Source organism: Lachnoanaerobaculum sanguinis (assembly GCF_033242365.1).
GTDB classification, from domain to species: Bacteria; Bacillota; Clostridia; order Lachnospirales; family Lachnospiraceae; genus Lachnoanaerobaculum; species Lachnoanaerobaculum sanguinis.
Genome location: NZ_BTHK01000012.1, coordinates 1 through 57671, shown reverse-complemented (window position 1 = coordinate 57671; position 57671 = coordinate 1). Strand labels below are relative to the sequence as shown.

Annotated in this window: 55 protein-coding genes and 2 pseudogenes (1 of these 57 running past the window's edge); 56 read left to right on the top strand and 1 reads right to left on the bottom strand. The window is 33.3% G+C overall.

The features are described 5' to 3' along the window. The 9 genes from SBH76_RS09205 to SBH76_RS09165 form a co-directional block, all read left to right on the top strand. Window positions 1–821: the 3' portion of a sensor histidine kinase gene (locus tag SBH76_RS09205; RefSeq protein ID WP_317977576.1), read on the top strand. Its footprint begins 511 nt before the window's first position; only the last 821 of its 1332 coding nucleotides appear in the window; the start codon falls outside the window, past its left edge; it ends in the stop codon at window positions 819–821. Continuing rightward, window positions 814–1467 carry a response regulator transcription factor gene (locus tag SBH76_RS09200; RefSeq protein ID WP_317977575.1) on the top strand — a complete coding sequence of 218 codons (654 nt, stop codon included), beginning with the start codon at window positions 814–816 and terminating at the stop codon, window positions 1465–1467. Before SBH76_RS09205 ends, SBH76_RS09200 begins: the two co-directional genes overlap by 8 nt. Beyond that, window positions 1464–2771, top strand: coding sequence for an ABC transporter substrate-binding protein (locus SBH76_RS09195; RefSeq protein ID WP_317977574.1), 1308 nt, complete (start codon window positions 1464–1466; stop codon window positions 2769–2771). The genes SBH76_RS09200 and SBH76_RS09195 overlap by 4 nt, the downstream gene beginning before the upstream one ends. After that, window positions 2768–3451 (top strand): D-lyxose/D-mannose family sugar isomerase, encoded by a 684-nt coding sequence (locus SBH76_RS09190; RefSeq protein ID WP_317977573.1) that lies wholly within the window; start codon window positions 2768–2770, stop codon window positions 3449–3451. The genes SBH76_RS09195 and SBH76_RS09190 overlap by 4 nt, the downstream gene beginning before the upstream one ends. A gap of 147 nt (window positions 3452–3598) precedes the next feature. Next, window positions 3599–4243 carry a beta-phosphoglucomutase gene (pgmB, locus tag SBH76_RS09185; RefSeq protein ID WP_317977572.1) on the top strand — a complete coding sequence of 215 codons (645 nt, stop codon included), beginning with the start codon at window positions 3599–3601 and terminating at the stop codon, window positions 4241–4243. 12 nt (window positions 4244–4255) lie between these two features. Further along, window positions 4256–6637: a glycoside hydrolase family 31 protein gene (locus SBH76_RS09180; protein ID WP_317977571.1), complete on the top strand. Its 2382-nt coding sequence runs from the start codon at window positions 4256–4258 to the stop codon at window positions 6635–6637. A 28-nt stretch (window positions 6638–6665) separates the two neighbouring features. Beyond that, a complete protein-coding gene (locus tag SBH76_RS09175; RefSeq protein WP_317977570.1) occupies window positions 6666–7016 on the top strand; it encodes an arsenate reductase family protein in 351 nt (116 codons plus the stop codon). 176 nt (window positions 7017–7192) lie between these two features. After that, window positions 7193–8107 carry a dihydrodipicolinate synthase family protein gene (locus SBH76_RS09170; protein ID WP_317977569.1) on the top strand — a complete coding sequence of 305 codons (915 nt, stop codon included), beginning with the start codon at window positions 7193–7195 and terminating at the stop codon, window positions 8105–8107. Continuing rightward, window positions 8104–9054, top strand: a complete 951-nt coding sequence (locus SBH76_RS09165; RefSeq protein ID WP_317977568.1) for an ROK family protein — start codon at window positions 8104–8106, stop codon at window positions 9052–9054. Before SBH76_RS09170 ends, SBH76_RS09165 begins: the two co-directional genes overlap by 4 nt. A gap of 75 nt (window positions 9055–9129) precedes the next feature. Here the strand turns inward: SBH76_RS09165 and SBH76_RS09160 are convergent, their stop codons facing one another. Beyond that, complete coding sequence (locus SBH76_RS09160; protein WP_317977567.1) at window positions 9130–10494, bottom strand: TrpB-like pyridoxal phosphate-dependent enzyme; 1365 nt, start codon at window positions 10492–10494, stop codon at window positions 9130–9132. Window positions 10495–10950: 456 nt separating this feature from the next. On the opposite strand from SBH76_RS09160, the gene SBH76_RS09155 reads away from it, so the two are divergent. The 47 genes and pseudogenes from SBH76_RS09155 to SBH76_RS08930 all read left to right on the top strand — a co-directional run bounded on the left by SBH76_RS09155 (window position 10951) and on the right by SBH76_RS08930 (window position 57472). Then, on the top strand, window positions 10951–11766 hold the full coding sequence (locus tag SBH76_RS09155) for a hypothetical protein (RefSeq protein ID WP_317977566.1): 816 nt from the start codon (window positions 10951–10953) through the stop codon (window positions 11764–11766). Window positions 11767–11979: 213 nt separating this feature from the next. Continuing rightward, window positions 11980–12699 (top strand): hypothetical protein, encoded by a 720-nt coding sequence (locus SBH76_RS09150; protein ID WP_317977565.1) that lies wholly within the window; start codon window positions 11980–11982, stop codon window positions 12697–12699. A 142-nt stretch (window positions 12700–12841) separates the two neighbouring features. Further along, entirely contained in the window at window positions 12842–13513 is a 672-nt protein-coding gene (locus SBH76_RS09145) for a hypothetical protein (protein ID WP_317977564.1), read from the top strand. 338 nt (window positions 13514–13851) lie between these two features. Next, window positions 13852–14508 (top strand): hypothetical protein, encoded by a 657-nt coding sequence (locus tag SBH76_RS09140; protein WP_317977563.1) that lies wholly within the window; start codon window positions 13852–13854, stop codon window positions 14506–14508. Window positions 14509–14815: 307 nt separating this feature from the next. After that, on the top strand, window positions 14816–15487 hold the full coding sequence (locus tag SBH76_RS09135) for a hypothetical protein (protein WP_317977562.1): 672 nt from the start codon (window positions 14816–14818) through the stop codon (window positions 15485–15487). Between the two features lie 408 nt (window positions 15488–15895). Continuing rightward, the gene (locus SBH76_RS09130; RefSeq protein WP_317977561.1) at window positions 15896–16036 is read left to right on the top strand and encodes a hypothetical protein; all 141 of its coding nucleotides are present in this window, start codon (window positions 15896–15898) and stop codon (window positions 16034–16036) included. Between the two features lie 18 nt (window positions 16037–16054). Next, window positions 16055–17452 carry a hypothetical protein gene (locus SBH76_RS09125; RefSeq protein ID WP_317977560.1) on the top strand — a complete coding sequence of 466 codons (1398 nt, stop codon included), beginning with the start codon at window positions 16055–16057 and terminating at the stop codon, window positions 17450–17452. An 89-nt stretch (window positions 17453–17541) separates the two neighbouring features. Further along, the gene (locus SBH76_RS09120; protein WP_317977559.1) at window positions 17542–18993 is read left to right on the top strand and encodes a hypothetical protein; all 1452 of its coding nucleotides are present in this window, start codon (window positions 17542–17544) and stop codon (window positions 18991–18993) included. 51 nt (window positions 18994–19044) lie between these two features. Continuing rightward, window positions 19045–19233, top strand: a pseudogene (locus tag SBH76_RS09115) (hypothetical protein); the annotation flags it as partial. Window positions 19234–19633: 400 nt separating this feature from the next. Further along, window positions 19634–19822, top strand: a complete 189-nt coding sequence (locus SBH76_RS09110; protein ID WP_317977557.1) for a hypothetical protein — start codon at window positions 19634–19636, stop codon at window positions 19820–19822. A 134-nt stretch (window positions 19823–19956) separates the two neighbouring features. After that, window positions 19957–21576: a leucine-rich repeat domain-containing protein gene (locus tag SBH76_RS09105; RefSeq protein ID WP_317977556.1), complete on the top strand. Its 1620-nt coding sequence runs from the start codon at window positions 19957–19959 to the stop codon at window positions 21574–21576. Window positions 21577–21658: 82 nt separating this feature from the next. Beyond that, a complete protein-coding gene (locus SBH76_RS09100) occupies window positions 21659–21850 on the top strand; it encodes a hypothetical protein (RefSeq protein ID WP_317977555.1) in 192 nt (63 codons plus the stop codon). A 204-nt stretch (window positions 21851–22054) separates the two neighbouring features. Then, window positions 22055–23416: a leucine-rich repeat domain-containing protein gene (locus tag SBH76_RS09095; protein WP_317977554.1), complete on the top strand. Its 1362-nt coding sequence runs from the start codon at window positions 22055–22057 to the stop codon at window positions 23414–23416. Then, the gene (locus SBH76_RS13940) at window positions 23386–23652 is read left to right on the top strand and encodes a leucine-rich repeat protein (RefSeq protein WP_432706866.1); all 267 of its coding nucleotides are present in this window, start codon (window positions 23386–23388) and stop codon (window positions 23650–23652) included. The genes SBH76_RS09095 and SBH76_RS13940 overlap by 31 nt, the downstream gene beginning before the upstream one ends. A gap of 15 nt (window positions 23653–23667) precedes the next feature. Next, window positions 23668–23862, top strand: coding sequence for a hypothetical protein (locus tag SBH76_RS09090; protein WP_317977553.1), 195 nt, complete (start codon window positions 23668–23670; stop codon window positions 23860–23862). Between the two features lie 400 nt (window positions 23863–24262). After that, a complete protein-coding gene (locus SBH76_RS09085; RefSeq protein WP_317977552.1) occupies window positions 24263–24400 on the top strand; it encodes a hypothetical protein in 138 nt (45 codons plus the stop codon). A 36-nt stretch (window positions 24401–24436) separates the two neighbouring features. Next, window positions 24437–25267: a YARHG domain-containing protein gene (locus tag SBH76_RS09080; protein WP_317977551.1), complete on the top strand. Its 831-nt coding sequence runs from the start codon at window positions 24437–24439 to the stop codon at window positions 25265–25267. 11 nt (window positions 25268–25278) lie between these two features. After that, window positions 25279–26268 (top strand): YARHG domain-containing protein, encoded by a 990-nt coding sequence (locus SBH76_RS09075; protein ID WP_317977550.1) that lies wholly within the window; start codon window positions 25279–25281, stop codon window positions 26266–26268. Between the two features lie 77 nt (window positions 26269–26345). Continuing rightward, window positions 26346–27434, top strand: coding sequence for a late control protein (locus tag SBH76_RS09070; protein ID WP_317977549.1), 1089 nt, complete (start codon window positions 26346–26348; stop codon window positions 27432–27434). A gap of 34 nt (window positions 27435–27468) precedes the next feature. Next, a complete protein-coding gene (locus tag SBH76_RS09065) occupies window positions 27469–29526 on the top strand; it encodes a DUF4280 domain-containing protein (RefSeq protein ID WP_317977548.1) in 2058 nt (685 codons plus the stop codon). A 10-nt stretch (window positions 29527–29536) separates the two neighbouring features. Continuing rightward, the gene (locus tag SBH76_RS09060; RefSeq protein ID WP_317977547.1) at window positions 29537–30208 is read left to right on the top strand and encodes a hypothetical protein; all 672 of its coding nucleotides are present in this window, start codon (window positions 29537–29539) and stop codon (window positions 30206–30208) included. Between the two features lie 10 nt (window positions 30209–30218). Beyond that, the gene (locus SBH76_RS09055; RefSeq protein WP_317977546.1) at window positions 30219–30890 is read left to right on the top strand and encodes a hypothetical protein; all 672 of its coding nucleotides are present in this window, start codon (window positions 30219–30221) and stop codon (window positions 30888–30890) included. 10 nt (window positions 30891–30900) lie between these two features. Then, entirely contained in the window at window positions 30901–31572 is a 672-nt protein-coding gene (locus SBH76_RS09050; RefSeq protein ID WP_317977545.1) for a hypothetical protein, read from the top strand. A 10-nt stretch (window positions 31573–31582) separates the two neighbouring features. Further along, window positions 31583–31909 (top strand): annotated as a pseudogene (locus tag SBH76_RS09045) (hypothetical protein); the annotation flags it as partial. Window positions 31910–32391: 482 nt separating this feature from the next. Then, on the top strand, window positions 32392–34563 hold the full coding sequence (locus SBH76_RS09040; RefSeq protein WP_317977544.1) for a transcriptional regulator: 2172 nt from the start codon (window positions 32392–32394) through the stop codon (window positions 34561–34563). Between the two features lie 101 nt (window positions 34564–34664). Then, the gene (locus SBH76_RS09035) at window positions 34665–35090 is read left to right on the top strand and encodes a hypothetical protein (RefSeq protein WP_007595584.1); all 426 of its coding nucleotides are present in this window, start codon (window positions 34665–34667) and stop codon (window positions 35088–35090) included. A 19-nt stretch (window positions 35091–35109) separates the two neighbouring features. Next, window positions 35110–35538 carry a hypothetical protein gene (locus SBH76_RS09030; protein WP_007595585.1) on the top strand — a complete coding sequence of 143 codons (429 nt, stop codon included), beginning with the start codon at window positions 35110–35112 and terminating at the stop codon, window positions 35536–35538. A 163-nt stretch (window positions 35539–35701) separates the two neighbouring features. Further along, window positions 35702–36229 (top strand): FHA domain-containing protein, encoded by a 528-nt coding sequence (locus tag SBH76_RS09025; protein WP_007595586.1) that lies wholly within the window; start codon window positions 35702–35704, stop codon window positions 36227–36229. Window positions 36230–36234: 5 nt separating this feature from the next. Beyond that, window positions 36235–36726 carry an FHA domain-containing protein gene (locus tag SBH76_RS09020; protein ID WP_007595587.1) on the top strand — a complete coding sequence of 164 codons (492 nt, stop codon included), beginning with the start codon at window positions 36235–36237 and terminating at the stop codon, window positions 36724–36726. A 22-nt stretch (window positions 36727–36748) separates the two neighbouring features. Then, window positions 36749–37564 carry a PP2C family protein-serine/threonine phosphatase gene (locus tag SBH76_RS09015; RefSeq protein ID WP_317977543.1) on the top strand — a complete coding sequence of 272 codons (816 nt, stop codon included), beginning with the start codon at window positions 36749–36751 and terminating at the stop codon, window positions 37562–37564. Between the two features lie 9 nt (window positions 37565–37573). After that, complete coding sequence (locus SBH76_RS09010) at window positions 37574–39412, top strand: serine/threonine protein phosphatase (RefSeq protein ID WP_317977542.1); 1839 nt, start codon at window positions 37574–37576, stop codon at window positions 39410–39412. Window positions 39413–39434: 22 nt separating this feature from the next. Then, window positions 39435–40718 carry a hypothetical protein gene (locus SBH76_RS09005; protein ID WP_317977541.1) on the top strand — a complete coding sequence of 428 codons (1284 nt, stop codon included), beginning with the start codon at window positions 39435–39437 and terminating at the stop codon, window positions 40716–40718. 71 nt (window positions 40719–40789) lie between these two features. Then, window positions 40790–41482 (top strand): hypothetical protein, encoded by a 693-nt coding sequence (locus SBH76_RS09000; protein WP_317977540.1) that lies wholly within the window; start codon window positions 40790–40792, stop codon window positions 41480–41482. Window positions 41483–41520: 38 nt separating this feature from the next. Further along, window positions 41521–44124 carry an acetate and sugar kinases/Hsc70/actin family protein gene (locus SBH76_RS08995; RefSeq protein ID WP_317977539.1) on the top strand — a complete coding sequence of 868 codons (2604 nt, stop codon included), beginning with the start codon at window positions 41521–41523 and terminating at the stop codon, window positions 44122–44124. A 19-nt stretch (window positions 44125–44143) separates the two neighbouring features. After that, window positions 44144–44920: a hypothetical protein gene (locus SBH76_RS08990; protein ID WP_317977538.1), complete on the top strand. Its 777-nt coding sequence runs from the start codon at window positions 44144–44146 to the stop codon at window positions 44918–44920. Between the two features lie 19 nt (window positions 44921–44939). Next, on the top strand, window positions 44940–45947 hold the full coding sequence (locus SBH76_RS08985) for an FHA domain-containing protein (RefSeq protein ID WP_317977537.1): 1008 nt from the start codon (window positions 44940–44942) through the stop codon (window positions 45945–45947). 83 nt (window positions 45948–46030) lie between these two features. After that, window positions 46031–47518: a CHAP domain-containing protein gene (locus SBH76_RS08980; RefSeq protein ID WP_317977536.1), complete on the top strand. Its 1488-nt coding sequence runs from the start codon at window positions 46031–46033 to the stop codon at window positions 47516–47518. Next, entirely contained in the window at window positions 47508–48512 is a 1005-nt protein-coding gene (locus SBH76_RS08975) for a YARHG domain-containing protein (RefSeq protein WP_009661950.1), read from the top strand. The genes SBH76_RS08980 and SBH76_RS08975 overlap by 11 nt, the downstream gene beginning before the upstream one ends. A gap of 11 nt (window positions 48513–48523) precedes the next feature. Beyond that, on the top strand, window positions 48524–49513 hold the full coding sequence (locus SBH76_RS08970) for a YARHG domain-containing protein (protein WP_315086890.1): 990 nt from the start codon (window positions 48524–48526) through the stop codon (window positions 49511–49513). A 61-nt stretch (window positions 49514–49574) separates the two neighbouring features. After that, window positions 49575–50933: a phage baseplate assembly protein V gene (locus SBH76_RS08965; protein WP_317977535.1), complete on the top strand. Its 1359-nt coding sequence runs from the start codon at window positions 49575–49577 to the stop codon at window positions 50931–50933. 34 nt (window positions 50934–50967) lie between these two features. Next, the gene (locus SBH76_RS08960) at window positions 50968–53007 is read left to right on the top strand and encodes a DUF4280 domain-containing protein (protein WP_009661945.1); all 2040 of its coding nucleotides are present in this window, start codon (window positions 50968–50970) and stop codon (window positions 53005–53007) included. A gap of 7 nt (window positions 53008–53014) precedes the next feature. Next, the gene (locus SBH76_RS08955) at window positions 53015–53683 is read left to right on the top strand and encodes a hypothetical protein (protein ID WP_317977534.1); all 669 of its coding nucleotides are present in this window, start codon (window positions 53015–53017) and stop codon (window positions 53681–53683) included. 7 nt (window positions 53684–53690) lie between these two features. After that, complete coding sequence (locus tag SBH76_RS08950) at window positions 53691–54362, top strand: hypothetical protein (protein WP_009661943.1); 672 nt, start codon at window positions 53691–53693, stop codon at window positions 54360–54362. Between the two features lie 128 nt (window positions 54363–54490). Beyond that, window positions 54491–55033 (top strand): hypothetical protein, encoded by a 543-nt coding sequence (locus SBH76_RS08945; RefSeq protein ID WP_009661948.1) that lies wholly within the window; start codon window positions 54491–54493, stop codon window positions 55031–55033. Then, the gene (locus SBH76_RS08940; RefSeq protein WP_317977533.1) at window positions 55030–55563 is read left to right on the top strand and encodes a hypothetical protein; all 534 of its coding nucleotides are present in this window, start codon (window positions 55030–55032) and stop codon (window positions 55561–55563) included. The genes SBH76_RS08945 and SBH76_RS08940 overlap by 4 nt, the downstream gene beginning before the upstream one ends. 29 nt (window positions 55564–55592) lie before the next feature. Continuing rightward, window positions 55593–56888: a hypothetical protein gene (locus SBH76_RS08935; RefSeq protein WP_317977532.1), complete on the top strand. Its 1296-nt coding sequence runs from the start codon at window positions 55593–55595 to the stop codon at window positions 56886–56888. Window positions 56889–56902: 14 nt separating this feature from the next. After that, the gene (locus tag SBH76_RS08930) at window positions 56903–57472 is read left to right on the top strand and encodes a hypothetical protein (protein ID WP_317977531.1); all 570 of its coding nucleotides are present in this window, start codon (window positions 56903–56905) and stop codon (window positions 57470–57472) included. Window positions 57473–57671 lie beyond the last annotated feature (199 nt).

Below are 57671 nucleotides of genomic sequence, written 5' to 3'. Positions count from 1 at the left end.
GTATACAGACATTAATATACTTTATCTATAATGCTCTAAATCTTATGACTGTGGTATGTTTTATATTATGCTGTATAATTATAATAGTAAGCAAGGAAGAGATAATAGAGAAAAATCTGGAGCTGAATAAAAGACTTGAGATAGCAAATACAGATTTGCAAAGGACAAATGAAGAACTTGAGAAGTCTTTGATGGATAATGCAAGGCTTGCAGAGATCAGAGAAAGAAACCGTATTGCCAGAGAAATTCACGATACTTTGGGGCATACTCTTACAGGGCTTGCGGCAGGTATAGATGCCTGTATAGCATTGGCAGGAGATGATAAACCGGCTCTGAGAAATCAGCTGAATCTGCTCTCAAAGGTAAGCAGAAACGGTATAAAAGATATCAGAATGAGTGTCAGCTCATTAAGACCGGATGCACCTGAAAGACTTAATCTTAAAAGTGCTATAGAAGAACTTGTAGAGAATACAAAAAGGGTTGCAGGTGTAAATATAAACCTTGATTGTGATATTATTAATCTGAAGTTTGATGAAGACGAAGAGATGGCCATATACAGGATAGTACAGGAAAGTCTTACAAATGCTATAAGGCATGGAAGGGCAAAAAATATAGATGTATCAATTAAGAAAAACTTTGGAAGCATCAATCTTTTGATATGTGATGACGGAATAGGTTGTGAAAAAATAGAGGCGGGATTTGGACTCAGGCATATCAGAGAAAGAGTAAATATGTTAAAAGGCCAGGTAAATTTCAGCAGTGAAGAGGGCTTTAAGGTGGAAGCTATGATACCGATAAGATGGGGAGAGGAATATGATTAAAGTTTTAATTGCAGATGATCAGGAGCTGATAAGAGAAAGCTTAAAGATAATCCTTGACAGTAAACCTGACATAGAGGTAACGGATGCCGTGTCTGACGGACTTGAGGTAATAAGGAGTGTCAGAGAAAATAAACCCGATATAATACTTCTGGATATAAGAATGCCGAGACTTGACGGAGTGTCATGTACAAAGATTATAAAAGAAGGTTATCCGGATATAAAGATTATTATACTCACCACATTTGATGATGATGAATATGTTTTTAATGCTTTAAAATACGGAGCCAGCGGTTATCTTTTAAAAGGTATAAGTATGGACAGCCTGGTAGAGGCGATAAATACGGTATATCAGGGACAGGCAATGATAAATCCTGATATTGCTTCAAAGGTTTTAAAGTTTTTCTCAAAGCTGGCTGTAAACAATGAAACCATACATGTAGATTCCGAGAATGTAAAAACTCTTACAAAGAATGAATGGACCATAATAGAAGAGGTGGCAAAGGGAAAGAGTAATAAAGAAATTGCAAAGGATTTGAGTTTTTCAGAAGGTACGGTAAGAAATTATTTATCAACTGTCCTTGATAAACTTGAACTTCGTGACAGAACACAGCTTGCCATATGGGCAATAGGCAGAGGTGAACTGTGAGAAAGAAAAGTAAACTTTTTGTGGGTACAATTCTTTTTGCGGCAATACTCGGCATATTTTTTTATATATGCAGACCTAAAGAAACAGTAATAGAATTTGCCATGTTTAACGGCAGTAATTGGGATGTTGCCGTACAGGAAAGCTATTCCGTTATTGACAAAGCGATAGAGAAGTTTGAGAATGAACATAAAGGTGTAAAGATAAAATATATCGGCGGAATACAAAAAGATGACTACAGCGAATGGATGTCTGAGAGAATATTGAAGGATAAAATGCCAGATATATTTATGGTACTGGACGAGGATTTTGAAAATTATATAAATCTCGGACTTATAGAAAATCTGGACAGATATGTGATGGAAGACAAAGACTTTGATATAGACAAATATTATACTGAAATTGCAAACTCGGGAGTTTTTTCGGGACATAGATATGCACTTCCGTATGAAGCCATGCCGACTCTTATGTTTGTAAATCGTACACTGCTTGAAAAATTGCATGTTGACATACCGGGCAATGACTACACATTTGATGATTTTTACAGAATGTGCAGAATGATAACTTTGGACAGGGACATTGACGGCAGTCCGGATTACTTTGGAATATACAAATATGACTGGATAAATGCGGCACTTTCAAATAATGTTGTACTTTTTTCAAAAGACGGAAAGAAGTCATATTTCAATCAGGAGAAGTTTGCAGAGTCAATAAGATTTGTAAAGAGCCTGGAATCATTAAACGGAAATAAGAATATAACCAAGGAGCAGTTTGACAGCGGAAAGGTAGCTTTCAGTCAGATGTCACTTGCCGAATACAGGACTTATAAGTCATATCCTTACAAGATAAAAAAATACACCGGCTTTGCATGGGATTGCATACCTATGCCGGCAGGTAATTCGGGTAATAATGTAAGTATGATAGACAGTCTTGATATTGCAATAAGTTCAAGGTCAAATAAGAAGAAACTGGCATGGGAATTCTTAAAAACACTCACCTATGATACTGAAATACAGCAGACATTGTATAATGAGATGCCCGTAGCATCGGTGCTTAAGGAAGTAATGGAAAGTAAGGAGTCGGAGAATATATTTAAAGAAGATGAAGATATCATAGATTCCAAACTGATATGCCATATACTTGAAAACGGTATTGCAAAACCGAAATTCAGCGGTTATGAAGGAGCGATATCTCTGGCGGATTCAAAAATTTCAAAGCTGAATCTGGGAGATGATATAGAAAATACACTTAGAATATTGCAAAGACAAATGAGCAAATATTTGTTACAAGAAAGGGGAAAGGAATGAAAAGATCACAAATTAACAGCATCATAAGAGAGATGGAGGAGCTTATAAGGGAGAACGGCTTTAATCTGCCGCCGTTTTGCAACTGGACTCCAAAGGATTGGGAAAACAAGGGGCATGAATATGATGAAATAAGAGATAATATGCTTGGATGGGATATCACAGACTTCGGACTCGGAGATTTTGATAAGGTAGGTTTCGGGCTTATTACACTCAGAAACGGGAACAGGAACAATGAGAAGTATAAAAAGGTATATGCGGAGAAGCTTTTATTCTTAAGAGACGATATGATGGCACCTATGCATTTCCATTGGTTTAAATCGGAGGATATTATAAACAGAGGTGGCGGTACACTTCTTATAAAAGTATATAATGATGACGGTAAGGGCGGACTTGCCGACTCCGATGTACTTATAAACTCAGACGGAAGATCATACTATGTAAAAGCGGGAAGCCTTGTAAAGCTTTTGCCGGGAGAGAGTATCACCATATGGCCGCATCAATACCATGAGTTCCATGTGGAGCCGGGAAGCGGAAGTGTGCTTATAGGTGAAGTTTCCCAATGTAATGATGACAATATAGATAACAGATTCTATGAAGATATAGGCAGATTCCCAAAGATAGAAGAGGATGAAGAGCCTTACAGATTGCTTTGTAATGAGTATCCGGTAGCAAAGGATTGAGGAAAATAAATAATAAAAGAGTAAGTTTAAGAAATTTACTCTTTTTATTTTTATAGATTATTCAGTATAATAACTTTAAATTAAACAGCATAGTGATTTATGTAAAAGGAGAGAAGCTCCTTATTAAGTAAAGGGGGGGTTACAGTAATGGATAGAAAATATAAAGGTATAATATTCGACCTTGACGGAGTAATATGCCATACAGACAGGTATCACTATATGGCTTGGAAAAACATGGCAGACGGTTTGGGTATATATTTTGATGAAGAAATAAATAACAGACTCAGGGGAGTAAGCCGTATGGAGAGTCTGGAAATAATACTTGAAAGGTCTGATAAAAAGTACAGCAACAAGGAAAAAGAAGAGTTTGCAAATAAAAAAAATGAGCTGTATAAAAAACTTTTAAATGAGATGAGTGAGAAAGACCTTGATAAAAAAGTTAAAGACACTTTAGATATTTTAAAACAAAGGGGATATAAGACGGCAATAGCTTCATCAAGTAAAAATGCAAAGCTTATACTTTCAAAGTTAAATCTTATTGATTTTTTTGATATTATAATAGACGGAAATGATATAAAATATTCAAAGCCAGATAAGGAAGTGTTTGAAAAAGCGGGGATCGGACTGAAACTTTTACCAAATGAATGTCTGGTTGTTGAAGATGCAGCTTCGGGAGTAGAGGGGGCAATAAGAGCAGGAATGCAGGTTGCAGGAATAGGGGATGCAAAAAAACTCGGTGATGTGAGTTACAGTTTGGAAAGCTTTGAAGATTTGCAAAAGTATTGTATATAGAAAGAGAGAAAAATGTTAAGTACAAAGGCGGCAGAGGCTTCAATAATTAAAGGAAATAATTATCGTATAAGTATTCTTACTGACAGACTTATAAGGCTTGAATACAGTAAAAAAAATATATTTGTTGATGAAGAGACGGCGGCTGTTACAAACAGAAAGTTCCCGAAAGTAAAGTTTGATGTTTTAGACAGTGAAGACAAACTGGTTATAGTTACAGATTATCTAAGAGTAATATATGATAAAAAAGAATTCTCAGGCGAAGGCCTAAGGATCAATGTGAGCGGTAACTACGGAACAACTTCAAGTGTATGGCATTATGGAGATAAGAATGAGAGTTTAAAAGGAACAACAAGAACACTTGATGCCATAGACGGAGAAACAGAACTTGGAGAGGGAATTATTTCAAGGCAGATGTGGTCTGTGGTGGATGACAGCAGTTCCATGCTTATAACGAAAGACGGATTTAAGCTGAGGGAGGATGAAGAAGCAACAGATCTGTATTTCTTTGGTTACGGCCTTGACTATTTGACAGCGCTTAAAGACTTTTACACTCTCAGCGGAGAACTTCCTCTGCTTCCAAGATTCACTCTTGGTAACTGGTGGAGCAGATATTATAAATACACTCAAAAGTCATATCTGGACTTGATGGACAGATTTGACAGTGAAGATATTCCGTTCAGTGTGGCGGTTATTGATATGGATTGGCATATTACGGATGTGGAGGGCAGATTCGGTACAGGATGGACAGGTTATACATGGAATAAGGAGCTTTTCCCAAGTCCAAAAGATTTTCTAAGTGAACTGCATACAAGAGGATATAAGGTCCTACTGAATGTACATCCGGCAGACGGTATAAGGGCATATGAAGATTGCTATAAGGATATGGGAGAATTTATGGGTGTAGATATTAAAAAGGAAGAACCTGTACTTTTTGATATTGCCGATGATAAATTCAGAGAAGGATACTTTAAACATGTTCATCATCCACTTGAAAAGCAGGGAGTCGATTACTGGTGGATAGACTGGCAACAGGGGGAAAATTCAGGACATAAGGGACTTGATCCTCTATGGCTTTTAAACTACTTTCACTATAAGGATTCAGAGAGAGAAGACCGTGGAAGAGGTCTTATACTTTCAAGATATGCAGGAGTGGGAAGCCATAAATATCCTATAGGTTTTTCGGGAGATACCATTATCACATGGGAAAGTCTTGATTTTCAGCCGTACTTTACAGCTACAGCATCAAACATCGGATATGCATGGTGGAGTCATGATATAGGCGGACATATGAACGGTATAAGAGATGATGAGATGTTTGTCAGATGGGTACAACTTGGAGTATTCTCACCGATAATGAGATTGCACAGTACCTGCAATGAATTTTCCGGAAAAGAGCCTTGGAAGTACAATCAGATTGCCGAAAGAATAGTTAAAAGATATTTGAGACTTCGTCACAGACTGATACCATATCTTTATACCATGAATAAAAGAGCAAATGTAAATAAACTGCCTTTGATACTGCCACTTTATTACTATGAGCCTGCAAATGATAAGGTTTATAATTATAAAAATGAGTATTATTTCGGAGAGGATCTGATAGTATGTCCTGTGACAAGAAAAATTGATGCAGAGAGCGGATTGGCAAAGACCAAGATATGGCTTCCGGAGGGTGAATGGTTTGATATCTTTACCGGAGTAAGGTATAGAGGAAATCGTGAACTTGAAATCTACAGAAATCTGGAAGATATCGCCGTATTTGCAAGAGAGGGAAGTATCTTGCCTCTTGATGCAAATGTAAGTACAAATGATATTAAAAATCCGACAGAGCTTGATTTGAATATTTTCATAGGTAAGTCGGGAGAGTTTATCCTTGCAGAGGACGAAAAGGAGTATAAGACTTATGTAGAGTCTGACTGGGCTTATACAAAGTATGAGCTGATTGACGAGGATGATAAGCATATATTTAAGATTCATCAGGTTTTAGGAAATAAAAATGCAACAAGAGAAAAAAGAAAATATAATTTACATTTCTACGGTATAGGAAATGAGAGCGAACTCAATATTTTATCAGATAAAGACTCTGTAACATCTTTATGTACGGAATATGATGAAAATAAAAATGCTTTGATTATAAGATTGCCTGAAATTTCCACAACATCCACACTGGAGATTGAAGTGAAGGACTTGGTCTACAGCTTGCATAAGAGCATACAAAACAAAGTGTTTGACATTCTAAATAAGGCACAGATAGAATATGATTTAAAGACAAAGGTAATGGAGGTAGTACGAAAGTATAATTCCCAAAATGCAGGTGAAGTAATGGGTGAAATTTACAGTGTCTGTGAAAATGAATTTGTGAGAGGAGCTATAATAGAGCTTTTGTCTGCAAAATAATAAAGTATTAAATGATAAAGGAGATTTTATGTTAGTATTTCATTATCCGAAATGTTCAACTTGTGTGAAGGCAAGAAAGTGGCTAAGAGATAAAAATGTGGAGTTTACGGAAAAGAATATTGTGGAGGAGACTCCAAGTGTGGAAGAGTTAAAGAAGGTTTTGGAGTATTCAGGCCTTCCTATAAAGAAGCTTTTTAATACAAGCGGTATGCTCTACAGAGAGCTGAATATCAAAGAAAAAATGGATACTATGAGTGATGAAGAAAAGCTTAAATTGCTTGCAGAAAACGGAATGCTCATAAAAAGACCTATAGTTTTGGGAGATGATTTTGCTTTGGTAGGTTTTAAGGAGAGTGAGTGGGGAAATAAATGGCAGTAAAGTCATAGGATTGAATTTATAAAAATAATAAAGCATAGAAAGATTAGAAAATAATTTCAAAATGATTATTTTTATTGAAAAACTATTCAATGAGTGATATTCTAAGCTTATAATTATATGATGAGGGTCAAAGATATTTGACCCTCTTGGTATTATCTCTACACTAAGGAGGCATTATGAGAAATTTAGATAAGTACAAGGGAGTCATTCCGGCATTTTATGCATGTTATGATGATAACGTGGAGATCAGTCCTGAGAGAGTAAGAGCTCTTACAGAGTACTTTGTGGATAAAAAGGTCAGAGGTGTATATGTAAACGGTTCTTCGGGTGAATGTATTTATCAGAGCGTTGAAGACAGAAAAGTTGTTCTTGAGAATGTAATGAAGGCTAAGGGTGATCTCACAATAATTAACCATATAGCATGTAATAATACCAAGGACGGTATGGAGCTTGCAGCTCATGCCAAGAGTCTTAAAGTAGATGCAATTGCTGCGATTCCGCCTATTTATTTTAAGCTTCCCGAGTATGCCATTGCACAGTATTGGAATGATTACAGCAGTGCCGCACCGAATACAGATTTTATTATATACAATATCCCACAGCTTGCAGGAGTGGCTTTAAGCAGAGGTCTCTATGCAAAGATGAGAGAGAATAAAAATGTTATAGGTGTAAAGAATTCTTCTATGCCTGTATTTGATATTCAAGGCTTTGTAAGAGACGGTGGTGATGATTATATCGTATTTAACGGTCCGGATGAGCAGTTTGTTTCAGGTAGAGTAATAGGCGCAAAAGCAGGTATCGGTGGAACATATGGAGCAATGCCTGAGCTTTTCCTTGCAATGGATGAGTGTATAGAGGCAGGCGATATGAAGAGAGCAAATGAGATTCAGTACTGCGTAAATGACATTATAGCGGCTCTTACTTCAGGATATGGAAATATGTATGCTATGATAAAGGAAGTTCTTAGAATTAATGAGGGACTTGATATCGGTAGCGTAAGAAAACCTTTGGTTGCATTGACAGATGCTGATAAAGAGATTGCAAAATCAGCGGCTAAGATGATAGCTGATGCTAAAAAGAAATTTTTATGATGAATAAAGTGTATTTGGGAATTGATATAGGTGGAACCGCAGCAAAGTTCGGCCTGGTTGATGAGAACGGCAACATACTTCACAAGGATGAGTTCTCGGTTTCATTTGACGGATATGAAACTCCGATACTTAAGACTGTTTTGGAAAAAACGGAGTATTTTGTGGCTTCAAGCGGACTTGCTTTCAGTGAAATATCGGGTATAGGTGTATCCGCTACAGGTCAGATAGATTCCGAAAAAGGTGAAGTTATCGGAAGTGCGGGACATATAAAGAACTGGGTAGGATCAAAGATAAAGGAAAGCTTTGAAAAGAGATATTCTGTCAAAACTATAGTTATAAATGATGCAAACAGTGCAGCCCTTGGTGAAAAATGGATAGGAGCAGGAAGAGGATATAAAAATATCGTTGCTATAACCATCGGCACCGGAGTCGGTGGAGGTATTATAGTTGATGATAAGATCCTGCTTGGAAAAAGAGGACTGGCAGGAGAGATAGGACATATAGTGATACATGGAAGCGGTGAGAGCTGTTCATGCGGAAATGTAGGTTGTCTTGAAAGATATGCATCCACAACAGCGCTTGTAAGGAGTGTCTCAAAACTGCAAAAGGAAAATCCGACAGCTTTTCCGAAAGACTTTGAAGAAAATATCAACGGTAGAAAGATATTTGATGCCTTACATGAAAACAGTCTGTTAAAGCAGGCGGTTGATAATTGGGTGGATGATATTTCACTTGGAATCATTTCGCTTGTTCATATCTTTAATCCTGAACGGGTTATTATAGGCGGCGGAGTAAGCGGCAGAAAAGAGTTTATAGAAGCCTTAAGTAAAAAGGTACATGAAAAGGTAATGCCAAGATTCTTGGAAGGACTTGAAATAGTTCCTGCAAAACTTGGTAATGATGCCGGCCTTGTCGGTGCGATATATTATTTGATAGAGAATAAATAAAATAGAGGCATAAATGTAATGAGCTTTATTTCATAATACTTGTAGCGTTTGTATTATGGAATAAAGCTCTTATTTTTACTCTACCTTTGGCAGCATAGCCGCATATTTTTTGAGTTCCTCATCTGTCGGAACACTGTCATCCATCTTCCCGTCATGGAATTTCTCATAAGCAACCATATCAAAGTAGCCTGTACCTGTAAGTCCGAATACTATAGTCTTTTCTTCACCGCTCTCTTTACATTTCTTAGCTTCTTCAATAGCTGCATAGATAGCATGTGAGCTCTCAGGAGCAGGTAGAATACCCTCAGTTCTTGCAAAATATTCTGCAGCCTTAAATACATCCGTCTGGTTTACTGAAGCAGCCTCCATATAACCGTCATGATAAAGTTGTGAGAGAGTAGAACTCATTCCATGATATCTGAGACCGCCGGCATGGCTTGGTGAAGGAATAAAATCACTTCCCAATGTGTACATCTTTGCAAGCGGAGTCATCATACCCGTATCACAGAAGTCATAGGCAAATGTTCCTCTTGTAAAGCTTGGACATGATGCAGGCTCTATAGCTATGATTCTTACATCACTTTCACCCCTAAGCTTCTCGCCCATGAAAGGAGATATAAGACCGCCAAGGTTTGAACCGCCACCTGCACAGCCTATGATAATATCAGGCTTGATATTATACTTATCAAGTGCGGCCTTAGTCTCAAGTCCGATAATTGATTGATGTAATAAAACCTGGTTTAATACGCTGCCGAGAACATATCTGTATCCCTCAGTAGTTGTGGCCTTTTCTACAGCCTCCGATATAGCACATCCAAGACTTCCTGTGGTGCCCGGATGTCTTTCTAAGATTCTTCTTCCCACTTCAGTTTCCATAGACGGTGAAGGTGTGACGGTAGCACCGTATGTTCTCATAACCTCACGTCTGAAAGGCTTCTGCTCATAGGATACCTTAACCATATATACCTTACAGTCAAGTCCAAAGTATGCACATGCCATAGAAAGCGCCGTACCCCATTGTCCTGCACCGGTTTCTGTAGTAACACCTTTAAGTCCCTGCTCTTTAGCGTAGTAGGCTTGAGCTATGGCTGAGTTTAACTTATGGCTTCCGCTGGTATTGTTTCCCTCAAATTTGTAATAAATCTTTGCAGGTGTGCCAAGCTTTTCTTCCAGACAGTATGCTCTTACAAGTGGAGCAGGTCTGTACATTCTGTAAAAAGATCTGATTGCCTCAGGTATCTCAAAATAAGCAGTGGTATCATCAAGCTCCTGCTTAACAAGCTCGTCACAGAATACATGTGACAGCTCTTCATAGGTCACAGGTTTATGTGTTCCGGGGTTTAAAAGCGGAGCAGGCTTATTCTTCATATCAGCTCTTACATTGTACCAATATTTTGGCATCTCATTTTCTTCCAAATAAATCTTATAAGGTATCTCCATACACTCTCTCCTTTCAAGTGGACATCTGCCGAAGTGCCGGCAAATATTATATTCTAAAGTATACATGGATAGTAGATTTAAGTCCAGTGAAGAATTGGTGAAATCTTACAATGCAGGTGAATATGATTTCAAGCATGTTAAATAATTAAATAATCTACCGAGAAATAATGAATTTTATTCCCTACAGAACCAATCGGAAATATCTTTGGTAAGAATATTATAGTGGAGACTTATTCTGACAGAGAGATATTTTTATATGAATATACATTATAAAAATAGAACAAAAAACAAATGAAAAATAGTATAGGATTTGATATAATTAAGGTAATATTATGAGCGTGTAAAAAATATTTATGTGGTAGGAGAATGCTATGGCATAAATGTTATTAAATATAATAAGATACTATTAAATATGTACAGAGGTGATTTTGGAACTGCAAGGTTAAGAGGTAATAAATGATGAATTATAAAAAGAGGAAAATAATCATATTGCTTTTATTTATAATAAACAGCTGTAGTATACATAAAAAAGATATTACAAATGAAATTAATAAAGAGGGATATGCTGTAAATTTTATAGAATATGATAAGAAATACGAAATTGACATTGATAATGATGGTGAGACAGATTCATTAAAGGTATTTATTAATGTGGATGGCTATATATCAGTAGAGGTAAATAATCATAAAAAAACAATAGGCTATGGTGAAGAGGGTGTGAAAAGTGTAATTATAAATGATAACAATGGTAATTATTGTATTGGCATAGCAATTCACTATGTTAATGATACACGAATAAGTGAGTTCTATAAATTGAATAAAGAAAACATAGTATATATGTCAGCTGTAGACGGATATGTAAAATCTGCATATCAAAATTTGGGTTTATATGTGGAAGATAGAAAATATATTATAGGCTTTCAAAATACAACAGGCATATATTTAATAAATTCTGATTTGAAGCTTAGTTTAGAAGGTAATTATATTTATATTATAAATGATTCTAAGCATACATTAGTGAAAGAGCTTAAAGCATATAAGTATAATGATAAAACAGCTGTTTATGAAATAACTACATATCATAAAGGGGAGGCTTTGTATTTATACGAAACAGATATGCAAAACTTAATATATTTTAAAACGGAGAATGGGGATAAGGGATATATTAATGCAACAAAAGATGATTATAAAAGGACTACAGGTGAATTTTATATAGAGGAAGAGAGATTAGTTGATTATTTTGATGGAGAAGAAATATCATGGGCAGGTTAATAAGAAAGTTGACACAAATAATTGCTAAAACCTATGAAGATAAGAGTATATAAGAACCTTTCAAAATGAAGGAGTCAAGTTTTTTATAGGACTTCCAAGCATATAAGGATAAGTGGAGAAAATGGAGCAGGAAAAATCATAGATGAATATGTGGTATTGTATTTGGGAGATCTATTCAAAAAGTATTAAAGCAGTTTTGGCTAAGGAGAATATATGAATGTGGTTGAGAAAAATAAACTTAAGATAATCCTAATAATTACAAGTATATTGACTTTAGTGTTTATAGTGATAGTTGGCATAGAGTATTTGAATGAAAAAAGAAGAGATAGAGCACTTAAATACTATAATGAAATATCTACTACAGTAATTTTGGCAGATACACTGGGAATGGACTTGGAATGCAGTGATAATAAAGGGAAAAGTTGGATAATTACAAATCAGAATGAAAGCTTTACCGATATAGTCAGCCAAGATATTGCAGACTATATATCAGGGAAGAAACGTAGCCTTTATAACTACAAAATCATAGAAAATGAAAATATGCAGAAATATATAGATAATTTTAATGACAATATGAAGAATATAAGGATAAGTGGAGAGAACGGAGCAGGAATTCCTATTCCACCAAAGACTATATCTGAGGGAGAAGGAATGGAGGAGTTTGAAGAAATAAAGAATTTGGAGGAACTCATAGCATACATGCACAAACTAACAAAAAATGGTGAATATTATCTGTATGCTCTTTCAGTAATAGGATTAGATGGTTCAGGCTTAAATGGCAGGATAACATTTGATATGGGTGATGGAACGGAAAATGTTATACATGAGAGTGGAACAATAGGTATTAGAGAATTATTTACTATGACATATAGAACCCATGAATATCAGAGAGGTGAAAAAGTTGGAGGTGAATGGTCCTATGTCAAGATTTAGCGCAAATTAAAATGAGAGGTTCTACCGGTTAAGACGCCGGAAGAACATGTGCATTATTATATAGCTTTTCAAACTCATTAGTAGATTAGTTTATTATATTTATTTAGAAAAAAATATAAAGATAAGATTTAAGGAGACATTTATGATAGGGGTAAATGGTAAATTAAAGTCTAGATGGGTTTTATGTTTTATAATATTTTCCTTTGTATTATTGATATATGGAAATCATTTATTTAGGGAAAGAGCTAAAAAACTGGAAGATATGAGAAAAAAAGAAGCATTGGAATTTATGGAAGATGGCTGGAAGAAATACAGAATGATGCTGTATGCCGGTGCAAATATGGAGTATACAGATAGTGAAGGAAATATAAGAGTAATAGAAACTGAACCTGTGCTTCTAGATGTATTTGATGAAGCTATAGATCCATATATTTTAGGCAAGACACCTTCCCTCGGCTCCTTTCGAATAACTGAGGGAGAAGAAACATCAGAACGGATAAAAAACTTCAATGATAATATGTTGCACTTAAAGATATGGAATAATCGGGAGGGGAGATATATGACTATTGCTGAGAATGAGGGATTGGAAGAATTTAAAGATATAAATAGTTTTGAAGAACTGTGGGCTTATATGAATAAGCGAAATGATGAAGGAGTTATATATATTAATGAACTTGACATAGTTGGGCATGACAGAACAGGTCGACCAGGAAAGTTTATATATGATTATGGGAATGGAGAAAGTAAAGAAATATCAGAGAATGTGATTAGTTTATTATATCTATTTAGAAAAAAATATAAAGATAATCTTTAAGGAGACAGGGATATATTAATGCAACAAAAGATGATTATGAAAGTACTACAGGTGAATTTTATATAGAGGAAGAGAGATTAGTTGATTATTTTGATAGAGAAGAAATATCATGGGCAGGTTAATAATAAGAAAGTTGACACAAATAATTGCTAAAACCTATGAAGATAAGAGTATATAAGAACCTTTCAAAATGAAGGAGTCAAGTTTTTTATAGGACTTCCAAGCATATAAGGATAAGTGGAGAAAATCGAGCAGAAGAAATCATAGATGAATATGGGGTATTGTATTTGTGGGATCTATTCAAAAAGTATTAAAGCAGTTTTGGCTAAGGAGAATATATGAATGCGGTTGAGAAAAATAAACTTAAGATAATCCTAATAATTACAAGTATATTGACTTTAGTGTTTATAGTGATAGTTGGCATAGAGTATTTGAATGAAAAAAGAAGAGATAGAGCACTTAAATACTATAATGAAATATCTACTACAGTAATTTTGGCAGGTACACTGGGAATGGACTTGGAATGCAGTGATAATAAAGGGAATACTTGGGTTATAAATGGGAGTGATATAAGTTTACTTGACATAGTTACTAAGGATATTACAGATTATATATCAGGGGAGAAGCAGAGTCTTTACAACTACAAAATTATAAAAAATGAATATATACAGAAATATATAGATAATTTTAATGACAATATGAAGCATATAAGAATAAGTGGAGAGAACGGAGCTGGAATTCCTATCCCACCAAAGACTATATCTGAGGTAGAGAAAATGGATGAGTTTCAAGAAATAAAGAATTTAGATGAACTGACAACATATATGCACAAATTAACAAAAAATGGTGAATATTATCTGTATGCTCTTTCTGTGGTTGGATTAGACGGAACGGGATTTAGTGGTAGAATAACATATGAATCAGATAATGGAGAAGAAAAAATCATAGATGAATATGGTGTATTGTATTTAGGAGATTTATTCGAAAAATATTAAAATAATTTCGATTAAAGTATTATGGAAATATTTTGACTAAGGGGAATATATGAATGTGATTGAGAAGAATAAACTTAAGGTAATCCTAGTAATTACAAGTATATTAGCTTTAGTGTTTACAGCAATAGTTGGTGTAGAGTATTTTGGTCCTATGTCAAGATTTAGTACAAATTAAAATGAGAGGTTCTACCGGTTAAGATGCCGGAAGAACATGTGCCTTATTATATAGATTTTCAAACTCATTAGTAGATTAGTTTATTATATTTATTTAGAAAAAAATATAAAGATAAGATTTAAGGAGACATTTATGATAGGGGTAAAGGGTAAATTAAAGTCTAGATGGGTTTTATGTTTTATAATATTTTCCTTAGTATTATTGATATATGGGAATCATTTATTTAAGGAAAGAACTAAAAAATTGGAAGACATGAGAAGGACAGAGGCATTCGATTTTATGGATGATGGCTGGAAGAAATACAGAATGATGCTGTATGCAGGTGCAAATATGGAGTATACAGATAGTAAAGGAAATATCAGAGTAATAGAAACAGAACCTGTGCTTCTAGATGTATTTGATGAAGCTATAGATCCATATATTTTAGGCAAGACACCTTCCCTCGGCTCCTTTCGGATAACTGAGGGAGAAGAAACATCAGAACGTATAAAAAACTTCAATGATAATATGTCGCACTTAAAGATATGGAATAATCGTGAGGGCAGATATATGACTATTTCTGAGAATGAGGGATTGGAAGAGTTTAAAGATATAGATAGTTTTGAAGAACTGTGGGCTTATATGAATAAGCGAAATGATGAAGGAGTTATATATATAAATGAACTTGATATAGTTGGACATGACAGAACAGGTCAACCCGGAAAGTTTATATATGATTATGGGAATGGAGAGGATAAAGAATTATCAGTTGATGTAATTAGTCTGTTTGATTTATTTAAAGACAAGTATAAAGATTGGTCATAAGGAGAAGCTTATAGTTAGAATAAAGAGTAGTATAAAGGCTAGGTGAATTTTATGCTTCATAACATTTTACTTAGTGTTATTAATATATGGAAGTTATGGAATATAAAATTACAAAGAACGGAACTTTTGGAATATAAGAAGTAGTGATTAAAATCAAATATAAGTTTGATATCACCTGCATCAGTACAAATAACACAAAACGGAACACAGATAGAAATGAATGGCGGAATAACCAAGGGGAGCAAAGTGTATCTAGGGTAAAACACTAAATAAGAGATATATTGTATAGAGGGGTGTGTATATGACAAAAAAGAATCAGGCTGAATTGTTAAAGAATTTGAGTACAAAGATATTAAAACAGAATCACAAAAAAGAGCCGCTAACACAGGCAATAAAATATTGAGAAATTTGGCTAGAGAAACTATTGAGGACATAACATATGTCACAGAAATACAATCTGGAAATATAAGAATTGATATAGCCAAAACCATATGTGTAATGGACGATAATGTGGATACTAGTAAATTATTTACGGATATTTTGATGTAAAAGAATATTGGAGATTAGATGAAAGTAAAAAAGATAACATTTATTTTGTTAAGTATATTTGCTATAACGTTTCTAATTTTTACTTTAATAGTATATGTACTACCTATGTTCGACTTTATGTATACTCAAACAGCAAAGTACTTTTTAAAAGGAAAAACACCGGAACAGGATATTAATGAAGGTGGAAAAAGGTCTAAGAAAGTACAACAAGGAGAAGAAGGTGTATATTTTGCATATAAAGACAGATTAATGTATATGGGAAATGAAAATGTAGAAATAAGAGAGATTTGTAAAATGCAAGGGAATATTTCCGGTATTTTAGTAAAGGATAAAAATATTTTTCTACGAGAGGAAAGCGGTAACAGTATTTACAAACTGAACACAGACGGAGAGATAATAAGCATTATTTATGCCCCTGGAGTAATGTACCTTGAAGGTAATAATATATATACATTAAGTGGAGGTACTGAGTTTGAAAAATATGACTTTAACGGGAAAAGAATTTTTAAAAATGATTTAGGATATAATGGGTTTGATAGGGATAATACTATATTTAATAACTATGTTTTTAACATAGATTTTTTAAAAGCAGAAGTTTATGCGCCAAAATATTATTTATTTGATATTAATAAAATAAAATATAAAGAATATACTCTGCATTTTTCAAAATACTATTTACCTCCGGAAACTTGGGATTCTTATTTGAGAGAAGAAGTTATACCTTATGATTCATTTGCAAAAGAGATAGATAAGAAGGTAAGAAAAGGAAAAATAATTGATAGAAATCTGGATAACTATGAACTCCAAAGTATCGAGTTATCAATTTGGGATTTCTCAGAGGTTTCAGATGGATATATCTATTTTCTTGGAGAGCAGAAACTTACTTATAGAGATAAAAATTATAAAGACAAGCTATCCGGAAACATGAATGAGTATATAAATACATATGAAAATAAAGAATATATGAGTAAAATAAAGTATGAGGTAAAATTATATCCTATAGGCAGAGTTAAAGTGGATGATATAAAAAATATATTGGACAGTGCTGCTATCAGCTATGATGCTATAGATAGACCATTAAGTAATAGTCGTAATAGGAATGACTTTACTATTAGAGACAAAAAGATATATATATCGTATATTGAAGATTATGTAGAGAATAATCAGGAATATAGGGAATTGAAAATATATGAGATAGATGCTGAAACCGGCATATCAAAAGAAGTTTACACAATGAAGGGGCTATCTGCAGATGAACGTATGATAGAAATCTTTGTAACAGATAATTATATATTTATTTACAGATATATTGATAATTCTAGGAAACTGTGTATTACAACAGTCAATCGCGACGGAAGCAACCCTATATTAGTAATGGATGAAAATGGTGAAGTTGTTATGAACCCCATTCAATAAATATATGGGAATTTTTATTTATTTTTAAAAAATATTTTTCATCACAATTTATATTAACAACAGAATCCGGTGGAATGGAGGCTTTCAATATGAAAAAGAAATGGATTATATGTATAAGTATAATTACTATAGCATATTTTGTCCTGTCATTATTTGATTTTATGTATATTCCTGCAGATAAGTATCCAAATATTATCAGAGAAATATTCTTTCACGACAATGAAAAAGTAACTGTAAGAAGCATAGGAAAGGTTTGCCAAACAAAAGAAGGTATATATTTTTTGTATAAAGGTAGACTTATGTATATGAATAGTGTTGGTACAGAGGTGAAAGAAGTAGCCTCTGATTGGCAACAAATAGGAGGAATTATGAGAATTGAAAATGATGTCTTCGGTGTTCTTAGAGATAAACTAGGATTATATAAGATTAGTGCGAGCAGTAATAATGATGATATAGAAGGTAAAGTAGACATAATAGAGTTTATCAGTGGAGAAAAAGATGATAGATTTTATACTGATGATAAGTATATATATTGTTTTAGCAATGGTATGCTTGAGAAATACACATTGGATGGAAGAAAAGTTTACTCATCAAAAGTGTTTTATGAACCTAGACCTATTCTTGGAATTGGCAGCACGGTATTTAATGGTTATAGTGTATGTATAAATGGTAACCAAAACCCTTGTGGAGATGTGGGAATAGATGTACCATGTTATTACATATTTAATTGGAATAAGGTAAAATATAAACAAAAAAGATTGGGAAGAGTTAGATACTATAGTGAAGCATCACCATGGGAATCGCTTGATTGTTATTTTAGTAAGCAAGAGAATATAGAACCTTATTCTGCATGGACTTGGAAGATGGATTACATAATAAGAAATGATAAAAGCTGGTGGAAAGAAGAGATACATGATAGGAATGTGGAAGAATATGAGCCGGTTAGTATAAAATTATATGATTTAAATCCAAATTATTACAGGGTATTAGATGGATACATATATTTTACTCAACGATTAGAAATTACTTATAGAGATAAAAATTATAAAGACAAAATAAGAATAACAAGCGAAGGATTTAGTGAAGAAGAGAAAAAAGAAGTAGAGTTCAAATTTCATCCACAGGCGATGTTACGTGCAAAAGTTGAGGATATGGAGAAGGAGAAAGGTGGAGAAACTTTTAAATATGAAATAGTCGGCATTCAAAATAAAACAGAGGATTTTGTCGAAAATTATGAGGTAAGTGGTAAATTTATATATAGTGTGGCAAGTGGATTTTACAGTGGGGGAGAAAGCTATAAAACAAAGCTATTCATTACAGATATAGATACAGGTATCACCAATATAATTTATACTGATGAAAAATCAAACAAATATACATGTACACCGGGACTATATTGCAGTGATGATTACGTTTTCTTATATCAATATAAAATAGAGGAAAGCACTACATTGCGTATAATTAGACTTGATAAGGATGGAAGCAACCCTATATTGGTAATGGATGAAAACGGTGAAGTTGTTATGAAACCCATTCAATAAGTATATAGAATTTTTATTTTTAAACTAAAATTTTAATAAGTGGAGAAAATGGAGCTGGTAACTTATACGCATAAAGTAACAAAAAATGGTGAATATTATCTGTATACTCTTTCTGTTGTTGGCTTAGACGGATCCGGATCTAACGGTAAAATAACATATGTATCAGATAATGAATATGAAAAAATACTGAGAGATTCAGGAAGACTTAGCTTGTTTGATCTATTTGAGAAGTTGGAGTAAAAATACTATATTTTTATGGAGAGTAAGGTAATAATGGATATCGAAAACATGCAAAATCAGTTATTTCCTGAGAGAAGAGTTTTTAAAAGATTTTAATACAAAAAAGATGAGTATGAACAATGGATTTTTAAGGATTTAGAGGAGCTTTTGGAAGAAAAAATGTAGGATATATTGTTTACTTAGATGAAGTGAATGCCTAGTTTTTTCAAAAGGCATTAGAAGATGAACAATTTATAAAGGAATCTAAAGATAAGCTGAAAGATATTATAGTGGGAGGAGTAAAAACAACAGTTATTACTACAGCAGGATTATATAATGCAGCAGTAGGGGTTTATGCTACTGCAATATACTTTTTAGCAACAAATTTTTTGAGTTAGAAATAGATATATTGCTTAAGCAAATGTCTGTTTATAATAATGTGATAGATTGGGGAGGAAAACTTATAAAGATAGATATATATGAAGATAATAGATATACAATTACAAGTAATATTTATGATGTGGAGGGAAGAAGAACAGAAGTTTCATGGTACGGCAAGAATAACAAAGCAGGCGATGTCTATACACTGTATGGTGAAAAATACATGTGAGGAGAGATAAAAAATTAAAAGAAAAATCTGACGATTTAATAAAAGCAACTCAAAAATTCAAGAAAGAAGCGGAAAGTGTGATAAATATAATTAAATCATACAACTTTTCTGAATGAGAATATATAGGTGATTATATGTTGAAGAAGTTAAAAGATAATTATTTTTGGATAATTGTTTTCAGTATAGTTATTATTGGTATCCTTTACATAGTGTTAAATTTTAGAGGGCATATAGTTATAAGAGATAATAAAGTTGTAGATTATAAATGGGGAATAGTAGAAAAGGTAAAAAGAAATATGACCATAAATATACCTGAAGGTACGACGGAAATTATGGATGGAGCTTTTATAGGCAGTATTTTTATGGTGGAATTGTATATTCCTGAAAGTGTAAAAATAATACATGCAGATGCTTTCCGGTATTGTATTAATTTGAAAAAAATACACTTTAGTAAATCTTTGACAACAATAGAAGATGGAGCCTTTAGGAATTGTGCTATGCTTGAGTTTGTAGAGTTGCCGTCTTCTGTAACAAATATTGGTAAAAGAGCATTTGCAGATTGTATAAGTTTGGGGGAAGTGGTTTTACCGGAAAATTTAAAAGTTATAGAGTTTGAAACATTTGACGGATGTGAAAACCTTAAATATGTGCATTTAGGAAATATCAAGGAACTAAAAGATGATGCTTTCAGTAGGTGCAATAATATTATCGAAATAAATATGCCGGATAGCATTACGCGGATTGGCGAGAATTCTTTTGAAGAAACGGAATGGTTTAAAAGGCTGCCGATAAATCCATATGGACTAAAATGTTATAAGCATATTTTGTTTAAGTCAACCGATAGAGAAGAAAATATTATAATACCTGATAATATAACAGTGATTGCAGGTGGTGCATTTCAAGGCTCAACAAATTTAAAAAGTATTGCTTTACCGGAAAGTTTAAAATACATAGAAAACAGTACCTTTGCAGACTGTATAAATCTTGAAGGTATTTTTATACCTAAAAGTGTTGAATATATAGGAATATCAGCATTTTCCAACTGTAAAAGTTTGACTGAAATAGAAATACCGAACTTAATAGTCAATGTAAGGAGTTGGGCATTTAGTGGTTGTGAGAAACTGGAAAGGGTAGAATTACCTAAGAGTCTCAAGCAGATTGATAGCGAGGCATTTAGCGACTGTATTGAATTAAAAAGCATAGTAATTCCAAGTCAAGTAAAACAAATAGAATGGGCAGCTTTTTACGGTTGCATAAATTTAGAAGATATAAAATTTGAGGGAAGCCCGGAATATATAGGGGATGCATTTCAAGATACAAAATTCTACAATAATATTAGAGAGGATGAGTATGGCTGCAAATATGTGAGTGACCATCTGATAGAAGTTGTGGATAAAGAAAGACGGAAAATTATTATTAAGGAGGGAACGGTCAGCATAGCAAACCATGCCTTTTATCAGTCTAAAATAGACAATGTGATATTTCCAAAAGAATTAAAAATAATTGGACCAATGGTTTTTAGTGAATGTGATAATTTAAAAACTGTAGAGTTTCCGGAGGGTGTAACTTATATAGGCTACAGATGCTTCTTTAGTTGTAAAAATTTAAAAAAAGTTTATATGCCGAAGTCTATAGAAGATGTGGGAAGTGAAATGTTTTTAAATTGTAAAAAATTAAAAGAGGTTACTGTAAGTAAGACGATAGCCGACAGTATTGAATTTGATGAAAATGTTAAGCTGATATATATAGAGTAGGATGTATAAGTCATTACTATTGGAAAAGTAGGCGTTTTGGAAAATAGTTATATAAAGTAGGTGTAGGAAGCGAGAGCAAAGTATGAACTGTATATGGGAAATTGTATTAAAAGCAAAAAGAAGCGTATATAAATTGGAGGAACTTAGATTTATAAACAGTAAAAGCCCCAGCCCGTATACGGAAAGTTCTTTTGATTTTTTAAATTATGATACGGTGGAAGATACGGAATTGGAAGTGAATAATATTACTGACAGGATACAGTACAGAAGATAATGATAAAAAGCAGAGAATATTGAAAAACTAGGTAATGGCTTAAAAAACAATGAATGGAGAATAAGATAATTGTGCGGAGAAAATATGCATAGAAGCAGGCGTAGAAAGAGACGATATAGATTTATAGTATTAATCCCGATACTAACAGTCATTTTACTGTATATTTCTACTCATACAAAATCTAAACTTATAATAAAAGACAATGTGTTAATAGGAATTGAAAGCGGAATAATTGAGAGAAGGTCAAGTATAAAACAAATTACAGTTCCTGTAGGTGTTACAAAACTGGGTGATAATGCTTTTAGAGAATGTACAAAACTAGAAAGTGTAGAATTACCTGAAACAATCGAAACTATAGGCGATTCTGCTTTTGAAGATTGTTATCAATTAGAGCATATAGAATTGCCTAAAAATCTAAAGAATATTGAAGAAAGTGCATTTAGAAACTGTGTTAATTTAAAAGCCATAGAGCTACCTGAAAATCTAAAAAAACTGAGATTTAATGCGTTTAGAGGTTGCCATAGTTTGGAAAAAGTAAATATTCCTTTGGGTATTACTGCAATTGAAGGATATACTTTTGAAGAATGTACAAGTTTGAAAAAAATTATACTTCATGACGGAATAGAAAAGATATTTACAGGAGCCTTCTTAAATTGTCAAGGATTAGAAGAAGTGGAAATGAAAGAAGGAATAAAGTCTATAATGGCAGAGGCTTTTTCAGGATGTGAAAATATTAAAAGTATAAAGATTCCGGATTCTGTAGAAGAAATAGAGTCAAAAGCGTTTTATTCCTGCAAGAATCTTGAAGAGATAAAAATGTCCGAAGGAATAAGATATGTAGAGACAGAGGTATTTAATGAAACGAAGTATTATACAGAGAATTTATCAGATAAGAATAATGATATTTATATAGGTAAAGTATTAATAAAGTGTAATAGGGGGATTTCTGATATCAAGGTAAAGGAGGGAACCAGAGTTATAGCAAATGGAGCTTGTGCCGGAATGGAGAATCTGGTTTCGGCAGAGTTGCCTGAAAGTCTTATTTGTATAGGAGATGAAGCATTTGCTGAGTGTCATGAACTTAAAGATATAAATATACCAAGCAAATTGGAGAAGATTAGAAGTAAGGCATTTTATGCGTGCAATATAGAAAGTGTAGATATTCCTGAAACAGTAAGTTTTATAGGCTTTAGGTCATTTGAAAATTGTGTAAGTTTAAAGGAAGTAAAAATGTCTCATACACCTGAAAAAGTAAGTGCATGTGTTTTTAAAAATACCTTATGGCTTAAAAATTTGGAACAGGATGAATATCACTGTAAATATTTTCAAAACATATTGCTGGAACATTCAGGAAATGACAGTTTTGTAAAAATTCAAGACGGAACAAAACTGATAGTAGGATTGGTTTTTTCAGAATCAAAGGGACTTGAGACAGTGGAGATTCCTAAAAGTGTGGAATTTATAGGATTTGGTGCATTCAGATCATGTGAAAATTTAAAAGAAGTCAGATTTGCAAAAGGGAGTGAACTAAAAAAATTGATGAAAAAGCTTTTGACGGCTGTGTAAGTCTAGAAGAAATCACTTTACCGCTAAAGCTACAAAGAGTTGAAAGTTTTGCTTTTCATAGTTGTACAGGATTTGCGACAATAACATTTCCGGAAAGCATAGAATATGTAGATAATTATTGCATGTCGGATTGCATAAACTTAAAAACCATAAGACTGCCGAAACATATGAAGGGTAAATATTTTATTGATGAATTTGACTTACTAAGAATGAACCCGGAAATTATTTATTATTAAAAGTAGGAGCAAAGTATGAACTGTATATGGGAAATTGTATTAAAAGCAAAGAAAAATGGATACAAATTGGAAGAACTTAGATTTATAAACAGTAAAAGTCCCAGCCCATATACGGAAAGTTCTTTTGATTTTTTAAATTATGATACAGTTGAAGATACGGAATTGGACAGGATTACATACAGGAGCAACTCAAGTCGAGGTGGAGTCTAAGAATATAGTCCTGGAGGCAGTATCATATTTATATTAGGTGAAAGCTGAAAATACGGATAACTTTAATATCGGAATAATGGAAAGGCAAAATGCCCGGAAAAAGCAGATGGAGTGGAAAAGTATGGTAGTCTCTTTGAGCACAATAAAAATACAAGTTTTTATTGTGCTTTTATTATATAAAAACTAATAATAATGTGTTGCTTATAGAAGATCTATATGACATATATTATTAAAATATAATGAAAAATAGTGCAGAATTTGTTATAATTAGAGTAGTATTATTTTCGTGAAAAATATTTGTGTATGTGTTGAAAGACGACATGAATATAAACAAAAGAGTAATTATGGAGAAACTATTTTATTTATGAACCGAATAGACCGTTATTGAGAGGAGGGGAAAGTGATAGATAAAAAAATACATATATTCACAATAATACTCTTGCTGATGTGTTTTGTTTATGGATGCGGGATAAATAAATATTCAAAAACAGAAAAATTCATTGATTATAACTATGGTGTAGAAAATCTTTCAGATTAAGATGCAATAAAGCTTGTAAAAGAAATAGTATCTTTTATGGATACAGGTATAGAAACGGGTGAAGCTGTCGAAGGTATTAACGGGGAAAACTTTGCCTATTTTAAGAACAAAGAAGATGAAGATAAATTAGAAATCTATCATAGAAATTATATAAAAGATAGTGCTTATAATTATTTGACTGCAATGTATAAAATCACAAGGTTTAATTCCGGCATGGGAAAGGCGAAAACAGGATTTGAAGGTGGAACCATCAGGTATAAATTGGAAGCTGAAGAAGATTACAAAATTCTGTTGAGAAGAAATAATGAAATATGTATTGAAGCTGTTTTTAATAAAGACAGCAGTCTTGGAGACGGGATGCCGGATACAGATAAGGGTCAGATATTTCTCACTTTGTGTGATGACAATAAATGGAGAATTTCTAAGATCTCTCAATGGTATGATGATTTAGTGTTTTATGAATTGGAAGAATATATAGAAGAATTTTTTGACAGTCAAAATAATGTAAAAGAGGATTATGATACTTTTATTAGGGATTATGGGTATGACAAAAATGGAAATAGAATATCTATGCAGATGTTAAGATATTCTTTAAAGGACGCGATCTTGGCGAGCAGCAGTTTTGATGTGTTGGAGAATTTAGATGACAGTTATATATTGGAACATCTTTCTAAACTTGCAACCTATATTGCTTATGAAGAGATATATGCCAGGCATGGGAAAATGTATCAGAAATATTCTATAGAATATAATTATTTCAATGGATTGAGCTGGTATAAAGAGAATAAAGAATTCAGTGAGGATGATTTAAGTGATATTGAAAGGCATAATTTAGAGATTATAAAGTCACATTTGGAAGAGTTTTAGGAGAAAAGAGTATGAAACATAAATTATTAAGTGTAATTAGCATAAGTTTTATATTACTTCTGTTATTCAATGTCAAAACCGTTGCCATTGAAAATAAAGATAACAATCCTGAAATGACTGATGAAAGAGCTATAGAGATTATTAAAGAGATTGCCGATTTTATGGATTCAGGAGAAAAGATTGGTGATGAGATATCTTGCAGAGAGTCGGATGGATATAATGATTATTACTTTAAAAATAAGGAGGATGAAGAAAAACTATATAAATACCATAGAGATTATATTAAAGATGCAGCCTATGATTATTTGTGTGAAATGTATGATATAAGGTTTTATAGAGGAAGATGTACACAGTCACGAACGTCAAGAAGTGATTTAAGTAGTAGCCTATATTATAAAATTAATACAAAAGGTGAGTTTAGCATAAAGAGTAAAGATAAAAAGAGTATATGTGTTCAAATTCAATTTGTAAAAAAGGTAATATTGGCTGAGGATATGCCGGAAATCAGTGACGGTGAGGTGTATTTGGAACTGTGTGAGGACAATAAATGGAGAATATCTAAAGTTTCTCAATGGCTTAATGATTTGGCATACTATGATTTGGGAAATGAAATGAAGGTGTTTTTTGATCCGGAATATAGTTCACTACCTGAGTATGAAGAATTTTTGAAAAAATATGGCTATGATTCAAGAGGTAATAGAATCAGTATGTATATAAGTACAGATGATAATGATGAGATTTTTACGGGAAGTGATACGGATATTATCAGCAGCAAATCAAATTTAGAAAAGCTGAAAAAACTTTCCAAGTTGGCGGCATGTATGGCTCGTGAAGAGATATATGCCAGGCATGGGAAGATGTATACTAAAAACAGTCCGGAATATAATTATTTTATAAGAAAAAGCTGGTATGAGGAAAATGAAAGTTTTAAAGAGAGTGATTTAAATGACATCGAAAAAGAAAATATAAAGATAATTTCTGATTATATTGAAAGTTTTTAACGGAGATTAGAAATTATATTGTTACTTCCTGCAATATAAAAAGTAACAGAGATGTTCACTATATGACTTTGGGCTTGATGACACAAAGTATACTTATGGATGGAAAAGAGCATATAAGAACATTTCAAAATGTAGGAGTTAGCTACAGAGATATTATTGATATTATCATAGAAAGTTATAATAACAGTGCATTTATAATGACTTCAGGTGATGATAAGAAAACTCAGGGGTTTATGTGTCAGTATAAAGAAACTGATTGGGAGTATCTGAAAAGGTTAGCCTTCTCGGCTAATACAGTGATATACCATGACTATAGTGTAGAGGGTGTTAAGTTTTTTATAGGACTTCCATGTAGACAGGAAAAGCTGTTGAGGTCGGAATATTACGAACTTGGAGTTAACAGTGGTGATGAGTCTTTACTTAATTCAGGCAAGGCATATTATAAGGTTGCTGTAAGAGAACATTATGAAATAGGGGAAAGATTGACATTTTTTGGCGAAATACAGGCTGTTGTAGCAAGAGTCAGCAGACCGGAACATAGAGAAGTAATTAATGAGTACATATTAATGAAAGAAAGTGATGTAAAGACTAAGGCGTATCAGAATGAAAAACTTATAGGTGTGGCATTATTTGCAAAGGTAAGTCAAGTCGAAAATGAACTTGTAAAAGTGAGTATAGATGAGGATGAAAACAATTCTGATGATAAGGCGTTCCTAAACTACGCTACAGTATATTCTTCACCTGAAGGAGGGAGTTGGTATTGTATGCCTGAAGTCGGAGATAGGGTAATAGTGAAATTTCCTGATGCAAATGAACAAAATGTATATGTACAAAATGCTTTTCATGTAGGCAGTGCAGGCGGTCGTGATAATCCTGAAATTAAATTTTTCAAAAATAAAGAAGGGAAGGAAATCAGATTGAGTCCTGAAAGTGTGCTTATTACAGATAATAACGGTTCAAGTATAGAACTTAAAGATGATAAGGGGATAAGTATAAAAAGTAGCGGGATGATATCAATAGCTGCAAAAACTGAAGTGCTGATAGAAAGCAGTAATGCAGGTATAAGTTTAATATCGCCGACATCAGTACAAATAACACAAAACGGAACTCAGATAGAAATGAATGACGGGATAACCAATAAAGGAAGTAAAGTATACTTAGGATAGAATATTGATACGAGCTACATTGCAGGAGGTACGTATGAAAGAAAAAAATCAGGCGGAATGGATATATGAAGTATTAGGTAAGAAAAAAGGGATTTTGGGGGCATCTATAAGGGAGCTTACAGATGCAGAAGAGAAAAAGATCAAAGATAAAATGTTGCAGTATTGGAAAGAACATAATGATGAAAGCACAGAATTTCTTGTTAACGGTGCAATACTTTGTTGTAGTCGTGGAAGTGATTATTCTACACTGAATAGTGCAGATCATGGTGTTTATACCGACAGCAGTGAAATCGGGGCTCTTGCAAATACCGATGATAAAAAATTTGACGGATTTGTTTCATGTTCAAAATGGAATGAAGAACCGCTTGTAAGCAAACATATGTGCCGTTTTAAACTTGGAGAATGGAGAAATGTTAGAAAGAGTGTTACCATAAACGGTAAATATGCCTTAGATACAAACTCATATTTACCATGCAAGCATGGAGGAATAATATCACCTGTAACATCGGGACAGGAGTATACACTAAGTACATCCTATAATAAGTATCCGAGATTTTTAAATGATGACGGCACATTGGATGAATTAATTATTAAAAAATTGTTGTTAAGAAATGTACAACATATGAAAGAGAATGAGATAGATGCCCTTATTAAGTTGGGAATATATTTATGTATATGTACAGATGTGGAGAAACTGAAAAAGATTGTTTGTTGTGCATATTTAAAGCAGTTTTATAGAAATGAAGTTGAAGAGCAGTTTTATCAATATACACTTCTTGATAACTTTATATATGTAGCATCTTGGGCTACTGCATATGCAAGATTTTGCAGCCTACGTAACAGGGTAGATATAAAGTTTCCCCCAACATGGGATAAACTTGGTAATACTGCTGCCAAGTTGAAGCGATATGTAAATGAGAAAATATTTTCTGACGCAAAGCCGGATGTGGACAGAACAGAGGTAGATGCTATAAAAATGCAAATTTTAAACGTAAAATTATTGGATACAATATTGCTGGCAGGGAATATATATACAACAGTATCGGATATAGATAGAGTTTATAATATTAAGTTTGATAGTGGGTCGAATACAGGAGTAATGGTATATAATTTACGCTATTACGAAGGAGAGCTTGAGAAAAGAAGAGTTACAGTACAAGACGGAATACATATGAGGGATGTAGATAAATATATAGTTACACCTATACTACAGGAGGCTTATATTTATATAACCTCAGGGGATAATAAGTTCGACAGTATTGCTGAGATTTCAAATTTGGTAGTAGGGAGTGTGGATGCTAAAAAATCCGGAGAGACAACTGTAATAACATGGGGAACTTCGGGAATTTCAGTAGCATTGTCAATAATACCTGCTTTAGCATCAGCACCTTTTGCAGCACCATTGGGAGTTGCCTGCACTGTAATAGGTCTGGCAGCAGGTGAGGCTGATGCAAAGAGAAGCAATAAGGAAAGTAAGACAAATAAACAATTGTATCTGGAGGCAAACTATGAAAATACAAATGTGATAAGGTTGAGTGAGTGTATGTCATTGTATACAGCTATCACATTGAGAACTACACCGATATTGAAGAAAAGCGAAAGTACTTGGCTATCGTATAAGAGAGAACTTAACAATAGAAAAGTTAATTCTAAGAGTAGTGGTAAATTAACACCTGATGATAATATGACTGCGGGAGATATGAAGATTGATGCGTTAGGAAATGATTACAGTTATTATGTCAGTGTATTTGACAGTTACGAGACAAATGAAATGATAAAAAACTTCAATGATAATATGTTGCACTTAAAGATATGGAATAATCGTGAGGGCAGATACAGGACTATTTCTGAGAATGAGGGATTGGAAGAGTTTCAGGAATTGAAAACTATATATGAAGTTTTTGAGTATATGAATAGGAGAAATGATGAAAATATTTTATATATCAATGAACTTGAAACAATAGGATACGATAGAACGGGTCAATCCGGAAAGTTTATATATGATTATGGGAATGGAGAAAGTAAAAAAATGGCAGTTAGTACGATTAGCTTAGTATCTTTATTTAAAGTACAATATAAAGAACAGTTTTAAGGAGACATTTATGATAGGGGTAAAGGGTAAATTAAAGTCTAGATGGGTTTTATGTTTTATAATATTTTTCTTAGCATTATTGATATATGGAAATCATTTATTTAAGGAAAGAGCTAAAAAACTGGAAGATATGAGAAAAAAAGAATCATTAGAATTTATGGAAGATGGCTGGAAGAAATACAGAATGATGTTGTATGCCGGTGCAAATATGGAGTATACAGATAGTGAAGGAAATATCAGAATAATAGAAACTGAACCCGCGCTTTTAGATATATATGATGAAGTTATAAAGCCATATATTTTAGGTGATTTACCTACCCTTGGCTCCTTTCAGATAACTGAAGGTGAAGAAACATTAGAACTGATAAAAAATTTTAATGATAATATGTTGCATGTAAAGATATGGAGTGCACATAAGAACAGGTATATAACGATTGCAGAGAACGAGGGGTTGGAAGAATTTGAGGATATAAATGGTTTTGAAGAACTATGGAAATATATGAATAAACGAAATGACGAAAATATTTTATATATGAATGAGCTTGATATAGTTGGAAACGACAGAACAGGTCGGTCCGGAAAGTTTATATATGATTATGGAAATGGAGAAAGTAAAGAAATATCAGTGAGTGTGATTAGTTTATTTGAATTGTTTAATGACAAGTACAAAGATTGGTCATAAGGAGAAGCTTATGGTTAGAATAAAGAGTAGACTAAAGTTTAGGTGGATTTTATACTTCGTAATATTTTCCCTAGCATTATTAATATATGGAAATCATTTATTTAGGGAAAGAGCTAAAAAACTGGAAGATATGAGAAAAAAAGAAGCATTGGAATTTATGGAAGATGGCTGGAAGAAATACAGAATGATGCTGTATGCCGGTGCAAATATGGAGTATACAGATAGTGAAGGAAATATAAGAGTAATAGAAACTGAACCCGTGCTTTTAGATATATATGATGAAGTTGTGAAACCTTATATTTTAGGTAAGATACCCAGCTTAGGCTCCTTTCAAATAACTGAGGGTGAAGAAACATCAGAACTGATACAAAATTTTAATGATAATATGAAACATATAAAGATATGGAGTGCACATGAGAATAGATATATAACGATTGCTGAGAATGAGGGGTTGGAAGAGTTTGAGGATATAAATAGTTTTGAAGAACTGTGGGAGTATATGAATAGGCGAAATGACGAAAATATTTTATATATGAATGAGCTTGATACAGTTGGATATGACAGAACAGGTCAACCCGGAAAGTTTATATATGATTACGGAAATGGAGAAATTAAAGAAATATCAATTAATATAATAAGTTTATTTGATTTATTTAAAGACAAGTATAAAGAATGGTCATAAGGAGAAGCTTATGGTTAGAATAAAGAGAGGGTTAAAGTTTAGGTGGATTTTATGCTTCGTAATATTTTCCCTAGCATTATTAATATATGGAAATCATTTATTTAGGGAAAGAGCTAAAAAACTGGAAGATATGAGAAAAAAAGAAGCATTGGAATTTATGGATGATGGCTGGAAGAAATACAGAATGATGCAGTATGCAGGTGCAAATATGGAGTATACCGATAGTAAAGGAAATATCAAAGTAATAGAAACAGAACCTGTGCTTATAGATATATTTGATGAAGCTATAGACCCTTATATTTTAGGTAAGACACCTTACCTCGGCTCTTTTCGGATAACTGAGGGAGAAGAAACTTTAGAACTGATACAAAACTTCAATGATAATATGTCGCACTTAAAGATATGGAATAATCGTGAGGGCAGATATATGACTATTTCTGAGAATGAGGGATTGGAAGAGTTTAAAGATATAAATAGTTTTGAAGAACTGTGGGAATATATGAATAAGCAAAATGATGAAGGAGTTATATATATAAATGAACTTGACATAGTTGGACATGACAGAACAGGTCGACCCGGAAAGTTTATATATGATTATGGTAATGGAGAGAGTAAAGAAATATCAGTGAGTGTGATTAGTTTATTTGAATTGTTTAATGACAAGTACAAAGATTGGTCATAAGGAGAAGCTTATGGTTAGAATAAAGAGTAGATTAAAGTTTAGGTGGATTTTATGTTTCATAATATTTTCCTTAGCATTATTAATATATGGAAATCACTTATTTAAGCAAAGAGCTAAAAAACTGGAAGATATGAGAAAAAAAGAAGCATTGGAATTTATGGAAGATGGCTGGAAGAAATACAGAATGATGTTGTATGCAGGTGCAAATATGGAGTATATAGATAGTGAAGGAAATATCAGAATAATAGAAACTGAACCGGTACTGTTGGATATATATGATGAAGTTATAAAGCCATATATTTTAGGTAATTTATCTACCCTTGGCTCCTTTCAAATATAGGTCATATTTTTTTAATCAAATTTAAAGATATAATAAGCATCATAAATGTCTAAAATTTTAGCTGGGTCGTTCATATGAATACCTCCTCCATGTGTAATTGCCATGTACTGGGGACTTGGAGTTTTTTTATTTATAGTAATAAAAAATGTTAAGATTGGCAAATACCAAACTCCAACATTAATTATACAACCGACAATACAAGGTGTTTTGATTTTGTGACTTTGTCAGGATATTTTCAACTCCAGAAAATAAATTTTATATTATTAGTATTGAAAATATCGTTTTCATATGATAATATTAAACCACGAAAAAAAGTGTGAAGAAAAATATATAAAATGCAAATATTAGAAAATGTGGACGTAAAGTCTTGCACTTGATGTGATATTATAGGAGAAAATGAGGGGTATTTTTGTGCATTTTTAAGAAGGCAGTATTAGGTGCAAGTAAAAAACTTAATATTTTTTAAAGGAGACGCAAGGATGGCAGAGAGTATTATAAGGCAAACGAATCGTACTTTATTGATTGAAGAGATTAATCCGGAGAAACTTAACTTACTTACTTTAGTAGGTGATGTAAGAGGGTTGGATAGTTTAAGTGATGATAAAGTAAAGGAAATCAATGAAGCACTTTTGGTTAAAGATTTTGATGAGTTTTTAGAAAAGTTTGACCCTACAGTATACTCTTTTTTTAATGCATCAACGGGGAAAATTGTATATTCAAAAGAGAAACCTGCAGGTGTTCCGGAGAATATGCTAAGCATAGTTCATCTAAATGCACATAATGATTTTTTGAAAATGCTTATGACCTTGGTGGAGACAAAAAGAAGTCAGGGAATTATAAATGCAGATTTTAAATTTGAAAAGCTTACAGAGATGATTTCACCGTCAAAAGTAATGGATGATATCAAGCAGGTTAGAAAAGAACTCCAGTATACATATGCAGAGTATGCAAAGCTTGAAGACGGAGACCCTCATAAGCTTGATCTCGGTGATAAGCTTAATTCAATGTTTGAAGAGGCAAGTGCAAATTATCAAAACCTTATGGCTATGATTCCGTTGGCAATTTCCGATATAAAAACAAGACTTTTGTTGGGGGAATCAGAAGAGTCAAAGAGTAATGATGCATTAACATTAGGCTTTCTAACAATGTCTTCCGAGGGAGAACTTACAGTAATTGAAGCACCGAAAGTGGAAGAGAGCAGACTTGTTCTTGCAGATGATAACTCAAATGCCGGCTTGATAGAAGCCCTTGAGGAGGATTATGATGCACTTAATGCTGAGGGTAACAGCTATGTAAAGCAACTGGTAGTAAGAACATTTTGTCCTTTAAATTCAGCTATGCAAAGTCAGATAGATGTCAAAAAAGAAGTGGCAAACTATAATACATATCTTGAATTTTATAAGAATGCAAAGGGTGATTTTATAAAAGTTGTAAAACCTTTAGTTGAAAAAATTTTAGGTGTATGGGCATTTTTTGAGCAGTATCCAAAGCAGGTAAAAGGTATGAAACCGACACTGCTTATTGCAAATGTAAAAAATGAAGTGATGGCAAACAGCTTAAATGTACCAAAACTTTGTGCATATCTGAATACAGTGAATGAAAAAAATGATTACAGTAATACTGTATGGTATGCAATTGTTGCAGGTGTATCTTTAGATGAAAAATCAAAGATGAATGTAACCAGAGAGAGATTTAAAGGTAATAAAGACAGTATAAAATCAGAGAATATAAGCGTTGAGTCATTGGCAAGGATTGCGGATGCACTAAAGGACTATGGTGTACAGTGTTTTTATTCATATGAAACCGGAGATAAGACAACTTTTAACAGTATGGCAATGACCGGTGTAGGATTTTTTGATGACAGATGTTCAGGTCTTAGCGGAAAGCCTTATTCAGAATATTTGATTCCATGTGTGCCTAACTTTACCATTATTCCAAAGGATAAGTCGGGGGTAAAGCTTGAAAGCAAGATGATAATCAATGAAAACGAGGCAGCAGAACTTTCTAAGGCAAAAGAAGATATTATGAAACTCTGGATAGATGGAGTATATATAGGTGCAGCTTATGTGGCGGCCGGATTTGTGGCAAGTTATCAGTCTCCGGAGTATTTAAAAGAGTACTTTAAAAAAGATGTTGATACTGATTTACCGGGAGTGAGATTTGATATTGAGGCTAAGAACAATTCACTTAAGGTGCATACTACAATGTCTAAAGAGATAACCGGGTTTACTAATAGTGTTAAAGATGATATTAACAAAAGAGGATTCGGATTTGTATTTTCTTCTGAGAATGCGGTTTTGGATGGAGAAAATATCAGCCATATAATGGTTTACAAAGCAAGAAATTTAAAACTGTCAGGTGGAAGCTATGAGCCGATTTATAAGACACAGACAGCAAATTATATTGAAAGAATTTTAAGACATGCAACAGGTGACTTCAAATCAGAGAATATAGGTAAGTTTTTCTCTAATAATCCTTCAAGTCAAAAGAGTGTTTGGCTTTCAAAGAGGTCAAATATTAATGCTATACTTGGTGCAGGTGATGATATTACCTATGAAGCGGATGAAACAGCAGGTGTATGCACAATAGAAATAAGCTTCGGTAATGCAATAAAGAGACTTGAAGTACCGTTAAACCGTGCAGGAGAATAAATTACATAAAGTAATATACCTGCAACTTTGTTAGTCGAAAAATATTTTTATAATATTTTAAGAGGTTTTACTATAATAATACTTTTATAGGAGGTAGCACAATGGGAATTAGATTCAGAGTAACCGGTTCAGAAGTAGCGGACTTTGACGAGAGAAGTATCGTAAATGCAGAGTTTTTGTCTGAGTCGCCAAAGGATTCTAATGCAAAGGCGACAGATTACGGCTTAGGAGTCAAAGTTTGGGGACGAGTTTTGTACAATGTCGGAGCTGATAGTGATGATGTATTAAAGCTTGCAAAATGGTCTCAAATACCATCTGAAAATGCAGATTGTTACAGAGTGGCGGAGGTTACAGTAGTTTCAGCAGGAGCTGTTGTAAGGAAGTATGTCATTCCAAATGCTTTTGTTGTAGAGTATTCTGAGAGGGCAGATGATGTGAACGGAACAGGAGAGTTTTACATTCATATCCGTCAAAAGAAGGATAATAATGCGAAAGTGACTGTAGAAGGCGGATATGCCGGAGAATAAGGAATAGGAGGGTTTAAGCATGGCATATAAAGTAAAAATTGAGGGTAATGAAAGTTTTGAACTGGCAAAGGAATGCGTAAACAGTGTGTTTTTATCTACTGATATTCCGATTGATTCAAATGCACGTACCAATGATGCCGGTGCTACCATGGAAATCACAGGAAAGATTCTGACTGCGGTAGATGGAGATCCTTTTGATTCTACAAAAAACATGGCACTTTGGTCAATGGTTCCTGCACAGAGCAAAGATTGCTACAGAAAGGTTACTGTAGAGCAGATTGTAGCAGGAATTACAAAAAGAAAATATGTATTTCCTAATGCATTTGTAGTTGCTTATACAGAGAGGCATGGAGATGAGGAAGGTGTTGGAAACTTTACTCTTGTAATAAAACAGAAAAAAGATAAAATGGCAGGTCTGGTAGTGGAAGGCGGTTATGCAGCCGAATAACAGATAATCAGCCGTTAGAAATGTAGGCTGTATGACTTGTCATGCAGCCTTGTTTTTTATAGTGTTGGCGTCAGGGAATTATCGCCTTGCGACAAGTACCGCCATGCTGACGAGTAGGGAGAATAAATCACCCCCTACTTGAATAAAAGTAGGGGAGAGATATATGAATAAAAAATGTTTAATTGATATTTTAGGTATAACTATGGCCATATTGTGCGCCATAATTACAGGGATCTTTGGAAGGGCATGGAATGGTGGATATATATTTTATATGTTTTCTTTTTTAGTTTCAGGTTCTTTGATCTATTTTCTGATAAAGGATTTTTCTTTAAAAAGAGAAAAGATACAAGATACATTTCTATCAGAACTTGTACTCTTAAGTGAGGAAAATACAGTTATAAGAAGTTGGAGTATATTAGGGAAAAATTCGGTTGTAATAGGAAAGAAAAACAGCGAGGAAGATATAGATATAGACCTATGCGATACTGCTTTTGGTGGAACAGTAAGTGATATTCATGCAGTACTTAACTATGTGGAGGGGCTCTGGTATATAGAAGACATGCAGAGTAAAAACGGAACACAGATAAAAGGGTTTTTAGAAGATAAACTTTATAACATACGAGATGGACAAAGTAGACTTGTAAAAAATGACTATATTTTTATTGGACTGAATAAATTACAGATAAGGTAAGAGCTATGGGGAATTTAATACGATGCAAAAACGGTCATATGTTTTCAAAGAGAAGATATGGGAATATATGCCCATACTGTAATATGGATATGACTGAAAGAAGAGAGCTTGAGGAATCTTTTGATGATGCTGAACTTGAAGAAAGCTTGATTAGAATAAAAACCAAGCCGGTGTGTGCATGGTTGGTATGCATTAAAGGACCGAGGTATGGAAAGGATTATAGAGTAGTATTTGGGAAAAACTATATTGGAAGAACAGATGCTATGGATATTCAAATTATAGGTGATAATGCAATAAAACAGGAGAATCATGCAATTTTATCATTTGATGAAAGAGATATGGAAGGCACCTTGATTTGTACAGAAGGAGGAGGAATTACATACCTAAATGGTAAGGCTGTGTATACACCTCAGGTTTTGGAAACATATGATGTAATTACCATGGGGGAGAGTGAGTTTTTATATATTGCCTTATGTGGTAAGCAGTTTTCATGGTAAAAATAATTATGAGGTAAATAATATGGAAATTGCTTTATGGGCAAATGTAATTTGCATAATAATTGCTTTTGGAATTTTAATTCTAAGGATATCTATACAAGTAAAAAAAGGGAAAAACGGTATATTTGATGTAGAAGCTGTACTTGATATAGGAAAAAGACAGATTCAGACAAATGCATATGGTATTAAAAGATTAAATGGCGGCATGATGGCGGTTCTTACAGCAGGGGAAGGAAGAGATTATGCAGGAAAAGTTGCGGCACTGACTACGGTAAGAACTTTTACTAAATTATATGACCAATATGACAGTACACAAAGTCCGGACAGCTTCTTTGAAAAGGTATTTAAACTGGCTAATACAAATGTACTAAATATACCGGATATGGGGAAGGCTTATGCAGGATGTATTGTACTAAATGGAAATACATTGAAATACGCCATAGTCGGGCATATGAATATTTATATTTTTAGAGGAAAAGAACTTATACTCCTTAGTAAGGGGCAGATTATGGAGGAGCTTATAAAAGAAAAAGTAAGTAAAGGGATTTTAAGTAAAGAGGCGGCACTTAGAATTTCCGATATAAACAGGGCATACAATTTTGTAGGAAGAGATGATTATATGCCTCCTCTTGTAAGTAGGAATGATATAAGATTAAAGAAAAAAGATATGCTTGTAATGCTAACTGAAAGTGTGCAAAACAGTATTTCAGTTAGGGAAATGGAAGAAGTTCTTGTAAAAAAGAACTCATGTAAAGAAAAAGCAAGAGAGATTATAGAAGTTATAAAAGGTAAAAATAAAGAAACGGCTAATCTGGGACTGATAATTATTGGAATGTAGGAGGAGAAAATGCGTAAGCAAAACAGCAGATTTAATACAAACTTTATTTCAGAAGAGGGCAGTGCACTTAAAAACAGTGATTATTTTGCTTATGCGGAGCTTGATAATTTTGCCTGCTATGTATTGGCAGACGGTATTGAGGATATAGCAGATACCGAGTCTGCAAAGGAAGCGGTGGAAAGTGTAATTTTAAAATTTCAGGAAAAACCGTCAATGTCAAAGGCAAGTATAAATAAGTATCTAAAATATGCAAATGAAGTACTGTTAAAGTCTGAAAAGTACATGAGACTAAAGGCATCAATAGTAGTTGCAGTAACTGATTATGAGAATTTGCGTTTAGCATATGCCGGAAATACAAGAATAAGATTATATAGAAATAATAAAGTTTTTTATAAAAGTACTGATACATCTTTAAGCAGTGAGATGGTGTCAAATGAACTGCTTAGTGAAGATGCCTTATCAAGACATGAACAAAGAAGCAATTTATATTCATACTTGGGCCAGAAGGATTTTTCTCCCGTAATATCAGGAAAAATAAAACTTTTTGATACAGATATTTTAATTCTCTATACAAAGGGCATTTGGGAGAATGTGTCCGAGGGAGAAATTGATAAGATTTTTGAAAACAGTGGAAAAGATCCGAGCGAATGTCTTGGAGAAGTGGAAACCGCTCTACTCGATAAAAACAGAAAATATATTGACAATTATACAATTGCAGGGATTTATATTGATAAAGTATTTATTGAGTCGGACACGAAGAAGAAAAAAAGAAGAAGGCTTATTTTAATCGGTTCGATTGTTGCTGTAGTTTTAATATTAGCTACAGTTATTGCTATATATTTTTATACTCGATATAGAAAAGAGTTAAAAGAAGATATGGATACACATTATGATAAGATGCTTAAATTTATTGAAATGGAAAATTATAAAAAAGCGGATACAGAATGTGAAGAGTCTATAAAGAAGGCGGAAAGCCTAAGAGATAAGGAAATGAAAGACTTGCTTTATCACTATGAACAAGTTATAGAGGGGATACTTGAGGCAGATGAAAAATATGATGGGAAAAGTTATAGTGAAGCAAAATCCCTGTATGAACTGGTATTGGATGAAATTCCATATGCAGACAATGCCGGACTTTCTTATGTAAAAGGAAAACTTGATTTTATATCAGGATATGAAAGTGTAAATCTAAGTCTGGATAATGGAGATATACTTTTTGACTCTGAAATATACGAAAGGGCAAGAGAACGATACAATGACGCAAAAAATGAGTCAAGAAAGATAGGTTATGAAGAGGGAAAGTTAAAGGCGGAGGCCAAACTCTTAGCAGTAGATCAAGCTATTGCAAAAGATCAGGAAGGAAAACAGGCTGAAGCGGACAAACAGTCAAAAAACTTTCAATCGGCAAATGATATGTTAAGTGCGGGAGATGAGGCATTAAGCAAAGGTGATTTTTTGTCTGCAAGGGCAAACTACAATACGGCAAAAGATTTGTTGGAAAAATCAGGTGAAAGTGCCGGACTTGCTGAAATAGAGGAGAAAATCTCTACAGCAGATAAGAAAATCAGTGAAAGTGAAGAGGAAAAAAATGCTGCAAGCGGCTATGCGATTACAGGAGATGAAGCCTTTTTAAGGGGTGATTTTGAAACAGCCAGAGAAAATTATGAGTATGCAAGAAGACTTTATGTAAAGCTTAATGATGAGATAAATACAATACAGATGGATAAAAAGCTTAATGATGTACAAAAAAGGATTGACGAAATAAAGCAGAAAGAAGCAGTATCTTCTACAGCAACTAATGAATCCACAGTACAGCAAACAAGCGAGTCGGAGTCTTCGTCAAACTGATATTGGAGGAGTTTATAAGGGTATGGGATATTTAGATGAATTTGACGTAAAAAAATACGTTAAGGACAGACTTTCCGAGATGAAAGATAAAGATGAATATGCTCTTGCAAAAAGTGTTTTATACGAAGGCCTATATAAGATGAGTGAAGTATTTGAAGAAAGATATAAGGCTTTGCACAATAAGGTTTACGAGGAGCTTGAAAACCAAGAGGAAAGCTATGAAATTGCGATACTTTTACTTTCAAAAAATGAAAATAAATTTTTAAGGATGTTTTTTCCTATATCCGATTTAGATGTAATAGAGGATAAAGGATCCGATATTAAAAGAGATTACAAGGAGGACAAAAAATCCATAAAAACTATTTATCTTGACGCAACCGACAGTATGTGCAAGGCTTTTTTACAAGAAAATATAAGATTAAGTTTTACAAATAACGGTGAAAAACACACAATTTTAGTACAACCGAAAAAAGCTCTTCGGTACAGAAAAGAATTAGGCAAACTTTATGAAACATTTTCTTATAACGGAATTAGATGGAATACCGTTAATACTGTATACTTGGATCGTTTTTTTGATATAGACCTTTCAGAGATTCCCGAAAGTGCAATAGATGTTGAAGTAGTATATGGGAAATATGCTGATATGATAAAAGAAGAACTTTATCCTATATGGAACATAGAAAAAAATGTATTTAAGAGCAGCACATTTTTAAGCCCAAGTAAAGACGGATTATACTATGAACGTGAAATGGTTAAGCAAAGTAATAAGGAGATTATCTTAAGGCTGGTACTAAAGACGGAAGGTATGGTAGGAATAAGACATGAAGAAGAAAAGATTATAGTAAAATCCTATGAAGAAAGCTATTCCGATTTAGAAGGCTATAATATCTTTGATATAAGATATACAAAGGAAGAACTGCCGATTGGATTAATAAGCAACAAAAGAAAAGAGGGAATGCTTGGACGACTTTTAAATAAAAATGGAGAAGAAATACATACTGAGGCAGAAATAGAAAGGATTATTGATGAACTTGATATTGAAGATTATGTATCACTTAAATCCTGCGAAAGGGTACCGGTAAGAAGAGAAATTTTAGATGAAAGTATAATACTTCCTGATATGAACAACTTTTCAAGTAGAGAATTCTTGATAAAAGATGAGTGTCCCGGACTTGTTTTAAGGTTTTTAAGAACCGGTGACAGCAACCTTTGTGAAGCAATGGTAAGATATGCCGTTTCGCAACTACAGATAAGCTTCGATGAATATATCTGTATAGGAGTTTTAGAAAACAGTTACAGTCTATAATAGTGATAGATAAGAGGGGAAAAGCCTATGTCAGATAATATGAAAAAGATATTAATTAGCAGGAGCAACGTATGAACTGCATATGGGAAATTGCATTGAAAGCACAAAAAAGCGGATATAACTTAGAAGATCTCAGATTTATAAACAGTGAGAATCCAAGTCCGTATACTGAAAGCACATTTGACTTCCTGAATGCCGATATGATTGAAAACAGTATTGTGGAGGTAAATCCGATATATCGTTTTGCCAATGAACTTGGGGAAGTATTCCTTCCGGATGTAAAGGGATATGAAAAGGTAAGAGAAATATTCTTAGATGTAATAATGCATTATATAGCAGTATGGGATCTTAGGAGCGGAACGGATAAAAAGGAGCTTAGGGCAATGTATATATTAAAAGAGATAGAAGAGGGAAAGTTTCTAAAAAGTATAAGAAAGACCCTGTTTTCTCTTGGCTTTGAAAAGTCTAAAAGAATTGTTTTTTGTCTGCTTGATTTATACAAATGTAAAGATTACATCACAATTTTTAGAAAGGCACTGAGAGAACTTTATCCTAAAGCAAACCTTTACAACCACTCTGAAAATTTGAGGAAATTTACTATATTTACAGGGGTTGATAAGACAAAAGAAGATATGGAGAGGATGGAAATGCTGAAAAAACTTTTTTTGCCGATATCTTATGAAACAGAAATCTTTTGGAAACATCACTTCGGAATTATAGGAGTGGATGAAAGCATGAGAATCGGAGAGACAGCAATATATTAGTCTATTAAAAAATAAATGTATAGGACGGTAGGAATACTATGGGCTATAAGCTTAACAGGAATATAACTAAAGAAGAGCAGGCGGCGACATATACAAGAAGCGAGCTTGAGTTAATGAGTGAATACAGACTGAGGGAAGTTTGCCGTAGGGAACATATAGTAAAGGGACTTGATAAGAACCTGACAAATGAAGAGCTTATAGAGATGATTCTTTCATATTGCCAAAGCTTTGAAGATGAATTGATAAGAAAAGAGATTCCGGGTGGAAGAGAGCGTATAGAGCAAATCCTTGATAAGTTCAGTATAAGAGAGCCTGAGAAAGAAGAACTTCGAATATCCGGGAAAATCAGTATTTATGAAGGTGCTGCGTTAAACTTTTTAGATGATTATAAAATTGAGTACAAAGATAAATTCTTAAATACAAATGCCCTGATTGTAAGCGGGGATAAAAAGGTGTGTGCCGTATTTAATGTTGTATCAATGGGAGATAAAAAGGATTCTTTATATTTGGTAAAAGAGGCTGATCTTTCATGCATTGTTACTGAAAGAAAGGATTACAGCCTTTATCTTATGGAAAGGGATGCTTCAGAGTTTATATATCATACATATATAGGAGATAAAGAAGTAAATGCGTCACTTCTAAAATATAAAGCCTATAAACTTCCTATAATGGACTTTGAAGTACTTCCACTTATAGATTTACACATGCCGATAGCTCTGGATTTAGGTTCTACCAATACAACTGTTGCTATGTATGCTGACAGCAGCTATTACAGGCAGATAAACACGGCGAAGCAAAGAGGCATAAAGGAGAATACCATCTGTCATACTGTTTTTTTCGAATCTGTCGGTGGAGAAAACTTTATGGAAATGATGATTCCGACAGTAGTTGCTGTAACAGAGATTAAAGAGAATTGTATAGAGTACGCTTTTGGAAGAAAAGCCTTGTGGTATGCCAATCTAAGCTATACGGATAAAGGTTTTTCAGTCTTTTATGATATTAAAAGATGGGTAGGAGATTTTGAGAGGAAGGAAGAACTCACAGACTCAAAAGGAAGGTATAAATACGTACAAAGAATAGAGATTATAGGAGCATATTTAAGGCATGTACTGGATATTACAAGAGACAGTTTTAAATGCCGTATAAAAGAGGTGTATATTACAGTACCCGTAAAGCAAAAGCATGTGTATGAGCAAATGCTTGGTATTCTGTCAGAAATGCTTTCGTTAGAAATAAAGGTGACTTTAGATGAGAGCACAGCAGTACTTTATAGTTTTATAAGTAAGATGAGGGAGAAAAATCGCTTAAAAGACGGTGAAAGCTATAAGGCACTGATAATGGACTGTGGAGGAGGAACCACAGATCTTAGTGCATGTAAGTTTAAGGTACATGCAAAGGGTGATATACAGACCTATATCATGGAAAACAGCTACAAAAACGGTAATACGGATTTTGGGGGAAACAATATTACCTACAGAATAATGCAACTTCTAAAACTGAAAATTGTATCCAAACTTCTTGAACTTGAGAAAGATCTTGGAAGTGAAGTGATTGAGGAGCTGCCGGGTGATCCTTACAGATATATTGATGAAGAAAGTGTGGAAAGCTTCTATGAGGGCTTGCAGAAAGCTTATGAGAGGGTAGAAGAAATTTTACCGACTGCGTTTAAACATTTTGAAACGTATGGCAAGGAGGGGTATTACAGAGTAAGAAATAATTACTTCTTTTTATTTACTCTTGCAGATGAAATAAAACAAGGGCTTTTTTCGGGAAATGATATTGTTATAGAGGTACCTGAGGATAAGAATATAAAGTCGGGACTTCTAAGGCTTGAGGCGGATCGTTATAAGCTTTCTATATTTAAAGAAGATAAACTTGATATATTGGAAGAAATGCCAAAGATAAATTTTAACCGTTATGAAGTTGAAAAACTTATTGCCGGTGAAATATATGCGGTTATGAAAGCATTTATGGAAAGATTGTATACAAACGGAGAACTTTACAACTTTGACATGATCAGACTTACAGGACAGTCCTGCAAGATTGGTTTGTTTAGGGATGCACTGAAAGAATTTGTACCCGGTAATATGATGCAAAGTGGAGGCAGTGTTAAAAAGGAAGAGTTAAAACTTGCCTGTGTGGACGGACTTATGAGGTATCTTTATGATAAAAGAACCGGATATGCGGGATTTGATATAAGAGATGAGGAGGCATTGATTCCTTATAAAATAAAAGCATTGTCATACTCAGGCAGACAAGAGGTCCTTATTGACGGTTTTGAAAGCAATAAGATGACAGGAAGTTTACTTAGAAGTCTTGAAGATATATTGCTTAGAATGTATTTGTATGACGCTTCTGAAAATGTACGATTCGAGTATCTTTTCCATTTCAAAAAAGATGAAGCAAGAGAGACTGACAGAATGGAGCTTGCCGGAAGATATAGCGGATATATTAAGCAGGAAGATACGGATGATATACAAAATGGAGAACTTAAGATATTTGCCTTTGTAGACTATAAAAAATGGGGATTTCAGATAGTACCGGTATATAGGTTGAAAGATATTTTATATGCAGGAGAGGGGCAGGAGTATAAGTTTGAAACCGACGAATGGATTTGTGATTTCTTTGATGGAGAGCACTAAATACGTAAAGGAGATGCTGATGGAAAATAGATACCCTTTGTTTGAGACCGGAAGGATCTTAAAAAAAGAAGCACTTGAAATACTAAGAGACTACCCAAGGGATCTGCTCTCAATTCTTTATGACGGATATACAGATGGAGTAATAAGAGGCCTAAGATTAAGCTCAGACCATGAGAATAAATATATTATCATCGGAAAGGGACTTGTAAAACTGAAAGGTGAGGTATATCAGATACATAAAGAAATAAAAGTAGCATACACCAATACCGAGCAAAGGGAGTATTTAAAGTTAAAGTGTAAAGAGGTAAGGGATAAAGACTTTATAATAAGTGAAATAGAGGCTTTTCTGTCTGAAGAGGAAGAAAGTAGTGATGGAGAGATTTTACTTTGTGACTTTTTGCTTAAGTCGGGGTTTATATTAAGGGATACTTATCTTGACTTTGCTGACATGAGATCCGAGTATGATACTATACATCTTATGAATGCAGATTATGCAGGTTATGGTGAGAAGTCATTTAATATAGATGTATTAAAAGCATATGCTAAAGAATACCTTAATACAAAAAAATGTGAAGAAACTGACAGAACCTTTTGCTATATGATATTAAACAGTATGGAAGGAATAGACAGAAATATTATAGAAAACTATATAGCATTTAAGGAAGGGAAGTTCAAAGGAACTCATCTAAGCAATAAAGAAATTTATACGGGACTTTTGGATATATTAAGCAGTGCAAGAGATCCGGAAGGGCATAGGACTACAGGATTTAGCCCAAAGAAGATCTTGGTAGATTAGCAGCAATTAGGAGGAGAAGATGTCAAACATAATGGACTGCCCTTACGGACACAGGTTTTCAAAAACAAGGTATGGAACAATATGCCCACACTGCGGCTTTGATATGGACACTCCTGAAAAAGTTTATGTAAGTTTAAGGAAAGAATGTGGGCTTTCTCTAAAGGAAGAGAGACCGGTATGTGCATGGCTTGTATGTATAGAGGGTGCAAGAAGAGGGAAGAGTTATGTAATAAGCTTCGGAGAAAACTTTATAGGTACTGACAGAGATAATGAAATACAGATACTTGGGGATGAGAAGATAAAGAAAAAACATACCCTTATATACTTTGATGAGAATGAAAATAAGGGAATGCTGTTACCTGCAAGAGCGGACGGGATTGTATACATTAAGGATAAACCTCAATATGATAAATATGTATTGGAAGATAAAAACATTTTAGAGATTGGAAACAGCAAATTTTTATATAAAGAATTTTTATCAAAACATGAAGAACTGTTGAATAAATGGAAATATAAAGAAATAGGGACCAAAGAAGATTTGCTATTAAAGAATAGAAAATATAGAACTTTAAAAATGGAAAAGCCTACTTTCGAGGAAAAGTACAAAGATAAGAGATTTTTGAAAAGACTTTCACTTGAAGAAGAGTTTCCTATTTGTGCATGGCTGGTTTGTATAGAGGGAGTCAGACAGGGGTGTTCGTATAACATAATCGAAGGGAAAAACTATATAGGTAGAAACGATACTATGACTATACAAATCCTTGGCGATGATGATATAAGAGATAATAGACATGCTGTAATAGCTTTTGATATGAGAGTACTTAAGGGTACACTGTTAGGAGAAGAGTGTATGGGATTTGTAAGATTAAACGAAACGGCTGTATATACTTCTATAGAGCTGAAAGATGGAGTTATTTTAGAAATCGGAATGGGAAAATTCATGTATATTGATTATGCAGGAAATCATTATGGATGGGAAGAAAAAGGAGAGGAAGCTAAAACATCCGGTTATGATGAAGTGGAGTAAGAAATTGAAGATGTAGTATTAGAGTAATATAGGTAATACTTCTTTGTACATATATTTGTATTTGAGATATTGGGAGGTGGCATATGGGATCATCTGTAAAAATAAATAACCGTGTAGATATGAGCGGAAAAAAGGTGTCATTTAATGCTAAGGAAATAGAGAATAAAACACCAAATAAAAGAGCCGGTAACAGAAAATTCAACATGGAAAAAATGGCAAAAAACGCATTAGGCTCGATTCCATCCCGAGTTTTAGTAAATGGAAATTTGGAACAAAGAGTAGAAATGGATTTTTTGAAAATGGGACAAGGCTCTATTCCTACAGTAGCAGGAAACCTGATTAAAACAGAGTTAAATAAATCAGGAGAAAAGGCTATGGGAATAAAAGATATAAATTATGTGCTGTATCATGATACAACAGGAGTGCGTACAGTATCAAAAGCAACTGCTAGGAATGGAAATAGTTTATCAAGTAATATAAAGAAGGCAGAGAGTAACGGATGGGTTAAAACCGAGATGGGCTGGATGTACAAAGAAAATGGAAAACTTGTAACAGGCTGGAAGCAGATAGACGGCAAGTGGTATTACTTTGAGTCTACCGGAGTTATGCAAACAGGCTGGAAACAGGTATCCGGAAAATGGTATTACTTGCATACAGACGGAGCCATGAGAACAGATTGGAAACAGATAGGTGGCAAGTGGTACTATTTCCATACAGACGGAGCTATGAGAACAGACTGGAAACAGATAGATGGCAAGTGGTACTATTTCCATACAGACGGAGCTATGAGAACAGGTTGGAAACAGATAGGTGATAAATGGTACTATTTATATGAAGACGGTCATATGGCAAAGTCTGAAAAAATACAAGGGAAAGACGGGAAGGTTTATGATATTGATGAAAATGGGGTTTGCAGCAATAATTCTAACTCAGCAGAGGATGAGTTGAGTAGAAAGATAGATGATTTTATAAATATTGCACTTAATGAAAGAGTTGAAAATACCGGGTTTGTTGAGAATCAAGTAAAGAAAAAGAAAAGAAATAAAAATGGAGAGATAGTAGAAGTAATAGAAGGGGATAATATAAACAGATATGGAAAATGGTATGGTGATAATGGCGTGCCATGGTGTGCAATATATGTTTCGTGGTGTGCTAATGAGGCAGGAATATTAAATAATAGAGGTATTGCAGGAGATGCAGGAAAACCGGTTCCGAAATTTGAATCTTGTCAAACCGGAAAAAGTTTATATGAAGAAGCCCAAAAATATCATAATGTAGATAGTGGTTATGAACCTAAAAAGGGAGATTTATTTATACATTTAAATAGAAATAAAAAAGGCGAATTAGATGGGACGGGGCATACAGGAATTGTTATAGCTTATAATAGTGCAGATAAAACTGTATATACGGTTGAAGGAAATTCTAATGATAGAGTATCTGTGAAAAAAACACATATTTATTATACTACGAAGGGACATAAATACTTTGATGGATTTTGTAGTAACGGAGGAACTGATTATGGTGTAGCTCCGGATAGACCGTTATTGAGAGGAGGGGAAAGTGATAGATAAAAAAATACATATATTCACAATAATACTCTTGCTGATGTGTTTTGTTTATGGATGCGGGATAAATAAATATTCAAAAACAGAAAAATTCATTGATAATAATTATGGTGTAGAAAATCTTTCAGATGAAGATGCAATAAAGCTTGTAAAAGAAATAGTATCTTTTATGGATACAGGTATAGAAACGGGTGAAGCTGTCGAAGGTATTAACGGGGAAAACTTTGCCTATTTTAAGAACAAAGAAGATGAAGATAAATTAGAAATCTATCATAGAAATTATATAAAAGATAGTGCTTATAATTATTTGACTGCAATGTATAAAATTACAAGGTTTAATTCCGGCATGGGAAAGGCAAAAACAGGATTTGACGGTGGAACCATCAGGTATAAATTGGAAGCTGAAGAAGATTACAACATTCTGTCGAGAAGAAATAATGAAATATGTATTGAAGCTTTTTTTTATAAAGACAGCAGTCTTGGAGACGGGATGCCGGATACAGATAAGGGTCAGATATTTCTCACTTTGTGTGATGACAATAAATGGAGAATTTCTAAGATCTCTCAATGGTATGATGATTTAGTGTTTTATGAATTGGAAGAATATATAGAAGAATTTTTTGACAGTCAAAATAATGTAAAAGAGGATTATGATACTTTTATTAGGGATTATGGGTATGACAAAAATGGAAATAGAATATCTATGCAGATGTTAAGATATTCTTTAAAGGACGCGATCTTGGCGAGCAGCAGTTTTGATGTGTTGGAGAATTTAGATGACAGTTATATATTGGAACATCTTTCTAAACTTGCAACCCATATTGCTTATGAAGAGATATATGCCAGGCATGGTAAGATGTATCCGAAATATTCTATAGAATATAATTATTTCAATGGATTGAGCTGGTATAAAGAGAATAAAGAATTCAGTGAGGATGATTTAAGTGATATTGAGAGGCATAATTTAGAGATTATAAAGTCACATTTGGAAGAGTTTTAGGAGAAAAGAGTATGAAACATAAATTATTAAGTGCAATTAGCATAAGTTTTATATTACTTCTGTTATTCAATGTCAAAACCGTTGCCATTGAAAATAAAGATAACAATCCTGAAATGACGGATGAAAGAGTTATAGAGATTATTAAAGAGATTGCCGATTTTATGGATTCAGGAGAAAAGATTGGTGATGAGATATCTTGCAGAGAGTCTGACGGATATAATGATTACTATTTTAAAAATGAGGATGATGATGAAAAGTTGTATATATACCACAGAGATTATATTAAAGATGCCGCTTATGATTATCTGTGTGAAATGTATGATATAAGGTTTTATAGAGGGAGATGTACACAGTCAAGAACATCAAGGAGCAGTTTAAGTAGCTGCTTATACTATAAAATTTATACAGATGGTGAGTTTAGTGTAAAGAGTAGAAGTAAAAAGAGTATATGTGTTCAAATTCAATTTGTAAAAAAGGTAATATTGGCTGAGGATATGCCGGAAATCAGTGACGGTGAGGTGTATTTGGAACTGTGTGAGGACAATAAATGGAGAATATCTAAAGTTTCTCAATGGCTTAATGATTTGGCATACTATGATTTGGGAAATGAAATGAAGGTGTTTTTTGATCCGGAATATAGTTCACTACCTGAGTATGAAGAATTTTTGAAAAAATATGGCTATGATTCAAGAGGTAATAGAATCAGTATGTATATAAGTACAGATGATAATGATGAGATTTTTACGGGAAGTGATACGGATATTATCAGCAGCAAATCAAATTTAGAAAAGCTGAAAAAACTTTCCAAGTTGGCGGCATGTATGGCTCGTGAAGAGATATATGCCAGACATGGGAAGATGTATACTAAAAACAGTCCGGAATATAATTATTTTATAAGAAAAAGCTGGTATGAGGAAAATGAAAGTTTTAAAGAGAGCGATTTAAATGACATTGAAAAAGAAAATATAAAGATAATCTCTGATTATATTGAAAGTTTTTAACAGAGATTAGAAACTATCTTGTTATTTAATGGAATAAAAGATAAATACATGGAGGTGTGTTATGAGGGCGGAACTTTTAGAAATATACGGTTTTGATTTTATTGATATACAGGAATTTTATTCAGAGCTTAAGCCCAATAAACATGGGAAGGCATTTATTGGAGGTACTATAAGAGGGGATAAAAAAGAAGAATATTTATCATCCGGAGGAAAGGTGACACAAATAATTGCTAAAACATATGAGGGTAATAGTATAGTGCTGTTTTGTGGAATTATCACTTCCTGTAATATAAAAAGTAACGGAGATGTTCACTATATGACTCTGGGCTTGATGACACAAAGTGTACTTATGGATGGAAAAGAGCATATAAGAACATTTCAAAATGCAGGAGTTAGCTACAGAGATATTATTGATATTATCATAGAAGGTTATAATAACAGCGCATTTATAATGACTTCAGGTGATGATAAGAAAACTCAGGGGTTTATGTGCCAGTATAAAGAAACTGATTGGGAGTATCTGAAAAGGTTGGCATTTTCTGCTAATACAGTGATATACCCTGACTATAGTGTAGAGGGCGTTAAGTTTTTTGTGGGACTTCCATGTAGACAGGAAAAGCTGTTGAGATCGGAATATTATGAGCTTGGAGTTGACAGTGGTGATGAGTCTTTACTTAATTCAGACAAGGCATATTATAAGGTTGCTGTAAGAGAACATTATGAAATAGGGGAAAGATTAACATTTTTTGGCGAAACACAGGCTGTTGTAGCAAGAGTCAGCAGACTGGAACATAGAGAAGTGATTAATGAGTACATATTAATGAAAGAAAGTGATGTAAAGACTAAGGCGTATCAGAATGAAAAACTTATAGGTGCGGCATTATTTGCAAAGGTGTGTCAAGTCGAAAATGAACTTGTAAGAGTGAGTATAGATGATGATGAAAACGATTCTGATGATAAGGCGTTCCTAAACTACGCTACAGTATATTCTTCACCTGAAGGAGGGAGTTGGTATTGTATGCCTGAAGTCGGAGATAGGGTAATAGTGAAATTTCCTGATGCAAATGAACAAAATGTATATGTACAAAATGCTTTTCATGTAGGCAGTGCAGGCGGTCGTGACAATCCTGAAATCAAATTTTTTAAGAATAAAGAGGGAAAGGAAATCAGATTAAGTCCTGAAAGTGTACTTATTACAGATAATAACGGTTCAAGTATAGAACTTAAAGATGATAAAGGAATAAGTATAAAAAGTAGCGGGATGATATCAATAGCTGCAAAAACTGAAGTGTTGATAGAAAGCAGTAATGCAGGTATAAGTTTAATATCGCCGACATCAGTACAAATAACGCAAAACGGAACTCAGATAGAAATGAATGACGGGATAACCCATCAGGGAAGCAAAGTGTACCTGGGGTAAAATACTAATTAGCTATATTGCATAGGGGGTGTATATGGCAGAAAAGAATCAGGCTGAATGGATATATGAAGTATTAGGTAAGAAAAAAGGCGCTTTTGGGGCATCTATAAGGGAGCTTACAGATGCAGAAGAGAAAAAGATCAAAGATAAAATGTTGCAGTATTGGAAAGAACATAATGATGAAAGCACAGAATTCCTTGTTAACGGTGCAATACTTTGTTGTAGTCGCGGAAGTGATTATTCTACACTGAATAGTGCTGATCATGGTGTCTATACCGACAGCAGTGAAACCGGAGCACTTGCAAATACAGATGATAAAAAGTTTGACGGATTTGTTGCATGTTCAAAATGGAATGATGAACCGCTTGTAAGCAAACATATTTGCCGTTTTAAGCTTGGAGAATGGAGAAATGTTAGAAAGAGTGTCACCATAAACGGTAAGTATGCCTTAGATACAAACTCATATTTGCCATGCAAACATGGAGGAATAATATCACCTGTAACATCAGGGCAGGAATATACACTAAGTAAGTCCTATAATAAATATCCTAAATTTTTAAATGATGACGGCACTGTGGATGAATTAATTGTAAAAAAGCTGTTGCTAAGAAATATTCATCAGATGAAAGAGAATGAGATAGATGCCCTGATTAAGTTGGGAATATATTTATGTGTATGTGAAGATGTAAATATAATAAAAAAGATTATTTGTTGTGGATATATAACTACAATGGCTAATAAAGATATATCTGCTTTACCGCTCTATCAACATACACTTCTTGATAATTTTATTTATGTATCCGGGTGGGTAACAACATATGCTAAATTTTGTAGTTTTACCAATAAGCTATATACATCATCAAGATGCTCATGGGAGAAACTTAATGATATATGCCAAAAAATAAAAGAATTTGTTTTGAATATAAAAATGGCATCAGAAGAGCTACCGCAAAATGAAGAAGAGCAAAGAAGAATAAGAAGACAGTTTTTAAATGTTAAATTGTTAGATACAATATTATTAGCTGGGAATCTTTATAATAGGGCATCTCATGAGTACTTGATAGAAAAACTCGAAGTTAAAGAGGATATCAACTTTATAGTATATACATTAAAATATTATGATGGAGAGCTTGATTATGTTCATTCAGGAGCATTCTCAGGGGAAACAACAAGAAAAGGTATAAATATTTCATTACAGACGGTTTATGTATTTTCAAGAGGATCTGGAGATATTTTCAGTAGTAATAAGGCTTTTTCAGAAATACTATCAGAGAGTATTGGAGGAGAAACATCGAAGGGAGCTGCGGCACTTTCATGTGGAACAACAGCAATAGCTTATCTATTGTTGATACCGGCAGTGGCTTCCGCTCCATTTGCAATCCCTCTAGGTTTTATATGTACAACTTCAGGATTGGTAGGTGGAGGGCTTGATTCCATCAGAGCTAATAATGAATCTAAAAAAAGCAAAGAGTTATACTTAGATTCGGTAGATGAAAGTTTATTTATGTTAAGGATGGAGGATTACTTATCATTATATTTTACATTCTCTCTTAGAGTTAGTAGTTTACTTGAGCATAATGAAAGTATTTGGAATGATTACGAGAAAACTCACCCATCTGTTAGCGGACAAAAAGCGAGAAATTCAGGACACCTTACAAAAGATGAACATAGAATAGTGAATGATTCATCATACAAAATACTAGGTAAAGGTCATATATATAGTATTGATTATTTTTCCAGTTATTTAACTATGAAAAAAATTAAAAATTTTAATGAAAATATGAAACATATTAAACTTTGGAACTACGAAGAAAAAAAATATAAATCTATAGCTGAAAATGAAAGAATGGAAGAATTTGCTGAAATAGAAAGTATTGAAGAAATGTTTAGCTATATGAAGAAAAAAAATCAAGTAGGTATTGATTATATCAATGAATTAAATGTGGTAGGGTATGATAGAACAAATCAGCCCACAAAAATTATATATGATTATGGAAATGGAGAAGAGAAGATTTTGGCAGAAAACGATGCTATTGGAATAATGGAATTGTTTAAAGATAACTCTTTGAGGTAGATGATATATGGATGCAGAAGTTAAAAGAAAATTAAGGAATATAATTTTTATATATTTATTTTTTATTCTTGCAGGTATTTTGATATTGGGAGTACAGAAATTAAAAGCATATATTGAACAAGTAAAATTTGATAGAGAACAAAAGGCTTATAATTTTAGAAGTGAAGGTTTTTTGAGATATAGGCTTTCAGAATTTGTGTATGCAAAATTAGAGTTTACAAATCATAAAGGTGAGGTATTTATAATAGAAGATGAAAATGATATGAAAAGTATATATGTAGAGGAGGAAGAATATATTGCCGGGGAAACTGATAAATTTGGCAGCTATCGTTTTATAGAAGGAGAGTACACACAGGAAAGAATAAATAATTTTAATGATAATATGCATCATATTAGGTTATGGGATTATTCAGAAAAAAAATATGTAACGATAACCGAGAATGAGAAAATGGAAGAATTTAATGAAGTGAAAAATATAGATGATTTATATGAATATATGATCACAGAGGTTCCTGATGGTATATCAAATATGGGTAAGCTGGACATAATTGGTTATGACGGAACCAATCAGCCGACAAAGATTGTATATGATTATGGAAATGGAGAAGAGAAGATTTTGACAGAAAAAGATGTTATTGGAATAATGGAATTGTTTAAAAATAACTCTTTGAGGTAGATGATATATGGATGCAGAAGTTAAAAGAAAATTAAGAAATATAATATTTATATATTTATTTTTTATTCTTGCAGGTATTTTGATATTGGGAGTACAGAAATTAAAAGCATATATTGAACAAGTAAAATTTGATAGAGAACAAAAGGCTTATAATTTTAGAAGTGAAGGTTTTTTGAGATATGGACTTTCAGAATTTGTGTGTGGAAAATTAGAGTTTACAAATCATAAAGGCGAAGTATTTATAATAGAAGATGAAAATGATATGAAAAGTATAGATACAGAGGAGGAAGAATATATTGCCGGGAAAACGGATAAATTTGGAAGTTATCGTTTTATAGAAGGAGAATACACACAGGAAAGAATAAATAACTTTAATGATAATATGAAACATATAAGGTTATGGAATTATGCTGAAGAAGAATACAAGAAAATAACTGAAACTGAAAGAATAGCAGAATTTGCTGATGTGAAAAACATAAATGAATTGTGGGAATATTTAAGTCATGAAAAGGTTGAAGGGGTATCTAATATGGGAGCATTAGATACGATAGGATATGATGGGACGGAACAACCAACAAAAATAATATATGATTATGGAAATGGAAAGATTAATATTATAACAGAGTCAGGTACTTTATCACTTGGGATATTATTTGAGAATTATCTTAAAGACATATAAATATGGATAAAGAAGTAAAGCAAAAACTTTAGAATATAGAGTTTATTTAAAATAATAGTAAGCAATGTTTAAATATGACTTCTTGATAAGGCAATTTAAACACTATATTTTTATGGGGTAATGTGATAATGGACATTGAAAGTATACAAAATCAGTTATTTATTGAAAGAAGTGAAGAGTTTTTAAAAGAGTTTCATCTGAAAAAAGATGATTATAAACAATGTGTTTTTAAGGACTTGGAGGAACTTTTGGGAGAAAAAAATTCTAAATATATTGTGATTTCGCCGCTCTACAGCAGCTTTGTTACACAATCATATGAATATAGACTGGGGGTATATGGTAAGGATCTATACTTGAGCAATCTCGATAAAAGTATATACAGGGAACTTCCTTTAATGAAAAGGTATATAACAGAGGACTTTGCTACAATAGATAAATATATGCTTAATCATATGGAAATTGAAAAAGTTACAGATTTTCAAAAAAAGGATATAAAGTATCAATATAGCCTTAGATATTTGATGACCGGAAGGCTGATATGGAGGGAACTAATAGAGTGCTTTGTTGAACATATTAATAAGAAAGATGGAGCTGCCTTAAATGATTTTAATATAGTATATGGCCTTTATATGGAGAGGGGAGAACACTTTTTTAGTGGAAATATTGTATGAGTGAAAGATATTTTCTTATAGGTACTGACGAAAGTTATGAGCCTTTACCTTTAATGATTGATGTGAGAAAGAGCATAAAAGAAGAATATCTTGAAGAAGGAGAAAGTTATAAGCAAGCGGGGATATCTTTGGTGAATATAAGGGACTCCTTTGACGAGCATACTAAATATCCGGATATAATGGATCAGGGAATATTTATGTTGTCTGATGAAGCGTACAGGATATTTAAGCTTTATGAGCCGGCAATAGTAATAAAAAGGGTTCTTTTAATGGGAGAAAGCAGCGATGAAGCATATGAGTATATCATCCCGATTCTTAAAAGAATAGATTGTCTGTCGGATAGAACTACATTCAGGCGTGGACGATATATAGATAAGGGAATACTTATAGGGAAAAACATACCGGATACAGCTTTATTTAAGATACCAAGTGTTGACGGCATGTCTACTGTGGCAAGGCTTGATTTTGTGGAAAGCCTATTAAAACGAGGCATGAAAGGAATTTGCCTACAGGCTTTGGAGATTGAGTAGTAAAAATACTTGTAAAGGAGCATTTTAAAATGATTGGCTTAGGAAATGTAAAAGTACATAGTTTATTGGAAGTAGAAAGTGTAGCTGATTTATATTTTACAGTAAAGCCATGTAGTCATGCATGCGTAAAATTGAAGGTTAATATCAGTTATAGTTTTACTAATCAAATTAAAAACATAAAAAATGAGATAAAAGGCTCCGATATAGGCATAGAGTATACTGACACAGCTGATAATAAAACCAAAGTTTTGTTCAAAGGAATAATCGAAAGTTTTAGATTTAGTAATGATTTAGGTGTCTGCGTATGCCATATAGAAGCATTCAGCAAAAGTTTGTTGATTGATAAAGAAAGAAATGACAGGCTGTTTCAAAATAAGGAAGATAATATAAAGTCCGTTATCGAAAATATATCTTCAAAAGTTGAAATGAGGGCGATTTATAATACAGAAATTAAAAAGTTTGGAAAGCTGTTTTTACAATATAAGGAAACGGATTGGGAGTTTATAAAGAGAATTGCAAGTAACTTTGGAGAAGTGCTTGTGGCTGATTATAAATCAGGAGTAACAGCTTTTTATTATGGTATGCCATATAGTGAAGATATGGTACATTTCCATCCGGATCATTATGAATCAGGGTTTGAAATAGATATTTATGAAAAAAATGATTTATCAAAAGTAGACCATAGTATGCCTGTCGGGGATAGATACTATAAAATATCAGACTATAATGACTATGAACTTGGAAGTAAGACGGAGTTTATGGGCAAAATCTTTTATATAAAAGAGAAAAAAATAGAAACCCGAGAAGGGTATTTGGTTTTTACATATAAAATTTGTGATAAACAATATATAAAATCAATACCAAAATTTAATGAGAATATTACAGGGCTTGTAATCGGTGGGAAAGTTGTAGATGTGAAAGAAGAACATATCTATGTCAAAAGTGATATTGACTGTTCTGAAAGTGCTTTTCCGGTTGTATGGATTCCGATTACAGGAAATGTCATGTATTGTATGCCTGAAGTAAACAGCAGAGTGCAGTTATATTTTGGAGACAGTGAAGAAAGTAAGATTGTCATTGCCTCTGATATAATTGATCATATTAAAAAGAGCGATAGGGGGCTTATCACAGAGGATAAAAAGGAAATGTCAGTGGATGAAACTTCTGTTAAATGTGGAGGGTCAAGTATGTTAAGCCTTTCGTCGGCATTAACAAACTTTGGAAGTATCGAAAAACTTCATATAAATGCAAAAGGAAAAATAAAAATAGAGGCACAGATGATTTCTATTGAATCAAATGATGAGATAACAGTGTTAAAAAGATAAGGGAGGCTATAGGCATGGAATACTTTGATGAAGAGGTAATAAGTGCAAAGCACATAAAAAGACGTGATGAATACGGCAGTATAGAAGAGGGGATATATATACAAAACTCACTTACATTATTTCATAAAGAACTGTTGTTTGAAGAAAAGTTGTCTGTAATGATGCCAAATGAATTTGTAATTATGTTACCTGAATTTGTAGACACTAAGTACATATCTGAGAAAAAGCCTGATGTTATATATACAAATCTTGATGGGAGCGTAAATTTCTCATTTAATTTATTAGTGACTTCATCGGGCGAAAGGGATATGAGCTACGCTATAAACATGTTAAAAACAATGATAAAAAACATGAATCCGGCATATGTCTTTTTTGAAGATAAAACAATTGAAAGTGTTGCCGGGAACAGTATAAGCTTAATACAGTTTAAAAGCTATGGAATTGATGAAGCCGCTTATAACATAATATATTTAATCAGTATAGACAAATATATTATTCAGGGAGCATTTAATTGCAGGTATGATGATATGGATGAGTGGAAAAGAGCGGCTTTTGAAATGATAAAGTCAATAAAGTTAGAATAAAGAAAGAAATGATAACTTGAATCGTGGTAGTATTGATTGGTAGAGGGATGGTAAAATAAAATTTAGGGGGCTGTCGGGAAATGGCAGTCATAAAAGAGGGAGGAGTTACTTAAAATGAGTCACTCCTCCTTAAGTTTTTACATAAAAAAAGATGGCTAACGATAACCATCTTTCTCCGTTACATGTTATAATGTAACTA

Bases quoted from the DNA above. Each gene is read 5' to 3' on its own strand.
- SBH76_RS09200 (WP_317977575.1), top strand. From the start codon at position 814: ATGATTAAAGTTTTAATTGCAGATGATCAGGAGCTGATAAGAGAAAGC.
- SBH76_RS09190 (WP_317977573.1), top strand. From the start codon at position 2,768: ATGAAAAGATCACAAATTAACAGCATCATAAGAGAGATGGAGGAGCTT.
- pgmB (WP_317977572.1), top strand. From the start codon at position 3,599: ATGGATAGAAAATATAAAGGTATAATATTCGACCTTGACGGAGTAATA.
- SBH76_RS09180 (WP_317977571.1), top strand. From the start codon at position 4,256: ATGTTAAGTACAAAGGCGGCAGAGGCTTCAATAATTAAAGGAAATAAT.
- SBH76_RS09175 (WP_317977570.1), top strand. From the start codon at position 6,666: ATGTTAGTATTTCATTATCCGAAATGTTCAACTTGTGTGAAGGCAAGA.
- SBH76_RS09170 (WP_317977569.1), top strand. From the start codon at position 7,193: ATGAGAAATTTAGATAAGTACAAGGGAGTCATTCCGGCATTTTATGCA.
- SBH76_RS09165 (WP_317977568.1), top strand. From the start codon at position 8,104: ATGATGAATAAAGTGTATTTGGGAATTGATATAGGTGGAACCGCAGCA.
- SBH76_RS09160 (WP_317977567.1), bottom strand. From the start codon at position 10,494: ATGGAGATACCTTATAAGATTTATTTGGAAGAAAATGAGATGCCAAAA.
- SBH76_RS09155 (WP_317977566.1), top strand. From the start codon at position 10,951: ATGATGAATTATAAAAAGAGGAAAATAATCATATTGCTTTTATTTATA.
- SBH76_RS09150 (WP_317977565.1), top strand. From the start codon at position 11,980: ATGAATGTGGTTGAGAAAAATAAACTTAAGATAATCCTAATAATTACA.
- SBH76_RS09145 (WP_317977564.1), top strand. From the start codon at position 12,842: ATGATAGGGGTAAATGGTAAATTAAAGTCTAGATGGGTTTTATGTTTT.
- SBH76_RS09140 (WP_317977563.1), top strand. From the start codon at position 13,852: ATGAATGCGGTTGAGAAAAATAAACTTAAGATAATCCTAATAATTACA.
- SBH76_RS09135 (WP_317977562.1), top strand. From the start codon at position 14,816: ATGATAGGGGTAAAGGGTAAATTAAAGTCTAGATGGGTTTTATGTTTT.
- SBH76_RS09125 (WP_317977560.1), top strand. From the start codon at position 16,055: ATGAAAGTAAAAAAGATAACATTTATTTTGTTAAGTATATTTGCTATA.
- SBH76_RS09120 (WP_317977559.1), top strand. From the start codon at position 17,542: ATGAAAAAGAAATGGATTATATGTATAAGTATAATTACTATAGCATAT.
- SBH76_RS09110 (WP_317977557.1), top strand. From the start codon at position 19,634: ATGTCTGTTTATAATAATGTGATAGATTGGGGAGGAAAACTTATAAAG.
- SBH76_RS09105 (WP_317977556.1), top strand. From the start codon at position 19,957: ATGTTGAAGAAGTTAAAAGATAATTATTTTTGGATAATTGTTTTCAGT.
- SBH76_RS09100 (WP_317977555.1), top strand. From the start codon at position 21,659: ATGAACTGTATATGGGAAATTGTATTAAAAGCAAAAAGAAGCGTATAT.
- SBH76_RS09090 (WP_317977553.1), top strand. From the start codon at position 23,668: ATGAACTGTATATGGGAAATTGTATTAAAAGCAAAGAAAAATGGATAC.
- SBH76_RS09080 (WP_317977551.1), top strand. From the start codon at position 24,437: ATGGATACAGGTATAGAAACGGGTGAAGCTGTCGAAGGTATTAACGGG.
- SBH76_RS09075 (WP_317977550.1), top strand. From the start codon at position 25,279: ATGAAACATAAATTATTAAGTGTAATTAGCATAAGTTTTATATTACTT.
- SBH76_RS09070 (WP_317977549.1), top strand. From the start codon at position 26,346: ATGACACAAAGTATACTTATGGATGGAAAAGAGCATATAAGAACATTT.
- SBH76_RS09065 (WP_317977548.1), top strand. From the start codon at position 27,469: ATGAAAGAAAAAAATCAGGCGGAATGGATATATGAAGTATTAGGTAAG.
- SBH76_RS09060 (WP_317977547.1), top strand. From the start codon at position 29,537: ATGATAGGGGTAAAGGGTAAATTAAAGTCTAGATGGGTTTTATGTTTT.
- SBH76_RS09055 (WP_317977546.1), top strand. From the start codon at position 30,219: ATGGTTAGAATAAAGAGTAGACTAAAGTTTAGGTGGATTTTATACTTC.
- SBH76_RS09050 (WP_317977545.1), top strand. From the start codon at position 30,901: ATGGTTAGAATAAAGAGAGGGTTAAAGTTTAGGTGGATTTTATGCTTC.
- SBH76_RS09040 (WP_317977544.1), top strand. From the start codon at position 32,392: ATGGCAGAGAGTATTATAAGGCAAACGAATCGTACTTTATTGATTGAA.
- SBH76_RS09035 (WP_007595584.1), top strand. From the start codon at position 34,665: ATGGGAATTAGATTCAGAGTAACCGGTTCAGAAGTAGCGGACTTTGAC.
- SBH76_RS09030 (WP_007595585.1), top strand. From the start codon at position 35,110: ATGGCATATAAAGTAAAAATTGAGGGTAATGAAAGTTTTGAACTGGCA.
- SBH76_RS09025 (WP_007595586.1), top strand. From the start codon at position 35,702: ATGAATAAAAAATGTTTAATTGATATTTTAGGTATAACTATGGCCATA.
- SBH76_RS09020 (WP_007595587.1), top strand. From the start codon at position 36,235: ATGGGGAATTTAATACGATGCAAAAACGGTCATATGTTTTCAAAGAGA.
- SBH76_RS09015 (WP_317977543.1), top strand. From the start codon at position 36,749: ATGGAAATTGCTTTATGGGCAAATGTAATTTGCATAATAATTGCTTTT.
- SBH76_RS09010 (WP_317977542.1), top strand. From the start codon at position 37,574: ATGCGTAAGCAAAACAGCAGATTTAATACAAACTTTATTTCAGAAGAG.
- SBH76_RS09005 (WP_317977541.1), top strand. From the start codon at position 39,435: ATGGGATATTTAGATGAATTTGACGTAAAAAAATACGTTAAGGACAGA.
- SBH76_RS09000 (WP_317977540.1), top strand. From the start codon at position 40,790: ATGAACTGCATATGGGAAATTGCATTGAAAGCACAAAAAAGCGGATAT.
- SBH76_RS08995 (WP_317977539.1), top strand. From the start codon at position 41,521: ATGGGCTATAAGCTTAACAGGAATATAACTAAAGAAGAGCAGGCGGCG.
- SBH76_RS08990 (WP_317977538.1), top strand. From the start codon at position 44,144: ATGGAAAATAGATACCCTTTGTTTGAGACCGGAAGGATCTTAAAAAAA.
- SBH76_RS08985 (WP_317977537.1), top strand. From the start codon at position 44,940: ATGTCAAACATAATGGACTGCCCTTACGGACACAGGTTTTCAAAAACA.
- SBH76_RS08980 (WP_317977536.1), top strand. From the start codon at position 46,031: ATGGGATCATCTGTAAAAATAAATAACCGTGTAGATATGAGCGGAAAA.
- SBH76_RS08970 (WP_315086890.1), top strand. From the start codon at position 48,524: ATGAAACATAAATTATTAAGTGCAATTAGCATAAGTTTTATATTACTT.
- SBH76_RS08965 (WP_317977535.1), top strand. From the start codon at position 49,575: ATGAGGGCGGAACTTTTAGAAATATACGGTTTTGATTTTATTGATATA.
- SBH76_RS08960 (WP_009661945.1), top strand. From the start codon at position 50,968: ATGGCAGAAAAGAATCAGGCTGAATGGATATATGAAGTATTAGGTAAG.
- SBH76_RS08955 (WP_317977534.1), top strand. From the start codon at position 53,015: ATGGATGCAGAAGTTAAAAGAAAATTAAGGAATATAATTTTTATATAT.
- SBH76_RS08950 (WP_009661943.1), top strand. From the start codon at position 53,691: ATGGATGCAGAAGTTAAAAGAAAATTAAGAAATATAATATTTATATAT.
- SBH76_RS08945 (WP_009661948.1), top strand. From the start codon at position 54,491: ATGGACATTGAAAGTATACAAAATCAGTTATTTATTGAAAGAAGTGAA.
- SBH76_RS08940 (WP_317977533.1), top strand. From the start codon at position 55,030: ATGAGTGAAAGATATTTTCTTATAGGTACTGACGAAAGTTATGAGCCT.
- SBH76_RS08935 (WP_317977532.1), top strand. From the start codon at position 55,593: ATGATTGGCTTAGGAAATGTAAAAGTACATAGTTTATTGGAAGTAGAA.
- SBH76_RS08930 (WP_317977531.1), top strand. From the start codon at position 56,903: ATGGAATACTTTGATGAAGAGGTAATAAGTGCAAAGCACATAAAAAGA.